This window comes from Hymenobacter coalescens, assembly GCF_054783195.1.
Genome location: NZ_BAAGRA010000004.1, coordinates 168851 through 224401, shown reverse-complemented (window position 1 = coordinate 224401; position 55551 = coordinate 168851). Strand labels below are relative to the sequence as shown.

The window sequence follows — 55551 nt, the reverse complement described above, 5'->3', positions numbered from 1 at the left end:
GGTACAACTTGAAGTCCTCCGTGTTGTTGAACTGCGTGGGGTTGACGAAGATGCTGACCACGACCACGTCGTTGTCGGCGGCGGCGGCGCGCACCAGGTGCAGGTGGCCCTCGTGGAGGGCCCCCATGGTGGGCACAAAGCCGATGCGGCGGCCTTCGCGGCGCCAGGTTTCGGTACGGGCTTGCAACGCCGCAGCGGTTTCAAGTATCTCCATGTCAGGCAGACGCCGCCGGAAGTTCCGGCGGTAGTATAATGGATTTATCGGGCAAAATTGTTTAATTTTGTGCAGCCAATGGTGTACCCCCTTTCTAACCTCTCGATTCCCCCCGTATGTCGAAGCTGAGAATCCTCTATGCTGCCACGGAAATCAATCCGTTTTTGCAAACGACCCGGGTAGCCGAGTTTCTGCGCCGCCTACCGCAGGGCATGCAGGAAATGGGAATGGAAATTCGCATTTTCGTGCCGCGCTTCGGCATCATCAACGAACGGAAAAACCGCCTGCACGAGGTGGTACGTCTGTCGGGCATCAACATCGCCGTGGGCGAAGACGAAAAGCCGCTGATCATCAAGGTGGCCTCCATTCCGAACGCCAAGCTGCAGGTGTACTTCATTGACAACGAAGACTACTTCCACCGCAAGTCGGTGCTGCGCGACAAGAACGACCAGTTTCACGCCGACAACGACGAGCGCGCTATCTTCTTCTGCAAGGGCGTGCTGGAGACGGTAAAGAAGCTCGGCTGGTCGCCGGACATCGTGCACTGCAACGACTGGATGACGGGCCTGATGCCCCTGTACCTGAAGACGACCTACAAGAAGGACCCGATTTTCAAGGACGCCAAGTCCATTTTCACGGTCTACAACAACGAGTTTGACCACAAATTCGAGGGCAACATCATCGAGAAGGCCAAGATGCTCGACATCGACGACTCGATGCTGGCGGCCCTGGGCTCGGCTGACTTTGCCGGCTTCGTGAAAATCGGGATGGAGTACGCCGACTCCGTGGTGCGTTCCGATGAAGACTTCAGCGACAACCTGAACGCTCTGTTTCAGGAGTACGCCCAACGCCACAGCCTCGGCCAAGTGGCTGACGATGAGAACCTGCTCAGCTCTTACTACGCGCTTTATAATGAACTGGCCAACTAGGCTGATTTCCTTCCGGACGTCTACGGCTGTGCTGTTGACGTCCGCTTTGTTTTCGCTCGGCTCGTGCGAGGACACCAACGACCTGGGCATTGACCTGCCCGGTACGGTCCCCATCGACACGAACTACGAGGACTTCTCGGTCGTGGCCCCCATTCAGGGTTTTACCGTCAAGCAAGACTCGCTGGCTACCACGCAAAAAAACCACTTCATCGTGGGCCGGTTGCAGGATAGCAACACGGGCGGCCTGATCGAAGCCAAGGCTTTCTTAGAGGTAGCGCCCAGCGCCGCGGCCAGCGACTCGCTGCCGTCGCAATACGCGACGCAGACGCTCGTGCTCGACTCGGTGGTGATGCTCGCAGCGTTTGACCGCGTGTACGGCCGCACCACCCAGCCCGTAAAGCTGAGCGTGTACGAGTTGCAGCAGCCGCTCGACGATTTTCAGCCATACAACTCGAAAAGTGAGCTACCGCTAGGCCCGGCCATCGTGACCGACCAGGTGGTGAACCTGAACCGCACAATTCGCACGAAGAACACGGGCCTCGATAGCATCCAGGGCCTACCCATCCGGCTTCCGCTGTACGATGTGGTGCGCAACCAAACGGCATTCGGCACCCGCCTCTTCAACAAGCTGAAGGGAACCTCGACGGTGTACCTGTCCGACCAGGATCTGCGCGACGTGTGGAAAGGCATGGCCCTGCTGCCCGCCTCCACGGGCACGGCCATTGCGTTTAACCGCTCGCCGCTGTCGCAGATTTACGTGTACTACCACTACATGGTGGGCACGGCCAAGAAGAACAAGGTGTTTCGCCTGCTCTACGGCGACCCGTTCTCGTCGACGGCCGCCCCGCGCTACTTCACCAACATCAACTACAACCTGAGCAGCGCCGGTTCGCCGTTTGGCTCCCTGCAGAGCGGTGGCCCGGCCCAAGTGGCCGCAGCCGCCTCGGCAGGCGTCGTGTACGCGCAAGATGGCACCGGCCTTGTAACCAAGCTGCTCATTCCGGGGTTGGACACGCTGCGCAACCGCCAGGCGAAGCGCAACCTGACCATCAACCGCGCCGAGCTGATCATCCCCGTCAAGCCCTACAGCACGCTGCAATTTGCGGCGCCTTCGCGGCTGTACCTCTTCGAGGCCAACAAGGACAACAACCGCCCGCTGATTTACCGCAACGGTCTGACCACCGCCGAACGGCTGGTGCAGCAGGATGGCTTCATCCTGCCGACGTCGGACAAGGCCCTGGCCTTTACCTTCGTCGACGCGGGGGCCAACACCAAATACTACACGGGCCTGATGACCACGTACGTGCAGGCATACGCCAAGAACCAGCTGAGCGGCCCGACCCCGACGGCCTTCCTGCTCTCCCCCACCGTACGGCGCACGGGCGGTGACCTGACGCTGGACCGGGCGGCCATCGATGCCCAGAATATTAAGCTGCGCGTATACTACTCCAACGCTACGGCGCGCTAAGCCTACCTTTGTGAACCCGGCACGGGCTTTGCCCCGGGCCGGGCTTTCTTTCCCCAGACTTCTTACTTCTCCCTGACCCCGTATGTGCGGAATTGTTGCTTACATCGGACACCGCGAAGCTTGTCCCATTATTCTGAAAGGCCTGCACCGCCTGGAGTACCGCGGGTACGACTCGGCGGGCATCGCGCTGCTCAACGGTGAGCTGAACGTATTCAAAAAGAAAGGCAAAGTGGCCGATCTGGAGGCGTTCCTGACCGACAAGAACGTGCATGCCCACGTGGGCATGGGCCACACCCGCTGGGCCACCCACGGCGAGCCGAACGACGTCAACGCGCACCCGCACTACTCCACGTCGGAGCGCATCGCCATCATCCACAACGGCATCATTGAGAACTACGCGGCCCTGAAGCAGCACCTGCAGCAGCAGGGACACGAGTTCCACTCCGATACGGATACCGAGGTATTTGTCAACCTGATTGAGGAGATTCAGAAGCAAAACCAATGCTCGCTGGAAGAGGCCGTGCGCCTCGCCCTGCACGAGGTGGTGGGCGCTTATGCCATCGTGGTACTCAGCAAGGACGACCCAAACCAGTTGATTGCGGCCCGTAAAGGCTCGCCGCTGGTTATCGGCGTGGGCAAGGACGAGTTCTTTCTCGCCTCGGACGCGACGCCCATCATCGAGTACACCAACGAGGTCGTGTACGTCAACGACTACGAAATTGCGGTCATCCGCAACGGCAAGCTCGACATCCGGACCAAGGAAGACGTGCAGCAGACGCCGTACATCCAGAAGCTGGAGATGGAACTCGACAGCATCGAGAAAGGCGGCTACGAGCACTTCATGCTGAAGGAAATCTTCGAGCAGCCCAAATCGATTCTTGATTCGATGCGCGGCCGCTTGGAGCTGGAAGCCGGTCACCTGAACATGGGTGGCGTGCGCGCGTTTGAGCAGAAATTCCTGAACGCGCAGCGTATCATCATCGTGGCCTGCGGCACTTCCTGGCACGCCGGCCTCGTGGCGGAGTACCTCATCGAGGATTTGGCCCGCATTCCCGTTGAAGTGGAGTACGCCTCGGAGTTCCGCTACCGCAACCCGGTGCTGTCGGAGCGCGACATCGTTATTGCCATTTCGCAATCGGGGGAAACGGCCGACACGCTGGCCGCCATTGAACTGGCCAAGAGCAAGGGTGCGACCATCTTCGGTATCTGCAACGTGGTGGGCTCGAGCATTGCCCGCGCCACCGACGCCGGTGCTTACACCCACGCCGGCCCGGAAATTGGGGTGGCCTCGACCAAAGCCTTCACGGCCCAGGTGACGGTGCTCACGCTGCTGGCCATGATTGTGGGCTCCCGCCGCGGCACGCTGTCGGACCAGCGCCTGCGCGAGCTGACGATGGAGCTGTACACCATTCCCCAAAAGGTAGAGAAAGCCCTGGAGCTGGACACGGAGATTCGCCAGATTTCGGAAATCTTCAAGGATGCCACCAACTTCCTGTACCTGGGCCGCGGTTACAACTTCCCCGTGGCGCTGGAAGGTGCTTTGAAGCTGAAGGAAATCAGCTACATCCACGCCGAGGGCTACCCGGCCGCCGAAATGAAGCACGGCCCCATCGCGCTGATCGACGAAAACATGCCGGTGGTGGTAATTGCCACGCGTGACAGCTCGTACGAGAAGATTGTGTCGAACATCCAGGAGGTGAAGGCCCGCAAAGGCCGCATCATCGCCGTGGTGAGCGAAGGCGACAAGGTGATTCCGCAGATGGCCGAGTTTGTGGTGGAAGTGCCCCACACCTCCGACGAGCTGATGCCCCTGGTGTCGGTGATTCCGCTGCAGCTGCTGTCCTACCACATTGCTGTGCTGCGCGGCTGCAACGTGGATCAGCCCCGCAACCTGGCCAAATCAGTAACCGTGGAATAAGCTCCGGGCTGCTGATCCGACTTTCGGACCATCGTTATTACAGGAACAGGGACGGAAAACCTCCGTCCCTGTTTATTTTTGCGCTTCTACCAAGCCCACCGTGTGCGTTTACGCTTGCGGCAGGCCTACTTACTCCAGCTAATGACGCTCTTTACACGGTTGACAGCTCATTGGCATCAGCTCTTCAGGGCGGACAACCAACTACGGGCAGCGGCAGCGCTGGTGCTGCTGGCGCTGCTCCCCTTCGTGGCCCTGAGCTTCTACAGCCACCCGGCCCTCGACGACTTCAGCGACGCGGTGCTACGCCAACGGCTGGGCTTCTGGGCAACGCAGAAACACCTGTACCTGACGTGGACCGGACGCTTCACTACCTCCGTATTGCTGACGGAATTCAGCCCCGTCTGCAACCGCCTTTTGGGCGTGTACTGGGCAGTGCCCATCGTAGCCTTGCTAGCCCTGTTTGGCGGCCTTTACGCCCTGCTGGCAACGGTCATCGGTCGATTCTGGACGCCGACCAAACGGGCCCTCGGTGCGGGCTGCCTGCTGACGCTGTGGCTGCACCAAGCCTCCAGCATTGCCGAAACGCTGTACTGGTACAACGGGGTGGCTGTGTACACTCTGCCTGCGGCCCTGCTCCTGCTGTGGCTGGCGACAGCCGTGTGCTACTGGCAAGCGGCGCCAGGACGAGGACCGGCTCACCGCTGGTTACTGCTCCTGGTAGCCCTAGGCATGTTGCTGGTGGGCACCAATGAGCTGATAGCGCTGCCCCTATGCTTGGGCACAGGTCTGCTGATGCTGCGGGAATACTACCGCGGCGGTAACCGTCGCGGGGAACTGCTTTTGCTGGTTATGGCCCTAGCCGCCGCGCTGGCGGTGTCGTTTCTGGCGCCCGGCAACATGGCCCGGGCCACCATGATCAATCGTTCGGTGCCTTTGCCGTGGGTGGTAGCGGGCAGCGTCAGTTCATCGGCGTACCTGTTGCTGAATTGGCTCAGCAGCGGGGTGCTGCAAACCACCACCCTGCTGGCACTACCGGCGCTGCTGCGGCTGACGGCCGCCCGTCCGGGCATCTTGAGCCGCCTGAGCACTTGGCATCCGTTGCTACTGGGTGCGGTGCTGCTGCTCATGCTGGTGCTGGCCGGCATGCCCAGCTACTGGGCCACCGGCGGGCTGATGCCCCCGCGCGGCCGCAGCATGCTGTACCTGTTCTTTATTCTGGCCTGGTTTGGCCTGATCCTGAATGCCCTGGCGCGCTGGCAGACGGCTGTAGTCCACTACCTGCAAGGTCCGCTGCTGAGCGGTTTGGGCTGGGCCCCACCGGCTGCCGCGGTTCTGTGGGCGGCGCTGCTTATCAGCTTGGCCGCCGACCACAACGTGCGCCAGCTGCGTCCGCAGATGGGGCAAGGCAGCAACAACATCGTGGTGGCCTACCGCGATTGGTTGAGCGGTGACGCCGGGGTGTACGACGCGCAGCTGCGCAGCCGGTATGTGCAGCTGCGCAGCTCCGATGCTTCGCGGGTAGAGCTACCGCCACTGCAGGCCAAGCCCGCAAGCCTGTTGTACTACGATATCAGCACCGACCCGGCGTACTGGGGCAACATGGCCTACGCTCATTACTTCGGCAAGCAAGCCGTGTGGATCGGGCCGGGCGGGCAGGCCCCGCCGCAGTAGCAAACACCTGACGACTGAACTACCCCTCCACGGGGAACTGGCCGGCGCGCGCAGCCGTGCGCTTGAGCAGCGGCGCGGCGCGGAACCGCTCGTCGTGGGTATCCTCCCAAAGCATGCTGAGCACCTCGTAGACGCGCTCGACGCCGATGGCATTGGCCCAGGAAAAGGGCCCACGCGCCGCATCCGGGCAGAGCGATAGGGCCTCGTCAACGGCGGCAACGCTGGTACTGCCCTCCGGCACGGCAAAGCACGCTTCGTTGATGCCCATGCACACCACCCGCGGGCTGACCATGCCCACCCGGTCCGCCACCACGTGGAAGTCGGTGCCCAGCCGGGCGCAGGTGTCGGCCAGCCGGTCGGCATCCGCCTCATCATACAGGCTGACTTCGAGCCGGGGGCGGTTCAGCAGCGTGGGCAGCCCGCAGAACCCGAACACCGGGTACACCGGCTTGTCCGCTCCGAAGCGGCCCGTCAGCGACTCGGTGGCGGCCTCCACAAAGGCGACCAAGCCTTCCTTCTCCTCGTAGAGCGGCCCGTAATTGCCGAAATCAAACACGACTTCGACGGAAGGCAGCGCCGCTTCCAGCAGCGGCAGGGCCTCGTCAATCTCATCGACTAAGCGCCCGGCAGCCGCGGGAACAAAGGTGTACTGGTGCTCCGGACCGAACTTTCGGCGGAATTCGGCTGCCAGGTGGTGGCCATCAAGAATGAGCAGGTGCATGGATTTGGCTAAGTTCAGGCCCCGAAATTAGGGCTTCGGCCCGCTCCTATTCCTTTCCCATGGCAAACACCATCATCAACTCCCCGCAGGCGCCCGCCCCCATCGGGCCTTACAGCCAGGCCGTGCAGGCCGGCAACACCATCTACGTATCGGGCCAGATTGCCCTGGATGCCTCCGGCGGACAACTCATCGGCGAGGGCGACGTGCAGCAGCAGACGCACCAGGTAATGCGCAACGTGCAGGCCGTGCTGGCGGCCGGCGGCTACTCGCTGCAGGACGTGGTGAAGTGCAGCATCTTCGTCAAGGACCTCGGCCACTTCGGCACCATCAACGAGATTTACGGCTCGTACTTTGGGGCCGGCCCCTACCCCGCCCGCGAAACCGTGGAAGTAGCCCGCCTGCCCAAGGATGTGCTGGTCGAGATTTCCTGCATCGCGGTGAAGTAGGCGAGGTGGTGAAATAGTGAACCGGTGAGTGACGTTTTGACTGCGCGCACATCAAAACTCACCATCTCATCATTTCACCTCATGAAAGAACTCGGACTCGGCTTGCTGCTGGTTGGGTTGGTATCCATGGTATTGCCGCTGCTGAACATGAATTTTATGTTCCTGGGCTGGATCAACAACTGGGGACCCACGACGGCCTGGCTGATTCGCGGCGGCATTGCCCTGCTCGGCCTGGTGCTCTGGCTCACGTTTCGTAACCGCGACTGAGCGGTGAAACGGTGAGGTGGCGAAATGGCGGGTTTTGATGCTCGAACATCACTCACTATTTCACCACCTCACCATTTCACCTTTCGTACCTTTGCGGCGCCTTTGCGCCCCGGCCAGTTAGCCGGGGCCCGACATTGTCGTTTCGTATGGAAAGAGAAGTTCGGGTGCGTTTTGCGCCCAGTCCGACCGGTCCGCTGCACATCGGCGGCGTGCGCACCGCGCTGTATAACTACCTGCTGGCCCGCAAGCTGGGCGGCAAGATGCTGCTGCGCATCGAGGATACCGACCAGAACCGCTTCGTGCCCGGCGCCGAGCAGTACATCATGGACTCGCTGCGCTGGTGCGGCATCGAGATTGACGAGGGTATCGAGCAGGGCGGCCCGCACGCGCCGTACCGCCAGAGCGAGCGGAAACCCATGTACCGCCAGTACGCCGACCAGCTCATCCAGGCCGGCCACGCCTATTACGCCTTCGATACGCCCGAGGACCTGGACGCCATGCGCGCCCGCCTGACGGCCGCCAAGGTGCCCAACCCGCAGTACAACAGCATCACGCGCACCCAGATGCGCAACTCGCTGACCCTGCCCGAGGAGGAGGTAACGCAGCTGCTGGAATCGGGGGCGCCCTACGTCATCCGCCTGAAAGTGCCCCGCAAGGAAGAAGTGCGCTTCAACGACCTAATCCGCGGCTGGGTGGTGGTGCACTCCTCCTCCATCGACGACAAGGTGCTGATGAAGTCGGACGGCATGCCGACCTACCACCTAGCTAACATCGTGGACGACCACTTGATGGAAATTACCCACGTGATTCGCGGCGAAGAGTGGCTGCCCTCGGCCCCGCTGCACGTGCTGCTGTACCGCTACCTGGGCTGGGAAAGCACCATGCCCCAGTTTGCCCACCTGCCCCTGCTCCTGAAGCCCGACGGCACCGGCAAGCTCTCGAAGCGCGACGGCGACAAGCTGGGCTTCCCGGTGTTTCCGCTGGAGTTTCACGGCAAAGACGCCGAAACCGGCGAGCCGACCGTGAGCAGCGGCTACCGCGAGTCGGGTTACCTGCCCGAGGCGTTCATCAACTTCCTCGCCTTTTTGGGCTGGAACCCCGGCACCACGCAGGAAATCTTCTCGATGCAGGAGCTGATCGAGGCTTTCTCGATTGAGCGCGTGAGCAAGTCGCCGGCCCGCTTCGACCAGAACAAGGTGCGCTGGTACAACGAGCAGTACCTGCGCGCCAAGCCCGACGGCGAGCTGGCCCAGTACCTCCTGGATGCTCTCCGGGCGCAGGGCATCAGCGCGGAGCTGCCCGCCGATAAGGCCGAACAGATTGCCGGGCTCGTAAAGGAGCGCGCTACCTTCCCGGCCGATCTGGCCCGCGAAGCCCGCCTGTTTTTCGAGCGGCCGACCGCGTACGACGAGCAAGTCATCAGCAAGAAGTGGAACGCCCAGGTGGCCGGCGCGCTGGCAGCCTTCGCCGACGCCCTGCCTGCTGCAGCCGACACCACGCCCGACAGCATCAAGACCCTGCTCACGCAGGTGGTGGAAGGCCAGGGCATGAAGCAGGGCCAGGTACTGCAGGCCCTGCGCGTGGCCGTAACCGGTGCCGCCGCCGGCCCCGACCTGATGGCCATCATGAGCATCCTCGGGACTCAGGAAACGGCCGGGCGCATTCGGGCCGCCGTGGCCGCGCTGACGCCCCAGGCCGGCTAACCACCTGCCCGCGCCGCCACGACCCAACGGCACGACCCTGCTACTCCCGTTACAACGCACACAAGTTGCCAACCGGCGGTTTGTGTGCGTTTCGTTTATGGCCACGGCAACTTCACGCATCCGTGGCCCGGCTGGTTGCGTAGTGGAAAAGCTACGCGGCGGCCTGCCTCCTTCATGTCGGGCCGCCAGCACAACCATCCTTTAGCCGCGACGCATCATGGCGAAGAAACCCGTCAAAAAGAAGCAGCAGGACCCCGAAAAAAAGCCCCGGGTCCACAAAGAGCTCGAAGGCTTTGAAATCAAGGTGAATCCGCTGGGCGAAATCACCTCTACGTATAGCATTGAGCAGATCAATGAATTCCTGAACCGCCACGTGCGCGACAAAAAGCTGGTAAACCGCGACGGGCAGTTCGGGGAAAAAACACCCGAGGAGGACGAGGAAGAGTTTGCCGCGGAGGACCACGTGGCGGAGGAGCCCGAGGAATCGGATGAAGACTTCATGCGGCGCAGCTCCCGCGAGGCCAAGCGCCCCAAAAAGGCCGACGACGAGCCCCTGCCCGCCGCCGACGCGGAGGAGTAAGCGGGTGCCAATATCACCTACGCCCGGCCGGCCCGGTTTTCCTGCGGGGAAGCCGGGCCGGCTGCGTTTTTACCAGCGGCTTCGCTATACTTGCCGGCGTCAACCACTCCCACTTCCTTCATGAATTCGCACGACGTCGATTACCGCATTTTAGGCCACGATATTCAGGTATTGGAGGTCGAGCTGGACCCCGGCGAAACCGTTATTGCCGAAGCCGGCACCATGGTGTACATGGACGAGCCCATTGCCTGGGATACCCGCATGGGCGACGGATCCGAGCCCGACCAGGGTTTTTTCGGCAAGCTGCTCTCGGCCGGTACTCGCCTGATTACCGGCGAGTCGCTGTTTATGACCCACTTCACCCACGCCGGCAGCTACGGCAAGGCCCGCGTGGGCTTCTCCGCGCCGTACCCTGGCACGATCATGCCCCTGGACCTGCGCACGCTGCCCCAGGGCCTGATCGTGCAGAAAGATGGTTTCCTGGCCGCCGCTCGGGGCACTAAAATTGGTATTCACTTCAACCAGAAGCTCGGTTCGGGCTTTTTCGGCGGCGAAGGATTTATTCTGCAGAAACTCACCGGCGACGGCAAAGCCTTCATCCATGCCGGCGGCACCGTCATTGAGCGGCAGCTGAACAACGAAGTGCTGCGCGTAGACACGGGCTGCGTGGTGGCCTTCGAGCCGGGGGTCGACTTCAGCATTACGCGCGCCGGCAACCTGAAATCCATGATTTTCGGTGGGGAAGGCCTGCTATTGGCCACGCTGCGCGGCACGGGCCGCGTGTGGCTGCAATCCATGCCCGTGAAAAAACTGATCCAGGCGCTGATGCCCAACGGCGGCAACGCCCAGAAAGAAAGCGGCAGCGTGCTGGGCGGCTTGGGCCGCATACTCGACCAGTAAACACTCCCAATGTGCTGTAAACAACGCCGGCGGCCCTCAGAAAGGGCCGCCGGTGCGTGGCGGTGGAGTAGGATTGGTTAGAGCGAAGCCGTTGGTGCGTGGTAATCCTCCGAGAAACTTGGGTTCATTTGCGTGGCAATGATGCCCAAGCTGATCAGTAGTGCCAACACCAGAAGCCCGAGCAGGCCGAGCATGGAACGAGTGCTAAAAAACTCTTTCAGCTTAATGACCTGACGACGACGATGCCGCTTCCGACGCGAAACGTACGGCTTGGCAGCGGTTTCAGAGACGGTAAATGTGGACAAGGTGTGGGAAGGGGTTGTATGAACGATACACTAATATATAATTTTTACCATGATTCGTACAATACTTTTTTACAATAATTTCGTTGAATTGATATTTTTTTCACTTGAAGGGTCGAATAATGCTGGACCAAAGAATGCAGTCCCGGCTTTTCCTGCGCGCACACGACCGCACCAACAAGGCGGATGCGCCATGCAACACCTAATACACCAACAAGTTACTTATCTGATTTGCTAATTCAGGAGCTCATCGAGCAGTTCGCGGGTGTTGCTTAGTCGCGGCACTTTGTGCTGCCCGCCCAGCTTGCCGCGTCGGGCCAGCCACCGCTCGAAGGTGTCGGGCGTGGCCACCGTCAGCACCGGTGGCTGCAGGGCCAGGTCGCGGTGGCGCTTGGCGTCATAGTCGGAGTTGAGCTGCCGCAGCGTCTCGTCGAGGACCTGGGCGAAGCGGGCTTCGTCGGCGGGAGGCTGGGCAAATTCCACCAGCCACTGGTGGCCACCGCGCGAATGGGTTCCGGCTTCGAAGTAAATGGGCGCAGCGGTGTAGTCGCGCACCAGAGCACCCGTGGCGGCGGCGGCGGCGGCAATGGCCGCGTCGGCGTTTTCGACCACCACCTCTTCCCCGAAAGCGTTGAGAAAGTGCTTGGTGCGGCCCGCAATGCGGATGCGGTAAGGCGCCAGCGAAGTAAAGCGCACCGTGTCGCCGATCTGGTAGCGCCACAGGCCGGCGTTGGTGCTGATGACCAGCGCGTAGGTCGGCCCCACTTCCACTTCTTCGAGGGTGAGCGTGCGCGGGTGCTCCCGCCCCACCTCATCCACGGGCATAAACTCGTAGTAGATGCCGTGGTCGAGCAGCAGCAGTAGGTCCTGCGAGTCGGGCTGGTCCTGAAAAGCCAGGTAGCCCTCCGAGGCGTTGTAGATTTCGAGGTAGCGCATGCGCTCGTCGGGAATCAGCTGCCGAAACAGCTCCCGGTACGGCCCGAAGGCCACTGCTCCGTGCATGAAGAGGCGCAGGTTGGGCCATACTTCGGTTATGGGCGCGCCCCCGGCCAGCTCCGACACCCGCCGCAGCAGCATAATCATCCAGGTGGGCACGCCGGCCAGGCAGGCCACGTTCTCGGTGAGTACGTGCCGGGCCATGCGCTCCAGCTTTTCCTCCCATTCGGCCAGCAGGGCCAGCTCCAGCGGGGGCGTGCGCCGCGACTCAGCCCAGGCCGGCAGGTTGTGCATGATGACGGCCGACACGTCGCCGATGTGCGAGGCCGGGTCGTCGGGGCGGAAGGTATTGGGCCCGAGCGAGCCGCCGAGGGCCAGCGTCTTGCCGCGTAGCACCCCGGCTTCGGGGTAGAGCGTCTGGGCCACGGCCACCATGTCGCGGCCCGCGCGGTAGTGGCAATCCTCCAGCGAAGCCGCCGTGACGGGAATGTACTTGCTGCGGGCATTGGTAGTGCCGCTGCTCTTGGCAAACCATTGCACGCGGCCGGGCCAGAGCACGTCGTCTTCGCCGCGCAGCACGCGCTCAATCCAGGGGTACAGCTGCTCGTAACTGCTCACGGGCACGCGCTGCGCCATCTCCCGCGCCGAAAGGCCGTCGGCGTAGCCGTGCTGGCGGCCCCAGTCGGTGTGGCGGGCGGTGCGCAGCAGTTCCTGCAGCAGTTCGGCCTGCACGGCGTGGGGCTCGGTGCGGAGGCGCTCCAGCCGGGCGAGCCGGGGCTTAACCATCCAGGTGAGCAGCGTGTCTAGCATTCAATTAGCAATGTGCGATGAGCAGTGAACAAGGCCGTGTACGCCTCCGGGCAGCGTAGGTAACACCAATTGATAACGGCTCATTGATAATTGCTCATTGTCTAAATCTTGCGCTTCAGCTCAAAGTGCTTGCCCAGGTACACGCGGCGCACCATTTCGTCGGCAGCCAGCTCCTCGGCGGTGCCAGCCTTGAGCAGCTTGCCCTCGAAGAGCAGGTAGGCGCGGTCGACGATGCTGAGCGTTTCGTTCACGTTGTGGTCGGTGATGAGGATGCCGATGTTCTTGTGCTTGAGCTTGGCCACGATGCCCTGAATTTCTTCCACGGCGATGGGGTCGACGCCGGCGAAGGGCTCGTCGAGCAGCACGAACTTGGGGTCGACGGCCAGGGCGCGGGCAATTTCGGTGCGGCGCCGCTCCCCGCCGCTCAGCACCCGGCCCAGGTTTTTGCGCACGTGGGTGAGGCTGAATTCGTTGAGCAGTTCCTCCACCTTGTCGCGCTGGGCCTGCTTGGGCAGCTTGGTCATCTCCAGCACCGAGAGGATGTTTTCCTCCACCGTCAGGTCGCGAAACACGGAGGCTTCCTGCGCCAGGTAGCCGATGCCGCGGCGGGCACGCTGGTAGATGGGCAAGGTGGTAATGTCCTCATCGTCCAGAAAGATGCGGCCTTCGTTGGGCTTCACCATGCCCACCGTCATGTAAAACGAGGTGGTTTTGCCCGCGCCGTTGGGCCCGAGCAGGCCCACGATTTCGCCCTGCGCCACGTGCAGGGACATGTCGTTGACGACGGTGCGTTGCTTGTATTTCTTGACGAGGTGTTCGGCGCGCAGAATCATGGTCGGGGCAAAGGTAATACTATCGGCCCGCGGCCCGGAAAAACGAGCCGGCGGCCGGGCCACTTGGCAAAATCCGCTAGCTTAACGCCATTCTTGCTTTGTACATGTCCGTTATGCTCATATCCCTGCTTCGTACGGCACGGCCGCTGGCCGCCGGCTTGGCGCTGCTGCTGGTACCGCTGGCCTCCCGCAGCCAGGTAGTCACCGACCCCGCGCGGGCGGTGGCGGCCCGCGACTCGGTGCTGCAATTCGCCGCGGCTACGCGCTCGAAAGCCAGACCCTGTTTTTCCGCACCCGCGCCTGGGGCGTGGGCAAGCGGCGCACCATCACGCGGGGCTACCGGCGCACCCAGGTGCACCCGGAGCGGCGCGTCTCGGCCACCGGCGAGGTGCACACGCCCCGGCGCGAGCGGTTGTGGCGGCAGGTGACGGTGCGGCGGCGCTCCGGCGTGGTGGTGGAGAAGTTTCGCGGCTACTACGCCGGCCGGCCCGTGCTGCGCGAGCAGCGCTTCAACGGCCGCCTGACCTACGTGCGCGTGCAGCAGCGCAACTCCTCTGTGCCGGCCGCGCCTGCCAAAAGCTGGCACAGCCTTACCGGTGAGGGCCAGGTGCAGTGGCAACAGGTGCAGTACTTGGTCACCACCCCCCTCCGGCTCTGAGCCGCCGCGCGGCGCTTACCGCTTCAGGTTCAGCAGCTGGCGGCGCCGCGCCAGCTGGGCTTCGGTAGCGGCGGGGTTTACCTCCAGCTGGTTGAGGATTTGCACGTCGTATTCGCGCGGGGCCGCCTGGGCCTCGGTGGTGGCCGAGCCGCGGCGCAGCGTCAGGCGCACGGGCGCGTCGGAGGTGGGCTCCACCAGGGGGCGCAGCAGCTGCTCGGCGGTTTGCATGCTCACGGGCTGCCCGTTTACCGCCACAATAACGTCGCCGTCCTGCAGGCCGAAGGCGTTGGTCTGGGCTTTTACGTCGCTGGCCTGGAATTCCTGCTTCTGTTCGTCGTAGCGAAAACCCAGCTGCCCAAAGGCTTTCACCTTGGCCGGGGCCTTGTCGGCGTAGCGCCAGCCGATCTTGTCCAGGTACTCCGTGAGCGGCAGCGCCTCGGTGCCCACCACGTAGCGGTCGAAGAACGGCTGCACCTCGGGGTGCGTGAGGGCCACCACCTCCGGAATGAGCTGCGCGTCCTCGAAGGAACGCGTGGGGCCGTACTTGTCGCGCAGGGTCAGCAGCACGTCGCGCAGGCTGGTCCGGCCCTGCGTCAGCTCCTGAATGCGGATGTCGAGCAGCAGGCCGATGAGGGCGCCCTTCTTGTACACGTTTTCGTACATGTCGTCGTAGGGCTTTTCGAGGATGCGCCGGCTCATCTCGGTAAACGAGACGCCCGCCGGGTACTTCTGCGCATCCTGAATCTTTTCGCGCATGGTCTGGCGGAACTGCTCCTCGGTGGTAAGGCCCGCGCGCACCTGCACCAGGTGGGCGAAGTACTCCGTCACGCCTTCGTACAGCCACAGGTGCTGCGACATTTTCGGGTCCCGGAAGTCAAACTCGCCGATTTCGCGCGAGTGAATGTTGAGCGGCGCCAGCATGTGCAGAAACTCGTGCGAGGCCACTTCGCGCACCATCTCGGTCAGCTCGGCGGTGGTGTTGCGCTCGGGCAGGAAGTACACCGAGGAGTACGCGTGCTCCATGGCCCCGAAGCCGCCGGTTTGCCGGTTGACCACCGGGGAGGTCTGGTAGTCCGGAAAGTACATCAGAAACTGGTAGCTGGGCACCGGCATCTTGCCGAAAAACTGCCCCAGCGCCTCGGCCATGGGCCGCATGGTTTCGGCCACCGGCCCGGCCTTCACCTTGCCCGTTTCCGACACCACCGACACGCCGATGCGCGCCCCACCGGCCACGAAGCTCACCGTGTCGGGTCGGCTGTACAGGATCGGGCCGTCGGCCAGGGACACGTAGCTGTCGGCCGTGAACGTGTCCTCGGTGGTGCCGCGGCGGGCGGGCAGGCTGGTAGCGGCGTAGAGGCCCGGCGTGTGCTGCACCTTCACCTCGTAGGGCAGCATCTTGTAGCCTTCGAGGTAGCCGTAGAGGCCGTAGTGGTTTAGCACGAAGTTGGGGTACTTCGAGTTGGCGTCGAAGTTGGTGCCGCCCGGCTGAAAGATGTAGCTGTCGTCCTGCTTCGCGTCCCAGGTGTCGTCGACCTGATATTCCAGCCGGGCCAGCTTGCGGGCCTTGTCGATGATGAACACGTTCTGGCCTTCGCGCTTCACCTTCAGCTTTTTGCCCTTGTCGTCGTAGGCAGTGAAGTTCTGCACGAACCGGCCGTAGTCCTTCTTGGAGTACGAGCCCGGCACCACGCTGGGCATCACGTAGCTGACTTTGTCTTCGCGCACCGGCGGCGTGTTCACCACGATGCGCAGCTGGTCGTTAGCCGCCGCGGGCTCGGTGCTCACGCGGATGCGGTAGGTGTCGGCCGGAGCCTGCGCCTGAGCGGCCAGGGCGAATAGCGCGCCGAAGCCGGCGCCGAATAGCTGATACTTCATGGAGAAAAGCGGTAAGAAACATCCGCCGCGCCGCGAAGGTAGCGGCACCGCGTCCGATAGATACAGAAATATTCCGGGGGCTGCCGGGCGGCTCCAGACGTTGTCCTGAGGCCTGGGCACGAGCCTTACGACCAACGCCTTCCCGACCAGGGCCACTGCCGATTCTGCTTTTGCTGCCTGGGCCCCGCGCCGGCACGCCGTGCTGCGCATCGTGGCGGGCTTCCTGTTCATGCTCCGCGGCACTCAGAAGCTGTTCGGATTTCCGGCCGGCGGACAGGCCCCCATGGAGCTGCTCTCGCTGATGGGCTTTGCCGGCATCCTGGAGTTTGCGGGCGGCCTGCTGATTCTGCTGGGCCTCGTCATGCGTCCCGTAGCTTTCCTGCTGGCCGGCGAAATGGCGGTGGCCTACTTTATGGCGCACTTTCCCAAGGCTTCGCTGCCCATTCAGAACGGCGGCGAGGGCGCGGTGCTCTTCTGCTTCGTCTTCCTGTACCTAGCCGGCCCCGGCCCCTGGAGCCTCGATGCCTGGCGCGGGCGGGCCGCCAGACGGTAGGATTTCCCCTACTGGTTATCTAGGTGCCTAGAGAGAAAAACCAGCAAATCAGTAACAGCAAGCCAGCTATTACGGCCAGAATAAGCGCGCATCCAGACTCTTCGGGTACAGCCTCCGTAGCGGACCGCCGCCGGCCAAACGCCACTTTCATCAGCAAAGCCAGGGCCGCTACGACCAGCGCCGCCTTGAAAAAGAAACTGGCAATACCACCGAACAGGTAGCCGCCGTCGAAAAGTAGCAAAGCTAGCACTGGGCGAGAATAAGGGTGGATAAGGCTTCCGGGGCTCTTCGCGGCGTGCTGCTCGCCCGATTACTCGCCCCAGCCAATATCCTTCAGGCGCAGCTGCAGCGACTTTTGCCCCCGCCACTCGTTCAGCTCCACGGTGTAGCACACGCTGAAGGGCTGCCCCTGGGCAATGCGCGCGAAGTGGTCGGCCAGCCCGAAGCCGATGGCCTCGAGGGGGCTGGAATCCTCCTGCATGAGCGTGAGCTTCAGGTGGGAGTTGCCTACTACCTTGGCCGAGCCGGGCACGGCGTACACCTGCTGCGACTCAAACACCGGGCTGCTGTTGCCGGGCCCAAAGGGCTCCATCTGCCGCAGCAGGTTGAAGAAGCTCCACGTCACGTCGCGCAGGCGCAGCGGCAGGTCGATGTCGACGGGTGGAATCATCTGCTCGTCGGTCAGGCGCGACGACACCACCGCCTCGAAGCGGCGGCGGAATTCCGGCACGTTTTCCAGCGGCAGCGTGAGGCCGGCCGCGTACATGTGCCCGCCGAACTGCTCCAGCAAATCGGAGCACTCCACGATGGCCTGGTGCACGTCGAAGCCCACCACGGAGCGGGCCGAGCCGGTGGCCTTGCCGTTGGATTCGGTCAGGATGACGGTGGGCCGGTAATACTTGTCGAGGCAGCGCGAGGCCACGATGCCGATGACGCCCTTGTGCCAGTCCTGCTTGAAGAGCACCGTGGAGCGCGAGTTGCGCAGCGCCTCGTCGGTTTCGATCATCTGCAGCGCTTCCTCCGTGATGCGCGTGTCGAAGCCGCGGCGCTCGGTGTTGGTCTGGTCCACCACCGAGGCGGTGGCCAGGGCCTGCTCGGCGGTTTCGCTCAGCAACATGGCCACCGAGCGTTTGGCGTCGCCGAGGCGGCCGGCGGCGTTGATGCGCGGGGCAAAGCCGAACACCAAGCTGCTTACCGTCAGCGGCCCCTCGCGCAGGCCGGCCAGCTGCCGCAGCGCGTACAGGCCCGGCCGCGTCTCGATGGCCGGGTCGTTCAGGCGCTTCAGGCCGTGGTACACCAGCACCCGGTTTTCGCCGGTGATGGGCACGATGTCGGCGGCGATGCTGACGGCCAGCAGGTCGGTCAGCTCCAGCAGCGGCGCCTCGTCGAAACCCTGGCTCTGGCACAGGGCCTGCATGAGCTTGAAGCCCACGCCGCAGCCCGACAGCTCCTTGTACGGGTACGGGCAGTCGGGGCGCTTGGGGTCGAGCACGGCCACGGCCGGCGGCAGCTCGTCGCCGGGCAAGTGGTGGTCGCAGACGATGAAGTCCACGCCTTTTTCCACGGCGTAGCTGATTTTGTCGACCGACTTCACCCCGCAGTCCAGGGCCACGATGAGCTTGAAGCCGTTCTTGGCCGCCCAGTCGATGCCGATGGTGGAGATGCCGTAGCCCTCCACGTAGCGGTCGGGAATGTAGTAGTCGATGCGCGCCGGCCCGAACAGGGTGCGCAGGTACGAGTACACCAGGGCCACGGAGGTGGTGCCGTCCACGTCGTAGTCGCCGTACACGAGCACTTTTTCCTCGCGGTAGAGCGCCTCGGTGAGGCGCTGCACGGCCCGGTCCATGTCGCGCATGAGCATGGGGTCGGGCAGCTCGCTGATGAGGGGCCGGAAGTACGATTTCGCCGCGTCGTAGGTGCAGATGCCCCGCTGACAGAGCAAGGCAATGATGGATTCGTTGACGCGCAGAGCTTCCGAAAGGTGCCGGACCTGTTCCGGGTCGGGAGCGGGTTTACGAATCCAACGTTTCAACATGGGTGGGGCGGGCGTTATCTTCAAAAGTAAGAAGAAAACGCCGGGATTCCGCCACCCGTCGCCCCCAGGGGCGGGGGCCTGCGTACCTTTGCGGGCTCACCGCTTCCCGCTTATCATGCAGCGCCTCCGCGACTTCTACCGCCGCTACCAGCAGTACATTCTCTCCGATGCGCTGATGTACCTGGTATTTATCCTGGTGCTGGCGCTGATGTTTCTGCTATTCGGGTAAGCCGCCCGGCGGCCGCGCCTACTGCGGCTCCGGCGCCTGCAGGAACTGTGGCGGCACGTGCTCGGTGAGCCACACGCCGTTGTCGGACTGGTAGAACAGGTACCCCTGCCGGCTCATCTCGCCGGCCTGCACCGTGAGGACCACCGGCGCGCCGTGGCGCTGGCCCACACGCCGGGCCGTATCGGCGTCGGGCGAGAGGTGCACGTGGTGCCGCTCGCCGCGCCGCAGCCCTTCGGCCCGGATGCCGGCCAGGTGGCGGGTGGCGGTGCCGTGGTAAAGCTGCGCGGGCGGCGTCTGGGGCGCGTATCCCAGCTCCACCGGCACCGAATGGCCCTGGTTGGCCCGGATGCGCCGGCCGTCGGGGCTGAAGGCGAAGCGCTGCTTGTCGCTTTCGGCCACCACGGCTTCCAGCAGCGGGCGGTCGGCGGCGTGGCCGTGCTGCGCGAGGCGCTGCAGCAGCTCGCCGACGTCGGCCCAGCCGGCCGCGTCCAGCGTCAGGCCGATGGCCTCGGGCTGGTGGCGCAGCACCAGGGAGAGAAACTTGCTGAGCCGGCGGTGGGGCTCGGGGGTGGCGGGGGTAGCCATGCGGGCGCCGATTACGTAGGGAAAGAGCCGTTAAGGTAACGGACCGGCGGCATCCGGCGGGCCGTTGCTACATTTGCCGCCCTTCTTCCAAACCAAGCCTATGCGCTGTTTTGCCGCTTTTGCCTTCGCTGCGTTGCTGCTCTCCGGCTCCTGCGCCCGCCGCGTCGACCTGACCACGCCCACCGACACCTCGGAACCGCGCGCCTCGGCCAACCCCTCCACGCCGGCCCCGACGACCACGCCCACCAACGTGCCGGTGCCCGAGCGCAGCGTGAAGGACATGGCCTTCGACCAGCGCAACCGGCCCAAGTGGCTGGACGACAAGATTCAGAAGCACCTGGCCGCCGAGCCGGAAAACCCGCGCATCCGCATCGTGAGCTTTCAGTACCGCGACCAGACGGTGTACTACGAGACCTCGCCCTGCTGCGACCAGTACACCACGCTCTACGACGCGAAAGGCAACGTGCTCTGTGCCCCCGACGGCGGCATCACCGGCCGCGGCGACGGCCGCTGCCCGGACTTCGAAAAAAACCGAACCAACGAACAGCTGGTTTGGCTAGACCCTAGGTAACGGCGAGTTGGTGAGGTGGCGGGTTGACGCTCAACCCGCTCGAACATCAATCTCGCCATTTCACTCTTTCACTTATGATCAACACCATCGAAAAGCTCGGTGCCTACAACGTGTGGGCCAACGCCAAGCTGCTAACTCACCTCGACGGTATCGTGGCTACCGGTGCCACGCTGCCGGAGCGCGGCCTGCGCCTTTTCAGCCACGTGCTCAACGCGCAGGCCATCTGGCTGGCCCGCCTCACCGGCACCCAAAGCCCGGTGAAAGTGTGGCAGGAGCACGACCTGGCCAGCCTGCACAAGCTGCATCAGCAGACCTCGCCCTCGCTGCACCAGTACATGCAGGATGCGGACGATGCGGAGATGACGCGCCTGATCAGCTATTCCAACTCGCAGGGCAACGCCTACGACAGCCAAGTGTCGGACATCCTGACCCACGTGTGCGTGCACGCCAACTACCACCGCGCCCAGGTGGCCACCACGCTGCGCGAAAACGGCCTGGAGCCCATCAACACCGACTTTATCACCTACTGCCGCGAGCTGGCCGGGCAGGCTTGAGCAGCACCCTTTGGGCGTGATTTTGCGTTTTGAAAACCCTTCCGGTCCCGGAAGGGTTTTTTGTTGACTTTCCCTGGTTTATCCAGCTCCCCCATGTCCGACACATCCACGGCCGCCCCCGTGCTGGCCCCCGAGCGACTCGACGCCGCTTACACCTACGCCGCCTACCGCCAGCTCATCGACGAGCTGCTGGCCCAAGGCCTGACCACCGGCACCAACCAGTCGGAAGCGCTGCTGCACTACGCCAAGCTCAACGAGCAGCGCATGTCGCGCCTCGACAAGACCACGCAGCTGCTGCCCGGGGTGGAGGCCGAGCTCGGGCGCCTGCAGGGCCGCTACGTGTGGCTGGTGCTGACCGAGGGCTGGTGCGGCGACGCGGCCCAGATCGTGCCGGTGCTGGAGGCCGTCACCCGGGCCAGCCAGGGCAAGCTCACCAGCCGCTATCTGCTGCGCGATGAAAACCTGGATCTGATGGACCGCTACCTGACCGGTGGCGGCCGCTCCATTCCCAAGCTCATCGTGCTGCGGGCCGATACGCTGACGGAAGTCACGACCTGGGGCCCGCGCCCGGCGCCCGCGCAGGAGCTGTTTCAGGCGCTGAAAGACCAGCAGGTGCCCTATCAGGATTTCGTGACGCAGCTGCACGGCTGGTACGCCAAAGACAAAACCCGCAGCACCCAGCAGGAGCTGCTGGACCTGTTGCGCCGGCTGGCTTAGCCGCGGCGCGTACTTTTCGCTTAATTCCGACGCCCCGGCCGGGGCGGTTACCTTTTTCGCATGTCCGCTCACAAGCTCGCCCAAACCCACTACCCCGTCGCCGACTTCATCAAGCACCGCTGGAGCCCCCGCGCCTTTACGCCGCAGCCCATCGAGGACGACGCGCTGCGCACCTTGTTCGAAGCCGCGGCCTGGGCCCCCAGCGCCCTCAACGAGCAGCCCTGGCAGTTTGTGTACGCTCACCGCGAGCAAACCGAGGCGTTCCACCACCTGTGGAACTGCCTGCTGCCCGGCAACCAGCCCTGGGCCAAGGACGCGGCCGTGCTGGTGGTGGTGCTGGCCCGCAAAACGTTCGGCCAGAACCACCAGCCCAACCGCCACTACCTGCACGACGTGGGCATGGCCACCGCCAACCTGCTGCTGCAGGCCGGCACCATGGGCATTCACGGCCACGTGATGGGCGGCTTCGACCTGGCCAAAACCCAGCAGGCCCTGCACCTGCCCGCCGACCTGGAGCCCGCCACCTTCCTGGCCCTGGGCTACGTAGGCACGCCCGAGCAGCTAGAGGAACCCTTCCGCAGCCGGGAGCTGACGCCCCGCTCCCGCAAGCCGCTGAATGAGTTTGTGTTCGAAAATCAGCTCCCTACTGAGTAAAGACGCCGGCGGCCTGTGCTACGCCGCTGGCGGCCGCCGCCAACCCGAATAACGATGCGCCGGCCCGGCGCCACACGCCCAACACCTTTCCCATGCGTACGCAACGCTTCCCCGCCGCCGAGCGCGGCCTGAAGGACATCGGTTGGCTGCAAAGCAACTTCACGTTCAGCTTCAGCTCCTACCCCAACCCCGTGCGCGCCGGTTTCGGGCTGTTGCGCGTGTTCAACGACGACTTCGTGCAGGCCGGCGGGGGCTTCGGCATTCACCCGCACCAGAACATGGAAATCATCTCGGTCATGCTGGCCGGCCAGATGAACCACATCGACTCGCTGGGCTACAAGGAAGTGGTGCGGCAGGACTGGGTGCAGATCATGAGTGCCGGCTCGGGTCTGCGCCACGAGGAGCACAACGTGGGCGACGACACGGTTAACTTCCTGCAGATCTGGATTGAGCCCAAGCTGCAGAACATCAACCCGCGCTACCAGCGGCGGCAGTTTCCGCGCGAGCAGCGGCGCAACCAGCTCACGACCATCGTGTCGAACGAAGAGGGACAGGCCCACTGCTGGATCAACCAAAATGCCCGACTCAGCCTGGGCTACTTCGAGGCCGGGCAGGTGGTGCCCTACCGCCTGAACCCGACCAACAAGTGCGTGTTCCTGTTCGTCATCGAGGGCGAGGTGCGCATCGGCGCCGAAACCGTGCCCGCGCGCGACGCCCTGGGCCTCTGGGACGCGGCGGAATTCAGCATCGAGTGCGCCACGGAAAGCCAGTTTCTGCTGATTGAGGTGCCGATCAACCACTAGCCCCCACCGCCGCGACGCCGGGTGGGGGGCTCCGCAAGCCGCTTCGGCCAAGCCGCCCCGGCGGGCTAAGGCTGGTAGCCCGGTAGCCCCGCCGGCAACTTTTCTCCCTACCTGTTAGTTTTGTGGGCGTTATGCTCGTTCAGCAACTCATCATCCTCGCGCTCTTCCTCGGAGCGGCTTTCTACATCGGCCGGCGCCTGTGGCAGAGCTTTTTTGCCAAGTCTGAGGGCGGCTGCCCCAAAGGCTGCGGCGGCGCCTGCAGCGCCATCGACGTGAATGCCCTGCAGCGCACCATCGAAAAAGCTCAGCGCCAAACCCATCAATCGGTCTAGCCGAGCATTTTGGTTCCGCCATATAACCCGCCCCGCCCATGGCTGCGTATAGCCCGGGCGGGGCGGCGCGTTTTCGGGCTACCCGGCTTTCCTTCTCTCAATCCAACTACTCCAAAGCACCCCTGCGTTATGCAAGACAAAGAAGAAGAACGCGCCCTCATCAACGTGGAGAAAAAGCTCAACGCGGATGGCTACACGGCTGATTTTAACGTGCAGAACGGCCGCCTCTGCGTAATGGGCTCGGAGTCGAAAAACACCTACGGACCCGAGGAAGTGACCATCGTGGATTTCTACCGCTTCGAAGGCGAATCGAACCCCGACGACATGTCCATCCTCTACGCCCTCGAAACCCACGACGGCGTCCGCGGCACCATTTCCAACGGCTACGGCACCTACGGCGACGCCGACACCGACGATTTTTTGCGCAAGGTGGAAGACTTGGGTAAAAACCTGGACAAGGCCCACAAATAGCCGGCCCCTCCGCCCGAGTACCCGCGCCGCCGCCGGATTCGGCCTCTCCCCGGAGGCAGTCACCGGCGGCGGCGCGTCTTCGTTTGCTTCTACCCCCTTATTGCTCCCGCGGCTATGACAGCGCAACTGCCCCATTATCCTTTGCATTCGGCGGCCGACCTCGACCCGCTGCTGGCCCAGATCGGCGACGCTCGCGTGGTGCTGCTGGGCGAGGCTTCCCACGGCACCCACGAGTATTACACTTGGCGCGCGGCCCTCACCAAGCGCCTCGTGGAGGAAAAGGGGTTTCACTTCGTGGCCGTGGAGGGCGACTGGCCGGACTGCTTTGAGGTGAACCTGGCCATCAAGCGGCCCCACGACGGCCAGCCGGCCGCGCAGCTGCTGCAGACTTTCAACCGCTGGCCGACCTGGATGTGGGGCAACTGGGAAATTGCGGCGCTGGTCGACTGGCTCCGCGAGCACAACGCGGCGTTGCCGACTGCCCGGAAAACCGGCTTTTACGGCCTCGACGTGTACTCGCTCTGGGAGTCATTGGAGCAGATCATGCAGTACGCCGGGCGCAAGGGCGAAGCCGCGGCCCAGGCCGCGCAACGGGCCTACAAGTGCTTCGAGCCCTACAGCGCCGATCCGCAGGAGTACGCCGAGGCCGTGGCCTTCGTAAGCGAAGACTGCGAAGACGAGGTGCTGAGTATGCTCCGCGCCCTGCAGCGCCGCACGCCCGACTCCGGCCCCGACGGCCTGGAAAAGGAAATCGAGTTTGCCACCGAACAGAACGCGCTGGTGGCCGTCAACGCCGAGCGCTACTACAAGGCCATGCTGCGCGGCGGCGGCTCGTCGTGGAACGTGCGCGACCACCACATGATGGAAACCCTCACCCGCCTGCTGGAGCTGCACGGGCCCGACAGCAAGGCCATCGTGTGGGAGCATAACACCCACGTGGGCGACGCGCGCTACACCGACATGGCCGCCGACGGGATGGTCAACGTGGGCCAGCTGGCCCGCCAGCAGCTGGGCCGCGACAACGTGTTCATCGTCGGCTTCGGCTCCTACCAAGGCTCCGTGGTGGCGGGCAAAAGCTGGGGCGCGCCGCTGGAAGTCATGCCGGTACCCGAGGCCCGCCCCAGTTCCTGGGAAGCCCTGCTGCACACCGACATCGGCCGCGACGCGCTACTGCTTTCCCCCGAGCTGCGCCCCCTGCCCGCCCTGCAGGAGCACCTGAACCACCGCGCCATCGGGGTGGTGTACCGGCCCGAGCGGGAAAAGTACGGCAACTACGTGCCCACCGTGGTGCCCGAGCGCTACGACGCCTTCCTGTACATGGACCGCACCCGGGCCCTGCACCCGCTACCTACGCCGGCCGACACGCACGTGCCGCCGGACCTCTACCCCTGGGGCGTATAGTGCTGCAAGCCCGGAGCTCTGCTCCGGGCTTTTGGCGGCTGGTATCGGCAACGGTTTCGGTACGTCCATCAGCAGCCTATTTATCCATTAACCCAACTCATTCTCTGGCAACACGTTAGTATTCTTCCACTTAGCCACAACCAGGTCAATGGAAAAGAAGAAAACCGCCGCCATCTATACCAAGCCCGAGCTGCGCGAGCAGCTCAAGCATGAAATCATGGCCGCCGACCGGGGGGGAGCCCCCGGCGAGTGGAGTGCCCGGAAGGCCCAGCTGCTGGCGCACGAATACCGGCAGGCAGGCGGCGGTTACACGTTTGCCAAACCCAGTCCTGAACAACAGCACCTGCGCGACTGGACCCGACAAGATTGGCAAACCCTCGACGGGCAGCCCGCTGAGCGGGCGGAGGGTACTGCCCGCTACCTGCCCAAACAAGCCTGGACGCAGCTCTCGCCGGCGCAGCGCCAAGCCACCAACGAGCGGAAACAGGCCGGTTCGCGCGCTGGCCAGCGACAGGTGCCCAACACTGAAGCTGCCCGCCAAGCTAGCCAAGACGACTCCCGCGAGGATTAGCCGCTACGGCTACCCTGCCAGAATGACCTCGGCCACTTCGCGCCCCGTGGCCATGGCCGCGTTCAGCGAGGGGTAGGACATCCAGTCGCCGCAGCGGTACTGGCCGGGCCCGAGCCGCAAGGGCAGCCGCACCGGCTGCCCGGCCTCGTACACCGGCAGCGCGTGCTCGATGTGGTAAGTACCCAATCGCCGCCACTCGTTAGCGGCCGCCCCAAACCAGCCGGCCAGCTCCTGGCGCAGCCGCTGGGCCAGCGCCTCGTCGCTGAGGCCGTGCGTGCCATGGGTACTCACCGACACCAGCGTCTGGCCCACGGGGGCGTATTCCGGTGCCACGTCGCTGGGAAAAGCCACGTTGTGCACCAGCGCGCCGGGCTGAGCGTTCAGGCGCAGCAGGCCGTCGCCGCGCCCGGGCGAGCGGCCGTTGGCGGCAAAGTACGTGCAAGTGGTCCGCCGGGCTTCGGTGGGTTCGGCGGCGGTCAGGGCCGGCAACAGCTGCCGCGCGGCGGGCCCGTCGGTAGCCAGCACCACGGCACTGCCGGGCAGCGTCTGGCCGTCGGCGAGGCGCACGGTGGTCCCGTCGATGGCGGCCACGCGGGCGTGCAGCGTCAGCGCACCCACCGGCAGGCGCGCGGCCAGCTGCTTGGGCAGTTCCTGCAGCCCGCGGGCCGGCAGGGCTGCGTCGCCCTCCACGAACTGCTTGAACACGAACTCGAAGAAATTGCTGGCCGTGGTCAACTCTCGGTCGAGGTAGATGCCGCCGAAGAAGGGACGGAAGAAGCTGTCGATGATTTGTTCGCTCCAGCCGTAGCGTCGCAGGAAAGTGAGCGTGTCGGTTGCCTCACGGGCCAGCAGCTCCTCGTTGCTGCGCTGCCGCACGTGCTGGGCCAAGCTCAGCAGCCGCAGCTTATCGGCCCAGCTGCCAATGGGCGCCACGGCCGACTTCAGCCCGAGCAGGGGCTGCCGCAAAGGGTTGCGCAGGGCGGTTTGCTGGCCGCCGGGCAGCCGAATAACGGCTCCAGAGGTAAAGTTCTGCAGCTGCAGGGCGCCATAGTCGGCGAGCCGCTGCACCTCGGGGTAGCGGGTGAGCAGCACCTGAAAGCCCCGGTCGAGGCGGAAGCCGTCGGGCGTGACGTCGGTACGCACGCGGCCGCCCACCGCATCGGAGGCTTCGAGCACGTGCACCGCGCGGCCGGCCCGGTGCAGGTAGCAGGCGCAGGTGAGGCCGGCCATGCCGGCGCCGATGATGAGGACGGGAGCGGAGGAGGAAGCGTCGGCGTTCATACCCTGCCCAAACTGCAAAACCGGCCGGAAGGTTGGCGTGGTTTGCGCCCTTGGCTGTCAGCCGGTGGTTATAGTCCCGCCGGTTTTTGATTATCTGCCAGGTAAGGCGTCACGCCTACCCAAGCGGTGTTGTTTTGAGCTTCAATTTTGATTTTGAGGCTACTGGCAATGCTTTTGCCATCGTAGCTGGCCGGCTCCCAGGCGGGCATCTGGTGCAAAATCGTCGTCAGCGCGTTCAGCAACCCCGGTTGCGTGCAAGTGAAGTCACGCAACAAACCGTTTTCGGATATCACACACTGCACCTCGATGTCGCCGCTCATGTACGGGCCCAAATTACGCATCAGCTTCTTGAGCAGCTCCTGCTGGTAATTGGCCAGGCCGCCGTTGGCAAAGCTGGCTGGCCGGAAGCTGCGCCGTTTGGCCGAAGCGGCCAAGGAGGCGCAGTTGGCCCCCAGTTGAAACCTTTCCGCACTCAGGTATTCCTCCAGGCCCACGGGCATCAGGCGGGAGCCGTCGCGGTAGTCCGACGAGGCCCCGACCACCTTCACTTCCATATGCCCAGCTTTGAAGCGGCCTTTCTCAAACGTTTCGGAGCAGACCAGTGCCTTGGGGGTGGAGTTGTCGCTCAACGCCCAGCGGTTCCACTTGCCCGCTGGTTTGCCGGCAGCCACCGCGCCGCCCTGGCGGAAGCCTCCGTAGGTGCCAAACCATTCGCCCTGGCCTTCCTGCAGGCGAGCGTTGCCTTTTTCGTCCCAGTACGCGAGGAAGCTTACCTCCTCGGGCGCTGGGCCAAAGCGTAGCGTCTGCCGCGGGCGGCCGTCGGCGTACCAATAGCGCCATTCGCCCGCCTGCTGTCCGTTCTGGTATTCGCCCTGGGCGGCGCGCTGCCCGTTGGCGTGAAACGTTTCTACTAGTCCCTGGCATTTGCCAGCGCGGTAGCTTCCTGAGGCCACGAGCTGGCCGGTGGTCATAGAAAAGTCCCGGAACGGGCCGCGAAAATTGCCTTCCCCATCGATGCGGGCCAAGCGTTTCACCTCGGCGCAGGAAACCGGAGTCAGCACGTAAGCAGCCGAATAATAAAGCTCAACACTATCACCTGCTATAACCCGCACGCATTCGTTGAGGGAGGCTGCGGAGGGAGCTTGGGCCCGAGCGGCAACGCCCGGCAATAGTAACAACAGAGGTAAAAAACGACGCATCGAATACAGTAGGAAGGCCTTGAGGCAAGAGAAATTCCTCAAATAAAATAGCTCAGTCGTATATGCCGCAACCTGCGCGCTGCCCGACCACAGGTACTTCTTGCATTACTCCATTGCACTGCCCGGTCAGCGCGCAGGATTGGCTGGAGTGTGGCCCCCGCCCGCCGCCTACCACAGCCGGCGGCGCTTCGGAATTTTGCGCGTCTTCTGGGTGTAGAACTCGGCCACGCCCTTGCGGCTCATCGAAATGCTCCAGCGGCCGATGAGCTGCCCGGGCTGGTAGCCGGTGAGGGCCTTGCCGGGGTAGCTGGCAGCCAGCAGCTGGGCGTCGGCGGGCTGCACGTCGGTGCCCACCTGGCCGTGGCAGCGCATGCATACGTCGTTGGGCAGCAGCACCAGCGGCCGCTGCACCAGAAACTCGTTCTGCTTGGGCCGCGTGGCCCGGGCCGAGTCGTCTTCGGAAATGAAGCGCGGCGGCGTCACCAGCTCCCGGCTCGGCTGGGCTTCCAGCTCGCGGGCCAGCTTCACCACGGCGGGCAGCTTTTCGGGACGGCAGTACGGGTGGGCGGCGGCCACGCCGCCGGCGTTCAGGCGTTCGGTGAGCTGGGCGCGCCAACCGCGGTCGGCGGTGCGGGCAAGCGAGTCGCCGGCCCAGCGGGCGGCCTGCAGCAGCTGCACGGGCTTGATGAGCTTGGGCTGGAAGTTTTCGGCTTCGCGGGCTAGCTCCTTGGTGTTTTCGAGGTGGTCGACGTCCTCGGGGCGGCAGGCCAGCAGCAGCAGCGGCAGGGCCAGCAAGGATAGGCTTCGGCGCATATAGCAAACGGACAACGCACGCGGAACCACCCATGGCCCCGGCGGGTTTTGTACCTTTGCAAAAGTACCGCCCAATTCCGGACCCCAACGACCGATGCTTGACAAATTAGAGGCTATCAGCCAGCGCTTCAATGATGTGAGCCAGCAACTGCTGGATCCGGAAATCATGAGCGACATGAAGCGCTACAAGACCCTGAACAAGGAGTACAAGGACCTCAACAAAATTGTGACCGAGTACAAGGCCTACCAGAACGTGCTTTCCAACATCGAGGGCGCCCGGGCGGTCATTGCCACGGAAAAAGACGAGGACTTCCGCCAAATGGCCAAGGACGAGCTGGAAACGCTGCTGCCCGAGCAGGAGCGCCTCGAAGCCGTCATCAAAGACCTGCTGATTCCCAAGGACCCGAACGATTCAAAGGACATCATCCTCGAAATCCGGGCCGGCGCGGGCGGCGACGAAGCCGCGCTGTTTGCCGGCGACCTGCAGCGCATGTACATGCGCTTTGCCGAGCGCATGGGCTGGAAGATGGAACTGGTGGACGCCATGGAAGGCACCGCCGGCGGCTACAAGGAAATCATCTTGGCCGTGAAGGGCGAAGACGTGTACGGCAAGATGAAGTTCGAATCGGGCGTGCACCGCGTGCAGCGCGTGCCGGCTACCGAAACGCAGGGACGCATTCACACCTCCGTGGCGTCGGTGGTGGTGATGCCCGAGGCCGAAGAATTCGACATCGAGCTGGACATGAACGACATCCGCAAGGACCTGTTCATGTCGTCGGGTCCCGGCGGGCAGTCGGTAAACACGACCTACTCGGCCGTGCGCCTGACGCACATTCCCACGGGCATCGTGGCGCAGTGCCAGGACCAGAAGTCGCAGCTGAAGAACTTCGACAAGGCCCTGCAGGTGCTTCGTTCGCGCATTTTTGAAATCGAGCTGGCCAAGAAAAACGAAGCCGAAGGCGCCGCCCGCAAGAGCATGATCGGCGGCGGCGACCGGTCGGACAAGATTCGCACCTACAACTACCCGCAAGGCCGCGTGACCGACCACCGCATCGGCTACACGGTATACAACCTGAGCGCGGTGATGGACGGCGGCATCGAGGATTTCGTGGAGCAGCTGCGCATCGCAGAAAGCGCCGAGCGCCTGAAAGAAGGCACCACGGCGTAAGGATAGTCAGTTGTCAGTTTGAAAACGGACCTTGCTGCGGCGGGGTCCGTTTTTTCTTGTAGAAGCTTAGTTTCTTTGCAGTTCCACCCGTCCGCGTCGTCAGTCCGACAACTGACCACTCCTCACCTGACAACCGCCCCATGGACTGCACCCGCCCGATTACGCTCGAAAACCGCCGCGTCCGGCTGCGCCCACTCGACGCTTCGGACTTCGAGGCCCTGAAGCAGATTGCTTTCGACGCCGACCTCTGGCGCTACACGCTCACGCCGGCTCCGCAGGACAACGTAGGGCTGGCCGCCTACCTGAGCCAGGCCCTGCAGGAGCGCGAAGCCGGCCAGCGCTACCCCTTCGCTATCATCGACCTGGAAACCGGCCGGCTGGCGGGCTGCACCAGCTACGGCTCCTTCGCCATGGCCGACCGCCGGCTGGAAATCGGCTGGACCTGGCTGGGCCGCGAGTTTCAGCGCACGGGCCTGAACCGAGCCGCTAAGCACCTGCTGCTCAAGTACGCCTTCGGGGAGCTGAACTGCGAGCGGGTGGAGCTCAAAACCGACGCCCGCAACCACCAGTCGCAGGAGGCCATGCGGCGCATGGGCGCGGTGCAGGAAGGCACGCTGCGCAGCCACTGCTACACCCAGGGCGGCCTGCGCCGCGACACGGTGTACTTCAGCATCCTGCGGCCCGAGTGGGACCGGCTGCGCCAATCCGTTTTCCGCGAGTTCGACAGCCGTGGGTAAGCCTCCCTCCCGCCACCGTACGCGCTGGCGCCACGAAGTCGCCTCCTTCGGCTACGCCCTGCAGGGCATTCGGGAAGCGCTGCAATCGGAGCCCCATCTGCGCTTCCACGCGCTGGCAGCGGCGGCCGTGGTGGCCCTCGGCGCCTGGCTGCGCCTGCCCCGCCACGACTGGGCCCTGCTGGCCCTGGCCATCGGCGCGGTGTGGGCGGCCGAGCTGATGAACACCGCCGTGGAAACGCTGGTGGACCTGGTGTCGCCCGATTTTCACCCGCTGGCCGGCCGCGCCAAGGACGTGGCCGCCGGGGCCGTGCTGCTGACGGCGTTGGCCGCTGTCGTGGTCGGCTTGCTGGTTTTAGGTCCGCCGCTGTGGGCGTGGCTGCTCACACTGAGCCGTGCGTAGCGCCAAAGCTGCGCCGGCCCAATAAACTCTCTCTACCAAGCAAAAAGCCGGGCCCCAAGGTCCGGCTTTTGGTGTTGAATGCGTGGCGTAGCTGTCTGCTGCGCTCCGTTTGCTACATCGCGTCGCCGCGGAGCTTGCGGACGCGCTTGCGGGCTTCGGCGGCGTAGATGCTGCCGGAGTATTTCGTCAGCAGCTGCGTGTACAGCTCCTGGGCCTTCACCTTGTCCTTGCGGTTTTGCTCCTCGATTTCGGCCGTCAGAAACAGCGCGTCATCGGAGAGAATGTCGTACTTGGGGTTTTCGGTGATGCGGGCCAGCGTCTGCACGGCGGCATCGTAGCTGCCCATGCGCCGCTGCAGCTGGCCCTTCAGAAACCACGTTTCGTCGGTCAGCGCGTGGCCGGGGTACTTGGTCAGGAGTTGATCCAACGCCTGCACGGCCTGCGGCAGCTTGTTCTGGAACACGAGTAGCTCCGCGGCGGCGTAGTCTTTCAGCGCTACGCCGGCCGTATCCATGGCCGTGTTGTCGCCGATGAGCAGGGAAAGCTGCATGGCATCGTTGGCAATTTCGCGGCTGGTGGCCAACTTGAGAATGTCGAGGTGCGACTGGGCGAGCTTGAAGTCACCGGCGAAATAGCTCAAGCGAGCGTTGCGCAGCTTGGCCTCGTAGCCCAGCGGCGAGTCCTTGCGCGACTTCTCCACCTGCGAGTACAGCAAGGTGGCTTCCCAGGGCTCGGAGCGCAGCAGGTAAATGTCGCCCAGCGCGATTTTGGCCTCGTCCACCAGCTGCGCATCGGCCCGCGGCAGCTCGATAACTTCCTGCAACAGCTTCATGCCCTTGTCCTTCTCGTCGAGCTGGAAGGCGTAGAGCAGCGCCATGTTGCGCAGCACGTCGGCCGTCTGCGCCGTACGGCCTAGCTCCGCGAGTAGCTGCTGGTAGTCGCCGAGCAGGGCGCGCAGCTTGGCCTGATCCACCGGGAAGGTGTTGCGCACCTGTTCTTCGCGGGCCGCAATGAGCCGCTGCCGGGCCAGCTGGTAAAACTGCCCGCTCGCGTACTGCTTGGCCACGTAGTCGTAGCCTTCGATGGCCGTTTCGTAGTCCTTGTTGCGTTGCGCAATGGCGGCCAGGTCCATCACCCGGCTGCCTTCGCTGCGCTGGCGCCGGTCAAGGGCGCGGGCCTGCACCAAGGCGCCAGTGAAGTCGCGGCGCTGCAGGTACAGCCAGAGCAGCAGCTCGCCCCAGGCCGCCTGCTCGGGCTGCTGCTGGGTGCGGGTGAGCAGCAATTTCTCCAGGGTGTCGAAGTCGGCATCGGTTTGCAGGGCGTTCTGCAGCATGTTGCGCACGAAGGGCAGCTGCTGCGGGTCCTGCTCGGCCATGCGCAGCGTTTCGCTGAGCAGGCCGGCTTTTTGCCCGGTCTGGGTGTACAGTGTCACCAGCTGCGGGCCGTACTCGCCCTGGTTCTTGGCCAGCGCCCGGCCCCGCAGGTAGGTACGCTCGGCCCAGCGCGTCAGCTCCCGCTGCTGAAACTCTGTGGCCACGGGCTGCACCTGCTCGGGCGTGAGCGAGGCCACCACGCGCTCGTATTGCTTGCGGGCCGCGGCCGTGTCGCCGGTGGCGTTGTACACGCTGCCCAGGGCCACGCCCAGGGTAGGCTCGGCGGGGTTGCGCTTCACGGCTTTGCGCCCCAGCTTTTCGGCGTCCTTGTACTTCTTCAGTTCCAGCAGCGTGCGCAAGTAGTCAGGCAGCACGTTGGGGGCCAGCTGCACGTCGGCCGGCAGGTCCTCGTACAGCGCTTCGGCTTTCAACCACTCGCCCTTGCGGGCGTATTCGCGCGCTATGCTCACCGGGCCTCCCTCCTGCCCCAGCACCGGCCCGGCCGCCAGCAGCAGGCCCAGCAGGCTGATTCGGCTCTTATTCCACAATGCAGACCATGAACTCATGATGATATCAACGAAGGAAGGCGTCGGGGCGGACGCCCGGTGGAGCAAATTCAGGGGCAGAACAACGAGCCCCGGGGTTTCATTCACCCGCAGGCACATCCGCAGCCAAGGACTGCTTTAGGCCGCGGGCGTTGCGTGCAACGCAAAGGGCCGTACCTGGTGAAGATACGGCCCTTTGGCAAGTTACTCGTGTCGATTCGCGGCGGACGGCCCACTGACCGTTCCCGTAAATCAGCCCAGCGGCTTAGAAGAAGCGCACGCGCTCATCCTTCACGTCGGCCTGCTTGCGCACGGCTTCGTAGATGGCTCCCGTCGAGCGGGCTCCGCGCTGCGACTGCAACTGGTTGCGCACGGTTTTCAGGTCCTGACCCGGTGCGGTCGGCTCGGTCTTGTTGACTAGCTCCATCACCAGCACACCCTGCTCGCCCTGAATCGGGGCCGAACGCTGGCCAGGCTTCAGGCCGAACGCGGTGCCAACGGCCACCGGCTCGTTGCCCACACCCGGAATAACGCCCTGGCCAAGCAACACGTCGTTGGCGGTTTTTACCTGAGCGTTGGCGCCGTACGCGGCCGCCATTTGCTCCAGCGTGCTGCCCTTCAGCTTGGCCATGATCTGCTTGGCCTTTTCCTCGTTGCGCACGAAGGACGAAACCTCGGGTTTCACGGCAGCCACGTCGGCGGTGCCTTCCTTGCGCACGCCGGTCATCACGGCCACCAGGTACTGGTCGTTCACCGTGAATACTTCGGATACGTCGCCGACTTCGGTGTCCTTGTTGAAGGCCCAGCGCACCACTTCGCGGGCGTTGGGCAGGCTGCCGAGGTTGGCATCGGCCTTGGTTACGCCTTTGGCTTCCTGCTTCTGCAGGGTTTTGTCAGCGGCTACGGCCTTGCGGAACGCCTCTAGGTTGGAGGCCTTGGACTTCAGGTCCTGGGCGCGTTGGTAAGCCGTTTCATTGGTCGCGTCGGAAGGCGTGATGCCTTTGGTAACGGCCGCCACGCGGTAGGTCTGGCTGGTCTTCGGAGCCGTCACCTTGATGATGTGGTAGCCGAACGACGTCTTGGTCAGCGTGGGCAGCAGGCCGGCCGAAGAAGCACCGAACACGGCCTTCTCGAACTCAGGCACCATACGGCCGGAGCTGAACCAGCCCAGGTCGCCGCCCTGCGGGGCGGTGCCATCGGTGCCGAACTGCCGGGCCATGGCCGCGAAGTCAGCCCCGCCCTTGATTTTGTTCAGCAGGTCCTGTGCCTTGGCTTTGGCAGCGGCATCGGCCTCGGGCGTGGTGCCCTCCGGTTTGATGAGAATGTGGCTGGCGCGGGCCGCCTGCGCGGTACCGGCTTTGGTGCCCGTCACCTTGTAGAGCGAGAACGTGCCGTTGTCGGCGAAGGGGCCGTACACCTGCCCGGCCTGCAGCGGCAGCTGCTGGCGCAGCTTCTCGGGCATGTCGGCCGGCGAGATGAACTGGCCGTTGTAGGGCTGGTCAGAGTTCAGGCGCACGAACAGCGAGTCGTTCGGCGCGGTGCGGAACTGCTGGGCCAACTGCTCCACGTTCTGGCGCACGGCCAGCGAGTCCTCTTTGGAGGGCGTCACGTTCACGACCACGTACTCCAGGTCGCGGCCGTCCTGCACCTTGTAGCGGGCCTGGTTACGGCTGATGTAGTCCTGCAGCTGCGCGTCGGTCACTTTCACGGCCGAATCGGAGATGCTGAAGTAGGGCACGAACAGGTAGCGCACGTTGGCCTTAGTCTGCTGGGCCGCGTCGAAGCGCTGGGCCTCGGCCGTGGTCACGTACTCCGAGTTCTTCAGCAGGGCGTAGAACTTGTTGCCGAGGCGTTCCTGCGGCAGGTTCTGCTCGAAGGTGTACCAAGCGGCCTGCTGCTGCGGGGGCATCTTGTCGAGGTTGCGCAGGTACTCAATCACCTTGGCGCGGTCGAACTGCCCGGTCTGGGGGTCGGTAAAGGCCTGCTTGATGGTGGGGTGAATGTTTTTGCCCTGCACCATGTCGGTCAGTTCCTCGTCGGTCACCTTCAGGCCCAGCTTGTCGAACTGCGGCTGAAAAGCCCGCCTGAACACAATCTGGTTCCAGGCCTGGTCGCGGATGCCCTGCAGTTCCTGCTCGGTGGGTTGACGGCCGTTCTGCGCGGCAAACCCTTCTTTGGCTTGCTCCACCGCGGCGTTGAATTCCTCGACGCTGATGTCGTCGCCGTTTACTTCGCCCACGGTGGTGTCCTGGCGGTTGAACAAGCGGTTATTTCCGCCGATCAAGTCGCCGCCCACGATGAAAAGCAACATCCCGACGGCCACCGTGCCAACGGCCCAGCCTGATTTTTCGCGGATGGTGTTGATTAAAGCCATTTAGTTGAAAGTAAGCAGCAAAGAAAACGCAGTAAGACGCGCAAAATAACCCATTTTGGCCCAACTGACAAAAGTAAGTGGGCTAGCGGCGCTTCTTGGGCTTGGCCTGCGGCTTGCGCCCGGGTCCAGGTTTGGCCGGTGCGGCCGGGGCAGCGTCGTCGCCGGGCAGCTTCAGGCGGCGGTACAGCAGCAGGCAGGCAATGGCGACCATGAACAGCCAGTAGTTGCGGATCAGGTCGTTTTGCAGGATGGTCTGGTAGATGCCAATCACCACCAGCACCACCGCCAGGGAAAACAGCACCGTGCGGGCCAGGTCGCGGTCGAAAGCCGGAAGCTTCATTGAAAAAGTTAGTTGGCGGAGCCGGCGGGCGGGGCCTCGTCCAGGGTGAACACGCCCTGCGGCTTCAGGATCTTGTAGCGCGAAAAGTCTTCGTTGGCCTGCAGGCCCTCGCCCGTCAGCACCTCGGTAGGCGTTTCCACGCGCACAAACTTTTCGGTGTAGATGCGGGCCTGGGGCCGGTCGTAGTACAGCTCCTCGGTGCGCATGCCCTGCTGCTTCTGCTCGTTGCGCACGCGCACGTCGCCGCGCACCACGTAGCGGTTATCGGCCCGCACAAACTTGCCGTAGTTGCCGCGCAGGGTGTTCACGACACTCCCGTCCTTGGCGTAGAAAGTCATGTCCACACCCTTCGGGTACACCAGGTCGCCGTTTTCGAAAGTCTGCTCCAGCACGGCCTTCAACCGCACCTGCAGGCGGGCCGAGTCGCTGAAAAGCGTGGTGACGTTGGTGGTTTCCAGCGTTGGGCCCGTGTACACGATCTTCTTCTGGGGTGTTGCCGCTTTGTCCTGGCAACTGCCCAGCAGCCCGGCCCCCAGCAGCAGCGTCGCGCCAATGGTTTTTCTTCGCATACCGGTTGGGGCGGTCAGGGGTGGGCTTACTCGATGCGGCGCTTGAGGAACCAACGGTTGTTCAGCGAAACGCCGACCTGCACTTTCAAGTAATTTTCCTGAATGTTGGCCTGCCGGCGGTTACCTTCCAGGGTTACCACATCGTTGTTACCGCGCTGTCCGTAGCTGAAAGCCAGGTTCAGCGTAGTGGCATCCAGCGACGACGAGGTCGGGAACGGCAGGCTGAAGCCCCAGCTCACGGCCCGGTCGTACAACGCTTGCCCGCCGGGGCGGTACGGCAGCTGCGCCATGCTCAGGCCCACGCGGTACGTGACGCGCTTAAAGTAGCTACTCACCGAACCCGGATCGGGGGCCAATTCCCCTCCGAGCCCCACGCGCCAAGTATCCGCCAACGGGGTCACGGAAGTCAGACCGAAGTCCCGGTACTTCGACCATTGCTGGCGGGCGACGTCCGCGCTCAGGCTCCAGTTCTTGTTGTTATCGAGGCTGACCCCGGCCTGCCACGCAGCCGGCAGCACCGTGTAGCCCGATACGCTGCTCACTTCCACCGGGGCCGCAAGCAACGAACTGCCGTTGATGTTCTGCTCGTCTTCCTGCTGGGTGCGCGTACCGCTCAGCTTGGTTTGGAAGCCATACACCCCGGCCACGTTCAGCACCAGCTTCTTGCTCAGGTCGTAACGGTAGTGCAAACCGGCGCGAAAAGCGAAGTCATTGTACTGCACGTGGTCGGTGCGCACCACTTGCCGGAGCACCTCCGTGTCCAGCAACGAATCCGGATACGGGTTCACCAGCGCCGACGTCGAGCGGTCAATGGATCCGAATACGTACGCCGAGGTCAGGCCCACGGTCAGGCCCTTGGCCACGCGCACGCCCTGCGACAAGGCTACCTCCGAGAGGCCACCCGAGCCCGTAAACTCGTTGCGCACCAAAGCCGATTGACCAGCTCCTGGTACAGGGGACACTTGCTGAGACTTGTAATCCACCGAGGAAAGCGGGCGCAAGGCCACAGACACAGCCCAGCGGCGCGAAATGGGAACCCCAAACGCGAGGTAGCCCAAGGTCCCCCCACCTGTGCGTTGGGAAGCCGAGCTGCTGCGCAGGTCCTTCAGTTGCCCGGTGAAGGCTACCTCGTAAGTTGTCCGGTTGGTGTAGTACACCAGCGCCGGATTCAGGTCATTGATCTGCACCGCGTTCGGCGCGGCCAAGCCGACGCCGCCCATGCCCTGCTGGCGGATACCACCCGTGTTCGGGGTAAAATCGCCCAGGCCCAGGCGGGAATAGGGCGAATTTCCCAATCCTTGCCCGGAAGCAGCGGAAGAGGCTCCCAGCAGGCTCAGCAGAGCCAGGACGGTCAGTTTGTTAGCCGACATTAAGCACCAATATTCGGTGAAGCCCGAGCAAAACCAGCTCGGGAATTACAAAGATGCGGCCTTTGAGCCGCGATTCAAAAAACGCCACGTCGCCGCCCGTCAGCGCCACGACCAGATCGGGGTACTGCGCACGGTAGCTGGCAATCATTCCATTGACTTCGGCCAAAGCCCCGTTGAGGGCTCCGCTGAGCATGGCGGTACGGGTATCAGTGCCGCACAAGGCCAGTTGGGTGGCCTCGGCAGGCGTGGGTAGCGGCAGCTCCGGCAGCCGCCCCGTAAAGGCGTGCATGGCCCGCAGCCGCATCCGCAGCCCCGGTGCGATGCTGCCCCCCTGGTACGTGGCATCGGCCGTCACTAGGTCGCACTTAATGCAGGTGCCGGCATCTACCACCAGCAGCGCACGGCCCGGCAGCAGGTACGCCGCCCCTACGGCAGCGGCCAGCCTGTCGGCCCCCAGCGTGTGCGGGGTAGCGTAGGCATTAGTCAGCGGTACGGGCGTGTGGCCTGGCCGGAACACCATGGCCGGCAGTGAGGCCGGCAGAGCGGCGGCCCACTGTTCGGCTGGAGCCGCTACCGAGGCCAGCAGCACTTGCTGGGCCCTTACCCGCGCCACCACCTGCCCTAGTTCCTCGGGCGCAGCCAGGCTCCCGGTTTCGGCCAACGCCGAACCGTGAAAGCAGCCGTACTTGGCGGCCGTGTTGCCAATGTCGAGGACCAGGGAAGTCATGGGCGAAAAAGAACGGCAGCCCGGCCCGTTTGAGAAGCCGGGCCGCCGTCGGTATAGAGCCCGGGCCAAGCCGCGGGGGTTGCGTGCCTACATGAAATATTTCAGGCGGATGACCTCTTTTTCGGTCAGGTAACGCCAGTTGCCGCGGGGCAGGTCTTTCTTGGTCAGCCCGGCGTACTGCACGCGGTCCAGGGTCTTCACCTCGTAGCCCAGGTGCTCGAAGATGCGGCGCACAATGCGGTTGCGACCAATGTGGATTTCCACGCCCACGAACTTGGGGTTGCCGGCCACCACGGCCACGTCGTCCACCTCGGCTTTACCGTCTTCTAGCTCCAGCCCGGCCGCAATCTGCGCCAGGTGCTCCTCGGTCAGGTCTTTATCCAGCTCTACCTGGTACACCTTCTTGTTGCGGTGCGAGGGGTGGCTGAGCTTCTGCGCCACTTCCCCGTCGTTGGTGAACAGCAGCAGACCGGTCGTGTTACGATCGAGGCGGCCCACCGGGAAGATGCGCTCCTTCGATGCGTTAGCCACCAGATCCATCACCGTCTTGCGGCCTTCCGGGTCTTCGGTGGTAGTCAAAAAATCCTTGGGCTTGTTCAGCAGCACGTACACCTGCTTCTCGCGCTTCAGGTTGGTCTTGCCGTAGTGCACCGTGTCGGAGGGCTGCACTTTGTAGCCCAGCTCCGTCACCACCTCGCCGTTCACCCGGATTTCCCCGGACTCGATCAGCACGTCGGCCTCCCGGCGCGAGCAAATGCCCGCGTTGGCGATGTAGCGGTTCAGGCGCACCGAGCCGTCGGTTTCCGGCTCCTCACGGCGGCGCTTGTTGCCGCGGGTTTTATCTTCCTCGTAATACTGCAGGTTCTTGTACGACGGGGCTTCGCTCTGCTCCTGGTTTTGGCCGAAGCGGGTATCGCGCGAGCCTTTCTTCAGGCCCGGCTTGCTGGCGAAGGTGTCGCGGTAAGGCTTGCGGCCGAACGACGGCCGCTCCTCACGCCCGAAGCGCTCCGGCTGACGGCCCCGGTCGTCGCGGGCCGGGCGGCTGTCCCGGTCACCGCGCTCAAAACGCTTGTCGGCCCCGAAAGCCGGGCGCGGCGGGCGCTCGTCGCCGAAGCTGCGGCGCGGGCGCTCCTCGCTGCCGCCTTCGAAGCGGCGCGCGGGCCGCTCGCCGCGGTCCTGGTTGTACGGACGGTCGTTGCCGAACGGCCGGGCCTGCCCACCCTCAGGACGCTGCTCACCGCCCTCAAAGCGGCGGCCAAACGGCTTGTTGCCAAACTCACGGCCCTCGCCGTTGCTCGGCCCCCGGGAGCCGCGCGGCGCGCGGTTGTCCTCGCCGCCTTCAAAACGACGGGCAGGCCGCTCGCCGCGGTCCTGGTTGTACGGGCGGCTTTCGCCGCCAAACTTACCGGCGCCGGGACGGCTGCCGAAGCTCGAACGGTTGCCGAAGCTACCGAACCGCTCGCCCCGCTCGTCGCCGAAGCTGCGGCGCGGGCGCTCTTCGCTGCCGCCTTCGAAGCGGCGCGCGGGCCGCTCGCCGCGGTCCTGGTTGTACGGACGGTCGTTGCCGAACGGCCGGCGCGGGGCCCCTTCGCTGCGCTCGGGGCGGTCTTCCTTCTTGAAATCCGGCTTGTTCAAACGGCCGCGCATGAAGTCGGCGGCGTCATCTTTTTCTTCAGGCTTGTCGAACGAGCGACGCGGGCGGTCATAGCTCCCCTCGTTGCCGCCGGGACGCCCGCCAAAGCGACGGTCATCGTTGCCGCCGGGGCGGCTTCCGCCGTAACCCGGGCGGCTGTTGCCACCAAAGCTGGGCTTGCTGCCGCCGGCCGGCCGGCCAAACGGCGGCCGCGACGGAAACTCGCTACCGCCTTCGCGGCGGCCTCCCGCCGGGCGACGGTCATCGCCGCCACGCGGGGTAAAAGAATTGCCACCGCGTTGGGGGGCGGAATCGGGTCGGCCGGGGCGGCGGCTACCGGGGCCGGAAGAATGCTGCTTACTCATGGGAGTGTTCAGGCGCACGGCATCTCTGCCGGGCAATGGATGTTCGTGTTGATGCAAACGGACAACGCCGTCGGGGTCGTATTGGTGCAAGCCGACCCTACTAAAAACAGCACCCGGATCTGCCGAGCGGCCTCGCTCCCGCGGGAGTGAGCACCGACCGCGCAGATCCGGGCGGTTGGCAAGTAGAAGTTGCTGTTAGTCGCGGCGGGCCATCTTGGCCTCGATGGAGTGCTGGGTGTGCGGGACAGCGCGCAGGCGCTCCTTCGGAATCAGTTTGCCCGTGCCGATGCACACCCCGTAGGTTCCGTTTTTGATGCGGATCAGGGCGTTTTCGAGCTGCTGAATAAACTTCATCTGGCGCGAGGCCAACTGGTTCAGGCTTTCTTTCTCAGCCGTGTCAGCACCGTCTTCCAGCACCTTCGAGGGCGAAGCCGTCGTGTCGGTACCCGAGTCGTTGCGGCGGCTCAGCGTTTCCTTGATAAAGGCTACTTCTTTCCGGGCGGCAGCCAGCTTTTCCTGAATGATGGCTTCAAATTCAGCCAGCTCTTCCCGGGAGTAGCGTAGGTTTTCTTCACTCATGGTGGGGCAGGAAAATGATGTAATCAGTTGAAGATAAGTGGCTTACCAAGTACACTTTTGTACTAAAGCACCGTTCAGCTCGTTTTGCGGCAACAGCGGCTGGCTTGGTTTAGTGCCGTAACCCGCAGTGCTTCAAAGCCCTTACGATACCTCAGCTCGCTATGCAGCCCGGTTTTCCGGCCGCAAAGCTACGCTTTTGATGGCATTCTAACCACGTGGTGTTGTCTAAGGTTCAGAATCCCAGCATGTGGATGGCCGTCACGGCGGCTTCCACGCCTTTGTTGCCGTGCTGGCCGCCGGCACGGTCCCAGGCTTGGGCTTCGTTCTCTGTGGTCAGCACTCCGAAGATAACAGGCTTATTGAACTTTAGCCCGACGTTCATCAGGCCCTGAGCCACGGCGTGACTGATAAACTCGTCGTGGCGGGTTTCTCCCTTTATAACGACCCCTAGGCAGATGACTGCGTCAATCTCCTCGTGCTGGGCCAGCAGCTGCGCCCCCAAACCCAGCTCGAAGCTGCCGGGTACGGTGTTGCGGTAGATGTTTTCCTCTTTGGCTCCGTGCTTGAGCAGCGTTTCGTAGGCGCCTTGGCAGAGCGTGTCGGTGATGGCGCGGTTCCACTCGGCTACCACGAGCCCAAAACGCTTATCGCTGATGTCAGGAAACTGATCGGAAGTATACGTGCTGAGGTTCTTCAGGGAGGTAGCCATGAATGAGAGGACGAGGTGAGTTCAGGCTGCAAATATCCGCTTCCGCCCGCAGATATAGGGCGGAGGGTAAAACAGTCGCGCCGCCCCCGGGGTCGGAAGCGGCGCGATGCTGGAGTTGAGTTCGGCGGAATTACTTAGCGCCGGTCATGGCTTTGGCGCGGGCCTGGTAGATCTTGGCTTCGTTGGCCTCGGCTGCGTTTGGGTAGTCGCCGATGATTTTGCTGTAAGCCTGCTCAGCAGCAGCAAAGTCTTTCTGCATTTCCTGGGCTACGGCGAGCTTCATCAGGTAAGCGGGCGTGAAGTACTCGTTGGCTTTATAGTCGGCGGCCTTCTGGTAGTAGTTGGCCGCTTCCTTGTACTTCTTCAGTTCCATGTTGGCATCGCCGATGAGGGCGTTGGCGCGGGCTTGCAGCAGCAGATCGTCGGAGCTGAAGTCTTCGAGGTAATCGATGGCTTGCTCAAACTTGCCTTCTTTCAGCGAAGCTGCCCCGGCGTAGAAGTTGGCCAGGTTACCGGCCTTGGTACCGCTGTATTCCGTGGCAATAGCTTCGAGGCCGCCAGCTTGCCCATCACCTTTCAGCGCTTTCTTCAGCGAGTCGGCTTCCCAGTAATTCACCGCCTGAATCATGGCGGCCTGGGCCTTATCGTCCTGCGACTGGCGCCACGTGTAGTAGCCAAAGCCACCCACCACTGCCAGTACCAGCGCAGCCAGCAATCCGAACACGATGTTCTTATTGCGGCGTACGAACAGTTCCGAATCCTCTAGCCGATTGGCCAGAGCATTGGGGTCTTCCAGCATCGGGTGTTGGTAGGGCGCATTGGGGTCCGGCTGACCTTCGACAGGCTGCTGGGGCGTCTGGTTCTGGCGCGCCTGCGGCGAGTTGCGCGTAAAGGGAATCTTCGACATGACAGAAGAAAAGAGGTGACCGGTATTGAGGCCGGTCACCCGGCTTTGGCTTTAGCGTTGGTTACTCGCGGATGTAGGGATAATCTGCCTGCACGTACACATCGCGGAACAACTCCTCGGCGGGCGGGTACGGCGAATTCTCGGCAAACTCCACCGATTCGGCTACGACGGCTTTGATGCGGTCGTCAATGGCTTGCAGTTCTTCCTCGGTAGCGTACTGACGCTCCAGGATTACGGCCCGCACGTTCTCAATGGAGTCGCGTTGGCGGTAGCCTTCCACTTCCTCCTTGGTCCGGTACTTAGCCGGGTCCGACATGGAATGGCCTTTGTAACGGTAAGTCTTGAACTCGAGGAACGTTGGGCCTTCACCGGCGCGGGCGCGCTCGGCAGCGCGGGCTACCGCGTTGTGCACCTCTTCTACCTGCATGGCGTCCACCGGCTCCGAAGGCATGTCGTAGGCTTCCCCCAGCGTGTAGAGTTCCGTCACGTTCGACGTACGCTGCACCGAAGTACCCATGGCGTAGCCGTTGTTCTCCACGACGAAGATTACCGGCAGTTTCCACAGCATGGCCATGTTAAAGGCCTCGTGCAAGGCGCCCTGGCGCACAGCACCGTCGCCCATGTAGCAGATGCAGAGGTTTCCGGTCTTGTTGTACTTCTCGGCGAAGGCAATGCCGGCACCCAGCGGAACCTGCGCGCCCACGATGCCGTGGCCGCCCATGAAGTTCACCTCCTTGTCGAAGATGTGCATCGAGCCGCCTTTGCCTTTTGAGCAGCCGGTTTGCTTGGCGAACAGCTCCGCCATTACGGCGTTGGCCGACGTGCCCAGGCCCAGCGGGTGGGCGTGGTCACGGTAAGCGGTAATCCATTTATCACCTACACGTAGGGCCGAGATGGCACCCGCGGCGCAGGCTTCCTGCCCGATGTAGAGGTGGCAGAAACCCTTAATCTTCTGTTGACCGTACAGCTGACCGGCCTTCTCTTCGAAGCGGCGCATGAGCATCATGCTCTCGAACCACTTCATGTAAGTGTCCTTATCGAAGGCCGGGTTGGCATTCGCTTGCGCGGCCTTGCCGTTGGTCGGCACTTTCCCTTTGGGGGTAGGCTGCCGTACGGAGTCGGGCTGTGGCGGAGTCTCTACCTGCGGCTCCTGGGCCTTCTGCGCCTTGCTGGTCGAATTGGATGCCTTCGAGGCAGCCTTTACCTTCGTATCCGCCATTAGTTGCTCTTCTAGTTCGGGTTTTGGAATGCGAAAGTACGTAAAAGCATTGCAACTCCGAAACCTACGCTTTCATGACGCTGGACTCGCTGCACCTGCTTTTTTTCAAGAATTACGACGAGGCCAGCCTGGCTCTATCGCCCCACATCAATTGCTTCATTGGTGAGAACGGCAGCGGCAAAACCAACCTGCTGGATGCTATTCATTACCTATCGATGACCAAGAGCGCCTTCGCTGCTTCCGATGCCCAGTGCATGAAGCAGGGGGCCGACTTCTTCCTGGTGAAGGGGCAGTTTGCCCTTCCCACATCTACCTCACCCGATACCATTCAGTGCAGCCTGCGGGCCGGCCAGAAAAAACTGGTCACCCACAACAAGCAGCCCTACGACCGTATCTCCGATCACATCGGGCGCTTCCCGGTGGTGCTCATCTCCCCCTACGACACGGACCTTATACGGCAGGGCAGCGAAGAGCGCCGCAAGTATTTCGACAGCCTCATCTCCCAGCTCGACCATGGTTACCTGGAGTTGCTGATCCAATACAGTTTTGCGCTAAAGCAACGCAACGCATTGCTCAAACAGTTTGCCGAGCGGCACGTCTTCGACCGTGACTACCTGCAGGTGCTCGACGAACAATTGGTGGCCGCTGGTTCCACACTTGTCGTGTTGCGGCAGAGGTTTCTGGAAGAGTTCATCCCCATCTTCCAGCGTCACTACCTGGAGCTGGCGGAAGGTCGGGAATCCGTTACCCTGGAGTACAAGAGCCAGCTTCCAGATCAGGATTTTGCCCAACTGCTCCGACAGCATGAACGCAAGGATATAGCCTTGCAGCGTACCTCCGTGGGCCCACATAAAGACGACTATACCTTCCTCATGGATGGCATGGCCGTAAAGAGCTTTGGCTCGCAGGGCCAGCAAAAATCGTACGCCATTGCGCTTAAACTGGCCCAGTTTGAAATCATGGCCAGCAACAAGCAGCACAAGCCTCTGCTGCTGCTTGATGACATTTTTGACCGGCTTGACGAGCGACGCATAAAACGGCTACTTCAGCTGGTGGCCAACCACACTTTTGGCCAGGTGTTCCTCACCGATACTCATCTCGACCGCACCGATCAGGCCTTAGCCGGGCTTTCAGAACAGGTTGCTCGTTTTCGGGTGGAAAGCGGTACCGTGTACCCGCTATAGCCGCACACCAATGTACCTTTGCACTCCGGTTTCGGTAGTCGATCAGGCCATCGGTCCGCGCATTATTGTAATCAATCTGCCTTGAAGCCGCGCAACAAATCCGAGTTTTCCCGCCAAGCCGATATCGTTCCGCTGAAGGATGGTATTCAGGCTTTGCTGAAGGCTTACCGCTTACAAGGCAAGATGAATGAGGTCTATGTCGTTTCTTCCTGGGAACGAATTATGGGCCGGGCCGTGGCGCTCAAAACGCAGGAGGTATACTTCCGCAACGGCAAGCTTTTCGTACGGCTCAGCTCGGCGCCGCTCAAGCACGAGCTCTTTATGGCGAAGACCCGCGTTGCAGAAATCATCAACGCGGAAGTTGGCGAGACCCTGATCCAGGAAATAGTCTTCCTGTAGCGCCCCTCCCCTACCGACTACTTAGTACTTGCTACCGCCGCTTCCTGTTTGTGAAGCTGGCTCATTCGGTGTGTTTACTGCTCACTGAGAGTAGGCACACCTTCCGTTCCTGTATTCATTAGGCTGACCGGTTAGAAGTTTTGAGGAGTAACAGGATCCGCCCATTGTGTCATCAGCTTAGCAACTCGAGGTTTCATGTGGCTCGCTCGAGGGCAAGTTCCTGTAAAGGATGAATGCTTCTTAGCATCCACAGCCTGCAACAGAATGTTCCACGTGAAACATAGGTTGTTCACTTAGGGCCATACACTTTTAACAGGAGCTCATTATAGGCTTCCAACAAGGCAATGTATTTGGCTTGGAGGGCCAGCAAGGCCCTTGTAGGGTCTTGATCCACAGCTTGTAACGCATTATTACGAACAGGTGCGGACTGTGTTACAACAGGAACTGTAAAGGGCAGCTGAGACTGTACAGGTGTATCAAAATCATTTGTAAAATCATGCTGTATCACCTCGCCGACACGCTTAACAAAGTTGTAATCAAGTGTTGTCTCTTTGAATTTACGGTAAATAGTAGGCCGTGTAATACCAAGTTCCTGCACGAGTCGACTGATCGAAATACCACTGTTTTTAATGGCTTCCTGCAGGATTTCGCCTTGGTGAGTCATGAAATGGGCTGTGTAAAGGACTAGGGTGTAAAGATGACGAAAATGTAGCATGTATCAAAACAACAACCGAACAATACACCACTTGCAATTACACTCAATTGTAACAATTGACATAATGTAATATTGTTACAAACATAATATTACACGGACATTGGTACACAATACACTATACAGTGCTGTAACAACGCCCTTAATACATTCCATGTGGAGCTGCAGAAATGAATTTTTCTGCCTAAACCGCTTCCTTACCTGGACCAGATGTAAAAAAGCACCCGCTATAAGGCGGATGCTGGCACTAAATCCATGCTTAATACGGATGAGCTGTCAACACCGGAATACCTCAGCTGCTCGATTGGGGTAATCGGTGGTGATACCGTGTACGCCCCACCCTGCTACAGCGCGCAGGGCATCAACCTCGTTGACGGTCCAGGTTATGATGGGCAGCTGCGCCGCGGCACAAAACCTCAGCAGTTCTTCCGTTAGAAGCACGTAGTCCGGACCCAATGCGTCAGGTACAAAACCGAGCCGCTGGAGGTGGCCGGTCAACGAAATATGGTCTTCGATTAATAAGCAAACATGGTAGCTGGTCAGCTGCCGGGCGCACCGAACTACACGATGATCGAAGGACATCAACAGAATAGTGGGCCTTGCTGACGCGTCGGCAGCAAGCCAGAATGCCTCTATAACCTGCTGCACCCGCGTCACGAATTCTGCGGGTGCAGGCTGCGTTATATGATCCTCGTCAGGCGTGCTCTTAAGCTCAATGGAGAAGGCAGGCAACGCCCGTCCTGATACAGAGCACGCGTGGGCCACTGCGGCAAATACCTCTGTGAGCAGAGGCTTATAGGCGGGCTCAGGGCGCTGCTCTGGGAATAGTGGATGGCCGCGCTGGCCGCAGTCATAGCGCAGAATAGCGGCGTAGGGCTGCTCATAAAAGTTGAAGGCACGGCCTTCCTCAACCGATAAACCCGCGCCATCGGGGGCGGTGCAGATGGCAGAGTTAAGCCAGGGCTCGTGCGAAACCACTACCTGCCCATCAGCCGAGACAACCACATCTAGCTCCAGGCCATCGACGCCCCATTCCAGGGCGTGCAGAAAGGCGGGAATAGTGTTTTCGGGGCGCAGGCCCCGGCAACCGCGGTGCCCATAGACCAGGGGGCGTGCCGGAAGTAAAGTGGATGCAGACATGCTGTGTGCATACGCATCAAGCCATCGGAAGGGAAAGCCCTAGATTCCGGGCTGGGCAAGCGTAGGATGAATTAGACCGTCATCATCCCCCCAGCCGAGGCCAGAAAAACCTTATCACAGCTAGCGAAGTAGCGCAAACCGGTATTTTTGACGACTCATCTGAACATACATTTCATCATACACCATGAAACGCGTACTACTCCTGCTGGCGTTGGCCATTCTCGTTATTGGCGGTTACCTATATTATCGAAGCGTGAGCACCGGTCCTAAGTTTGCGCTGGGCCAGGCCGTGAAGGCGGTGCACGACCACGACGTAAGCAGCTTCGAGAAATACGTGGACGTGGAAAGCGTCACGGGCAGCCTGGTGGATCAGGTGGCGGATCAGGGCAAGGCGTTGGGCCTGATGCTGCCGGGCGGCGGCTTGGTAGCCAAGGGCGTGCTGGGGTTGGCCAAGCCGCAGCTGGCCAAAGCAGCCCGCAAGGAGGTGCAGCATTTCGTGGAAACCGGCTCCCTGGAAGCAGCCGCAGAGAGCCAGCCGCAGCGGCTGGTGAAGGTGTCGATGGCCGGGCTGGCCAGTCGGGTCATCAGCCCGGAAAGCTCCTTCAAGGGGGTGAAGTACGTGAACGAGCAGGGCGAGCAGGCGCTGGTCGGGCTGGAGTTTACGCAGCCGAAATACGACACGACGATGGTACTAGAAGTGAAGATGCGCGACCGGGGCGACTACTGGCAGGTGACGGAAGTTACCAACCTGGGCCAGACGCTGGGCCACGTGGCACGCCTGGAGAAGCAGCGGTTGCTGCGCGGCGGCAAGAAAGATCAATAGACCCCTCCGCTTTCGCAGCGGCAAGAGGAGGCATACAAAAAGGCCCGGTGCAGTTTTGCACCGGGCCTTTTTGTGGGTGAGCGGGAAGCTATGCCTTGCCGCGGCCGGAAATGAAGTAGTACAGGATCAGGCCGAGCAGGGGCAGGAAATAGATGATGGCAATCCAGAGAATCTTCTTGCCCAACGACCACGGTTGACGCAGCGCATCAATCATAGCCACCACGTCGAGGATTAGGATAAGCGCGCCCCACATGGTGTAGGAGCCAGCATCGGTGCGGCGGCTGCAGCTGCTCAGCGTGAAGGACGAGAGGAAAGCCATCAGCAGCGCCAAGGGCTTGAAAGAAGAACGGAGGGCGAGTACGCGGTCCATGAGGTGCTTGGTTTGGAGTAAGGAGAAGGAGTTTTGGGCTTCTATTACGCAAGCATGCCATAATGGATATCCAGTCAGTCGAGTATCCTAAATAAACAATTGATTTACAGATATTTATTGCTTATTTGCTGCCAGAATTCAATCACGGCGGTCGGTTGAATGAGGGCCGTGAGCACGACGCCAAAAAGGGCGCCGTAAAAGTGGGCGTCGTGGTTGATGTTGTCGCCGGCGCGGCGGCCCTGGTAGTACGAATAAGCCAGGTACAGGAAGCCGAAGACGAAAGGCTGAATGCGGAACGGGATGGGGAAAATCAGGATGCCGCCACCTTCGGGCGCCACAGGGAAAAAGAGCACCGAGGCGAATACAACTGCCGCTACGCCGCCGGATGCACCCAGGCTGCCGTAGCGCGAATCGCGGCGGTGCTGCAGGTAGGTGGGAATGTCGGCTACTATGATGCCGCCCAGGTACAGCAGCAGGAACAGCAGCAGCCCGTTGAGGGAGTCAGTTTCCATCATCAGCCGGCCCAGTACCACCTGCCCGAAGGAGTAGAAGGCAAACATGTTAAAGATAAGGTGCATCCAGTCGGCGTGCAGAAAGCCCGAGGTCAGGAAGCGGTGCCACTCGCCGTGCTTGTGCACGCGGAAGGGGCTGAAGATCCACCGATCCATCAGGCCCGGGTTCGACCAGGCGTAGATGGAGATGCCGCAGGTCAGGATGATGAGCAGCAGAACGGGATTGAGAAGGTCAAGCATCGGCAGAAACAGGAGGGAAAAAGGGAGGAGCTTAGCTTTCGCGCTCCATCAGCTGCAGGGCCAGGCCGCGCAGCAATTGCTTGCGGTCGGCAGGGGCCTGCACGGCGTCCAGGTGCGCGAGGGCGTCCTGGAAGTAGTCGTTGATGAGGGCCTCGGTGCTGCTGCGGATGCCCAGAGCGTCGTAAACGGCCGTAACGGCCCGCACCTTGGCTTCGGCGGTTTCGGGCGACGTCTGACCCAGCCACTGGCGCAGCGTGGCTTCCTGGGCCGCGTTGGCGCGCTCCAGCGCGGTCAGCAGCAGGTAAGTCTTCTTGTCGGACACGATGTCGCCGCCGACGCGCTTACCGAAGGTGGCCGCGTCGCCGTACACGTCGAGTAAATCGTCGCGCAGCTGGAAAGCTAGGCCCACGTCGACGCCGAAGCGGCGCAGGTGGTCGGCATCGGCCGCGGAAGCCCCGCCGAGGCGGGCACCCAGCTCCAGGGCGAAACCCAGGAGCACGGCCGTCTTGAGGCGGATCATGTCGAGGTACTGGGCGATGCTAACCTGGTCGTGGGTTTCGAAGTTCATGTCGAACTGCTGGCCTTCGCAGACCTCGGCGGCCGTTTGGCTGAAGCGTTGCAGCACCTCGCGCAGCAGGACGGGCTCTACGTCGAAGAGCAGCTCGTAGGCGCGCACCAGCATCACGTCGCCGGAGAGGATGGCCACGTTCTGGTTCCACTTGGCATGCACCGTGGGCTGGCCACGGCGCAACGGGGCCTGGTCCATGATGTCGTCGTGGAGCAGGGTGAAGTTGTGGAAGACCTCCACGGCCAGGGCCGGCCGCAGGGCTAGGCGCTGCCAGTCGTCGGTGAAGAGCTGGGCGCCGAGCAGGGTGAGCAAAGGGCGAATGCGCTTGCCACCGAGCTGCATGATGTAGCGGATGGGTTCGTAGAGTTCGATGGGCTGCTGGCCGTATTCGAGGCGGGCCAGGGCATCGGTGATGAGGCTGGAAAAACGGGAAAGGTCCACGGAGTTGGGGCGGCGTATGATGGCTTGCAAGGTACGGAGGGACGGCGGCACGGATGGGCTGCGGATGGGTGCTGCACCGGCGGGCCGAGAACCGAGGCTGGGCTGGCGACGACCGGGGCTGACATGCAGACGACCGTGACTAGCGTGCAGGTAACCGAAACCGGCGTGCGGGCGACTGCGTCCGGCGTGCGGATGATTGGAGGGCGGCCACGTAGTACCTTCGGCGGGTTCGGCTACACGCAAACGGCCCCGCCGGTGCTGTACCAGCGGAGCCGTTTGGGGTGCCGTTCAACGATAGTGGTAGTACGACTCCAAGTCGTACTACCACTTCGGTCATTTAGCCGTGGAAGCGGCTGCGGCCTTTCTTACCGCCGCCGGATTTGCGCGGGCGGCTGCCACCGCTGCCGCCCGACTTGCCGCCGCTGCGGCCGTCGGCGCGGCCACCACCGCCCGAGCCGGAACGGCTCCGGCCGCCCCCGCCACCGCGCTCGTCGCGGGCAGCGTAGCCGTCGGACTTGCCGCGACCGGCGCGGCGCTGGTTGGTGCCGAGCGAGTCGGTGACTAGCTCCAGGTCGATGGTGCGGTCGAGCAGGTTGGCGGCTTTCACGAACACTTCCACCTTGTCGCCGAACTTGATGATGCGGCCGGTGCGCTGCCCGATGACGCGCATGTTCTCCTTGTCAAACTCGAAGTAGTCCTCCGGAATGTCGGCCAGGCGGGCCATGCCTTCGCTCTTGGTTTCGCCCATCTCCACGTACATGCCCCACTCGGTGAGGCCCGATACGACACCCGTGAACTTCTCGCCCACGTGCTGGGCCATGTACTCCACCTGCTTGTACTTGATGCTGGCGCGCTCGGCTTGGGCGGCCCGCTTCTCGCGCTCCGAGGAGTGCTTGCAGTCGGCTTCCAGCTCCACCGCGTCGGCGCTCTTGGCCCCGTGCAGGTAGTCTTCGAGCAGGCGGTGGGCCATCATGTCGGGGTAGCGACGGATGGGTGAGGTGAAGTGCGAGTAGTGGTCGAAGGCCAGGCCGAAGTGGCCCAGCGGCTCGGTGGTGTAGATGGCCTTGGACATGGCGCGCACGGCCAGGGCCTGAATCACCGACTGCTCGGGCTTGCCCTCCACCTCAGCCGTGAGCTTGTTGAGCTCCTTGCTGACGTTGGTGTTTTCGCCGAAGTTGAGCGAGTGGCCAAACTGCCGGGCAAACTGCGCGAAGTTCTCCAGGCGGTCGGGGTCGGGCGCGTCGTGGGTGCGGTACACCATGGTGAGGCGCGGCTTGCGCGGCTTGAGGCGGAACACGAAGTCGGCCACCTTGCGGTTGGCCAGCAGCATGAACTCCTCGATGAGCTTGTGCGCGTCCTTACGCTCCTTCACGAACACGCCGAGCGGCTTGCCGTTTTCGTCGAGCTTGAACTTCACCTCCGGCGCCTCAAAGCTGATGGCACCCTTGCGGAAGCGCTCGGCCTGCAGCTGCTTGGCAATGCGGTTGAGCAGGTTCACTTCGTCGGCGTAGTCGCCCTCGCCCGATTCGATGCGTTCCTGAGCCTCTTCGTAGGTGAAGCGGCGGTCGGAGTGGATGACGGTGCGGCCAAACCAGGAGTCGTAGAGCTTGCCCTTCTCGTCGAGCTCAAACACGGCCGAGAAGGTGAGCTTGTCCTCGTTGGGGCGCAGCGAGCAGAGCCCGTTCGAGAGGCGTTCGGGCAGCATCGGGATGGTACGGTCCACCAGGTACACCGAAGTGGCGCGGTGCTTGGCTTCCTTTTCCAGCCGCGTGCCGGGGCGCACGTAGTGGGTCACGTCGGCGATGTGCACGCCGATTTCGTAGTGGCCGTTGTCGAGCTGGCGCAGCGACAGGGCATCGTCGAAGTCCTTCGCGTCCACCGGGTCGATGGTGAAGGTGGTGATGCTACGGAAGTCGCGGCGCTTGCCAATTTCCTCCTGCGTGATGGCCGCCGGAATGGCGTTGGCTTCGGCTTCCACCTCCTCCGGGAATTCGAAGGGCAGGCCGTACTCGGCCATGATGGCGTTGATTTCCGCCTCGTGCCCACCGGCCGGACCGAAGGTGCGGACCACCTCGCCCACGGGCTGGCGGCCGGCCTCCGAGGGCCACTCGGTCACCTTCACGAGTACCTTGTCGCCGTCCTGGGCACCGCCCAGCGCGTGGCCCGGCACGAACACGTCGAAGTAGAGCTTCTTGTAGTCGGGGGCCACGAAGCCAAAGCCACCCTGGATCTGCAGGCGGCCGACGACCTCCTGCTTCACACGCTCGAGCACTTCCACCACGTCGCCGGTGGGCTTCCCGTCGCGGTTCTGGCCGAGGCGCACGCGCACCGTGTCGCCGTCCATGGCAAAGGCCAGGCGGTCGGTGTAGATGCGCAGATCCTCGGGCAGCTCCTCGCTCACGATGAAGGCGAACTTGGCGTTGGCCAGGTCCACGGTACCGGTGATGGTAGGGCCGGGCTGGTAGCCGCCTTCGCGCCGCTCGCGGTACGAGCCGGGGCGGTGGCTGCGGTCGGAGGTGCCGGGCATGTCGAAGCCGGCCGAGCGGCGGCGGTGCACGATGGGGCCGCTGGACTCCAGCTCCTCGGCGGGGTTGTCGAGGGGGCGGCGGCTGCGGGGCTGGTAGCCCCCGGCGGCATCGGCCGGAGCGCTGCTCACGGCCGGCTTGTCGCGGCGCGGGCCGCGGTCTTTGGCGGGCACGTCCTGGTCGGGCCGCTCCTGCTGGGCGCGGCCGGGAATTTCCACCAGGCGGTAGTCGTCGTTCTGAAGCAGGGCGATGTGCCCGCTTTTCTTGAGGGCCTTCAGCACATCGAACAGGTCGTCGCGCTGCTCTTTGTCCACCACACCAAGGCGGCGGGCGAGCTGGCGGTAGTTGAAGACCTTGCCGGGATTCTCGGCGAAGATGCGGAAGACCTGGGTCTTGTTGATGGTGGCCGGAGCGGCTTGGTCACGGCGGCGGGCCGGGTCGCGCTTAGGGCGCGGGGCGTCCGAGTCGTTGTTTCTTCTCATGGTGAAAAGGGTCGCCGCCGGGCTGCTTTGGGTATCTCTGACGGGCGGCGAGTTGGCTGGAAAAAGGCAGGCGGAGTTACGCACCAGAATGGGCGGGCCTGTCGGGATGAATATGCGTGCCGGGCTGATTTTGTTGCGTCCGGCGGGAAAGATTTGGTCTAGTGTTCGAAACCAGACCGGGTTAAGTTCTGCCAAAGAACAGAACTTCTGAATATATCCGCGGTAAGCGGGGTGCTGCCGGGACGATACGCGGGGGGCAGCGAAGCAAATAGAGGCGCGTTTGAGGCGCTATACGCGACGCCTGGGGTAGTGGGCGTGTGCGGAATGGAGTAAAATAACTAAGTGGCTTAAGCGGGCTGTAAGGCGGTAGAAACGCAAGCTTACGTTTCTACCTGGTGCGCCGGGCCACGGCAGCACGGATATCCTCGGGCGTGTCTTTGGGAATGGCCGACAGCAGCCGCTGGGTGTACTCGTGCTGCGGGTTGGCGTAGATGTCGGCCGCGTTGCCCTGCTCCACGATCTGTCCGGCGTTCATCACCAGCAGGCGGTCCGACATGAAGCGGGCCACTGACAGGTCGTGGGTAATGAAGAGGTAGGTGATGCCAAAGTCGCGCTTCAGGTCGTTGAGCAAGTTGAGCACCTGCGCCTGCACCGATACATCCAGCGCCGAGACGGATTCGTCGCAGATGATGCACTTAGGTTGCAGGGCCAGCGCCCGGGCAATGCAGATGCGTTGCCGCTGCCCGCCGCTGAACTCGTGCGGGTAGCGCAGGTAGTGCTCCTCCTTCAGCCCCACGGTGCGCAGCAGCTCCAGCACCCGCGCCTTCTGCTGCTGGCGCGTGCCGCCGACGTTGTGCACCCGCATGGGCTCCAGAATGGCTTCGCCCACGGTGAGCATGGGATTCAGCGCCGCGTAGGGGTCCTGGAACACCATCTGAAAGTCGCGACGACGACGGCGCAGCTCCCCGGTTGAGAGCCTGGCCCAGTCATCCCCTTCGAACAGAATCTTGCCCGCCGTTGGTTCCACCAGGCGCAGCAGCGTCCGGCCCAGGGTGGTCTTGCCGCAGCCCGACTCCCCCACCAGCCCGACGGTTTCGCCGCGGCGGATGTCGAAGCTCACGCCATCCACCGCCCGTACGACTTCGGTGGCCCGGCCGAAGAAGCCTTTGCGCACCGGGTAATGCACGTGCAGATCCTGCACGCGCAGCAGCACTTCGCCGCTAGTCGGGGCATCTGGGGCAGCAGGCGCGGCCGAAGCGGCAGCACGACTTTGAGTTGTACTACCACTATCGTTGAACGACGGGGCAGAAGTATCAGCCGGAACCGCGTTTAGCACCGGCTCCCCCGCCGCGGGCGTTACCTGACCCGTTTCCAGTAACGGCGCCGTCTGGAAGCCTTGCAGCGTATTGTCGAGCCGTGGAACAGCGGAATGTTCCACGGGGAACATGTTGGCAATGTCAGTCTCGTTCTGAGGAACCTCGGCCGTAGAGCCAGCCACTTCGTTTGCAGGACTTTGCAGGGCGGCAGCTTCAGTGGTAAAGAAGGCGCCCGAGGCATCTTCCCGCATGAAGTCGGCTACCGTCGGAAGTTTTTTTCGCCCCAGGGAGAGTTTCGGGCGGCAGGCCAGCAGGCCTTTGGTGTAGGGGTGCTGCGGATTGGTGAAGATGTCGAGCACCCGGCCCTGCTCCACCACCTTGCCGCGGTACATCACCAGGATGCGGTCGGCAATTTCGGCCACCACGCCCAGGTCGTGGGTAATGAAGAGCACGGCAGTGTTGCGCAGCCGGCGCAGGTCGTCGATGAGGCGCAGGATGCGGGCCTGCACCGTCACGTCGAGGGCGGTGGTGGGCTCGTCGGCAATGAGGATGGCGGGCTGGCAGGCCATGGCCATGGCAATCATCACGCGCTGCTTCTGCCCGCCGCTGATTTCGTGGGGGTAGCTCTTGAATATTTTCTCCGGCCGCGGCAGCTGCGCTTCGGTAAACAGCTCGATGGTGCGGGCCTCGGCTTCCTGCTTGCTTAAGGTGGTATGCAACCGCAGCGCTTCCACCACTTGCGCCCCGCAGGTGTGCACGGGGTTCAGGGAAGTCATGGGCTCCTGAAAGATGAACGATATTTCGTTGCCGCGCACCTGTTGCAG

The 55551-nt window shown here is 63.0% G+C and carries 56 protein-coding genes (2 of these 56 only partly in view); 26 read left to right on the top strand and 30 right to left on the bottom strand.

What is annotated here, in order from left to right; genetic code table 11:
• Positions 1-214, bottom strand: partial view of a 4-phosphopantoate--beta-alanine ligase gene (gene panC / locus ACYVKQ_RS04145; protein ID WP_460575916.1) — the 5' end (the start) only. 653 nt of this gene lie to the left of the window's left edge; 214 of the gene's 867 nt are visible here — the first part of the coding sequence; its start codon is at positions 212-214; its stop codon lies off the left edge, out of view.
• A 116-nt stretch (positions 215-330) separates the two neighbouring features.
• On the opposite strand from panC, the gene ACYVKQ_RS04140 reads away from it, so the two are divergent.
• The 4 genes from ACYVKQ_RS04140 (at position 331) to ACYVKQ_RS04125 (ending at position 6200) form a co-directional block, all read left to right on the top strand.
• Positions 331-1143: a glycogen/starch synthase gene (locus ACYVKQ_RS04140; RefSeq protein ID WP_460575912.1), complete on the top strand. Its 813-nt coding sequence runs from the start codon at positions 331-333 to the stop codon at positions 1141-1143.
• Between the two features lie 28 nt (positions 1144-1171).
• On the top strand, positions 1172-2611 hold the full coding sequence (locus ACYVKQ_RS04135; protein WP_460575909.1) for a DUF4270 family protein: 1440 nt from the start codon (positions 1172-1174) through the stop codon (positions 2609-2611).
• A gap of 82 nt (positions 2612-2693) precedes the next feature.
• Complete coding sequence (glmS, locus tag ACYVKQ_RS04130; protein WP_460575904.1) at positions 2694-4529, top strand: glutamine--fructose-6-phosphate aminotransferase; 1836 nt, start codon at positions 2694-2696, stop codon at positions 4527-4529.
• 141 nt (positions 4530-4670) lie between these two features.
• The gene (locus ACYVKQ_RS04125) at positions 4671-6200 is read left to right on the top strand and encodes a hypothetical protein (protein ID WP_460575900.1); all 1530 of its coding nucleotides are present in this window, start codon (positions 4671-4673) and stop codon (positions 6198-6200) included.
• Between the two features lie 19 nt (positions 6201-6219).
• Here ACYVKQ_RS04125 and ACYVKQ_RS04120 read toward each other — a convergent pair whose 3' ends face one another.
• The gene (locus ACYVKQ_RS04120) at positions 6220-6921 is read right to left on the bottom strand and encodes a 3-hydroxyacyl-CoA dehydrogenase family protein (protein WP_460575897.1); all 702 of its coding nucleotides are present in this window, start codon (positions 6919-6921) and stop codon (positions 6220-6222) included.
• A gap of 59 nt (positions 6922-6980) precedes the next feature.
• Here ACYVKQ_RS04120 and ACYVKQ_RS04115 point away from each other — a divergent pair, with 59 nt between their 5' ends.
• The 5 genes from ACYVKQ_RS04115 (at position 6981) to ACYVKQ_RS04095 (ending at position 10817) form a co-directional block, all read left to right on the top strand.
• Positions 6981-7367 (top strand): RidA family protein, encoded by a 387-nt coding sequence (locus ACYVKQ_RS04115; protein ID WP_460575895.1) that lies wholly within the window; start codon positions 6981-6983, stop codon positions 7365-7367.
• Positions 7368-7448: 81 nt separating this feature from the next.
• Positions 7449-7634, top strand: a complete 186-nt coding sequence (locus ACYVKQ_RS04110) for a hypothetical protein (RefSeq protein ID WP_460575893.1) — start codon at positions 7449-7451, stop codon at positions 7632-7634.
• Positions 7635-7780: 146 nt separating this feature from the next.
• Complete coding sequence (gltX, locus tag ACYVKQ_RS04105; protein ID WP_460575891.1) at positions 7781-9337, top strand: glutamate--tRNA ligase; 1557 nt, start codon at positions 7781-7783, stop codon at positions 9335-9337.
• Between the two features lie 217 nt (positions 9338-9554).
• Positions 9555-9917, top strand: coding sequence for a hypothetical protein (locus tag ACYVKQ_RS04100; protein WP_460575889.1), 363 nt, complete (start codon positions 9555-9557; stop codon positions 9915-9917).
• 120 nt (positions 9918-10037) lie between these two features.
• Positions 10038-10817 carry an AIM24 family protein gene (locus ACYVKQ_RS04095; RefSeq protein ID WP_460575887.1) on the top strand — a complete coding sequence of 260 codons (780 nt, stop codon included), beginning with the start codon at positions 10038-10040 and terminating at the stop codon, positions 10815-10817.
• A gap of 77 nt (positions 10818-10894) precedes the next feature.
• Here the strand turns inward: ACYVKQ_RS04095 and ACYVKQ_RS04090 are convergent, their stop codons facing one another.
• The 3 genes from ACYVKQ_RS04090 to lptB form a co-directional block, all read right to left on the bottom strand.
• Positions 10895-11122 carry a hypothetical protein gene (locus ACYVKQ_RS04090; RefSeq protein ID WP_460575885.1) on the bottom strand — a complete coding sequence of 76 codons (228 nt, stop codon included), beginning with the start codon at positions 11120-11122 and terminating at the stop codon, positions 10895-10897.
• 231 nt (positions 11123-11353) lie between these two features.
• A complete protein-coding gene (locus tag ACYVKQ_RS04085; protein WP_460575883.1) occupies positions 11354-12865 on the bottom strand; it encodes a GH3 auxin-responsive promoter family protein in 1512 nt (503 codons plus the stop codon).
• Positions 12866-12966: 101 nt separating this feature from the next.
• On the bottom strand, positions 12967-13698 hold the full coding sequence (gene lptB / locus ACYVKQ_RS04080; RefSeq protein ID WP_460575881.1) for an LPS export ABC transporter ATP-binding protein: 732 nt from the start codon (positions 13696-13698) through the stop codon (positions 12967-12969).
• Positions 13699-14005: 307 nt separating this feature from the next.
• Here lptB and ACYVKQ_RS04075 point away from each other — a divergent pair, with 307 nt between their 5' ends.
• The gene (locus ACYVKQ_RS04075; RefSeq protein ID WP_460575879.1) at positions 14006-14356 is read left to right on the top strand and encodes a hypothetical protein; all 351 of its coding nucleotides are present in this window, start codon (positions 14006-14008) and stop codon (positions 14354-14356) included.
• A 15-nt stretch (positions 14357-14371) separates the two neighbouring features.
• Here the strand turns inward: ACYVKQ_RS04075 and ACYVKQ_RS04070 are convergent, their stop codons facing one another.
• Positions 14372-16231, bottom strand: coding sequence for a M61 metallopeptidase family protein (locus ACYVKQ_RS04070; protein WP_460575877.1), 1860 nt, complete (start codon positions 16229-16231; stop codon positions 14372-14374).
• A gap of 199 nt (positions 16232-16430) precedes the next feature.
• Between ACYVKQ_RS04070 and ACYVKQ_RS04065 the strand changes: the two genes are divergently transcribed.
• Complete coding sequence (locus ACYVKQ_RS04065; RefSeq protein ID WP_460575875.1) at positions 16431-16784, top strand: DoxX family protein; 354 nt, start codon at positions 16431-16433, stop codon at positions 16782-16784.
• Between the two features lie 19 nt (positions 16785-16803).
• On the opposite strand, the gene ACYVKQ_RS04060 is transcribed toward ACYVKQ_RS04065, so the two are convergent.
• The 3 genes from ACYVKQ_RS04060 to ACYVKQ_RS04050 form a co-directional block, all read right to left on the bottom strand.
• Entirely contained in the window at positions 16804-17034 is a 231-nt protein-coding gene (locus ACYVKQ_RS04060; RefSeq protein WP_460575873.1) for a hypothetical protein, read from the bottom strand.
• A gap of 60 nt (positions 17035-17094) precedes the next feature.
• The gene (recJ, locus tag ACYVKQ_RS04055; RefSeq protein WP_460575871.1) at positions 17095-18819 is read right to left on the bottom strand and encodes a single-stranded-DNA-specific exonuclease RecJ; all 1725 of its coding nucleotides are present in this window, start codon (positions 18817-18819) and stop codon (positions 17095-17097) included.
• Positions 18820-19066: 247 nt separating this feature from the next.
• The gene (locus tag ACYVKQ_RS04050; RefSeq protein WP_460575869.1) at positions 19067-19633 is read right to left on the bottom strand and encodes an RNA 2'-phosphotransferase; all 567 of its coding nucleotides are present in this window, start codon (positions 19631-19633) and stop codon (positions 19067-19069) included.
• 100 nt (positions 19634-19733) lie between these two features.
• On the opposite strand from ACYVKQ_RS04050, the gene ACYVKQ_RS04045 reads away from it, so the two are divergent.
• The 9 genes from ACYVKQ_RS04045 to ACYVKQ_RS04005 all read left to right on the top strand — a co-directional run bounded on the left by ACYVKQ_RS04045 (position 19734) and on the right by ACYVKQ_RS04005 (position 25707).
• The gene (locus tag ACYVKQ_RS04045) at positions 19734-20204 is read left to right on the top strand and encodes a DUF6970 domain-containing protein (protein WP_460575867.1); all 471 of its coding nucleotides are present in this window, start codon (positions 19734-19736) and stop codon (positions 20202-20204) included.
• Between the two features lie 74 nt (positions 20205-20278).
• The gene (locus ACYVKQ_RS04040) at positions 20279-20758 is read left to right on the top strand and encodes a DinB family protein (RefSeq protein ID WP_460575866.1); all 480 of its coding nucleotides are present in this window, start codon (positions 20279-20281) and stop codon (positions 20756-20758) included.
• Positions 20759-20851: 93 nt separating this feature from the next.
• Complete coding sequence (locus ACYVKQ_RS04035) at positions 20852-21475, top strand: thioredoxin family protein (protein WP_460575864.1); 624 nt, start codon at positions 20852-20854, stop codon at positions 21473-21475.
• Between the two features lie 60 nt (positions 21476-21535).
• Positions 21536-22129: a nitroreductase family protein gene (locus ACYVKQ_RS04030; RefSeq protein ID WP_460575862.1), complete on the top strand. Its 594-nt coding sequence runs from the start codon at positions 21536-21538 to the stop codon at positions 22127-22129.
• A 92-nt stretch (positions 22130-22221) separates the two neighbouring features.
• Complete coding sequence (locus ACYVKQ_RS04025; protein ID WP_460575860.1) at positions 22222-22932, top strand: pirin family protein; 711 nt, start codon at positions 22222-22224, stop codon at positions 22930-22932.
• Between the two features lie 131 nt (positions 22933-23063).
• Complete coding sequence (locus ACYVKQ_RS04020) at positions 23064-23264, top strand: FeoB-associated Cys-rich membrane protein (protein ID WP_460575858.1); 201 nt, start codon at positions 23064-23066, stop codon at positions 23262-23264.
• Positions 23265-23393: 129 nt separating this feature from the next.
• Positions 23394-23735: a hypothetical protein gene (locus ACYVKQ_RS04015; protein WP_460575855.1), complete on the top strand. Its 342-nt coding sequence runs from the start codon at positions 23394-23396 to the stop codon at positions 23733-23735.
• Between the two features lie 114 nt (positions 23736-23849).
• Positions 23850-25136, top strand: coding sequence for an erythromycin esterase family protein (locus tag ACYVKQ_RS04010; protein ID WP_460575853.1), 1287 nt, complete (start codon positions 23850-23852; stop codon positions 25134-25136).
• A gap of 148 nt (positions 25137-25284) precedes the next feature.
• Positions 25285-25707 carry a hypothetical protein gene (locus ACYVKQ_RS04005; RefSeq protein ID WP_460575850.1) on the top strand — a complete coding sequence of 141 codons (423 nt, stop codon included), beginning with the start codon at positions 25285-25287 and terminating at the stop codon, positions 25705-25707.
• 9 nt (positions 25708-25716) lie between these two features.
• Here the strand turns inward: ACYVKQ_RS04005 and ACYVKQ_RS04000 are convergent, their stop codons facing one another.
• The 3 genes from ACYVKQ_RS04000 to ACYVKQ_RS03990 form a co-directional block, all read right to left on the bottom strand.
• Positions 25717-26988: a protoporphyrinogen/coproporphyrinogen oxidase gene (locus tag ACYVKQ_RS04000; RefSeq protein WP_460575848.1), complete on the bottom strand. Its 1272-nt coding sequence runs from the start codon at positions 26986-26988 to the stop codon at positions 25717-25719.
• A 68-nt stretch (positions 26989-27056) separates the two neighbouring features.
• Positions 27057-28049 (bottom strand): toxin-antitoxin system YwqK family antitoxin, encoded by a 993-nt coding sequence (locus ACYVKQ_RS03995; RefSeq protein WP_460575846.1) that lies wholly within the window; start codon positions 28047-28049, stop codon positions 27057-27059.
• A gap of 306 nt (positions 28050-28355) precedes the next feature.
• On the bottom strand, positions 28356-29000 hold the full coding sequence (locus ACYVKQ_RS03990; RefSeq protein ID WP_460575844.1) for a c-type heme family protein: 645 nt from the start codon (positions 28998-29000) through the stop codon (positions 28356-28358).
• A 94-nt stretch (positions 29001-29094) separates the two neighbouring features.
• Here ACYVKQ_RS03990 and prfA point away from each other — a divergent pair, with 94 nt between their 5' ends.
• From prfA to ACYVKQ_RS03975, 3 genes are all read left to right on the top strand, one after another.
• A complete protein-coding gene (gene prfA, locus ACYVKQ_RS03985) occupies positions 29095-30168 on the top strand; it encodes a peptide chain release factor 1 (RefSeq protein ID WP_460575842.1) in 1074 nt (357 codons plus the stop codon).
• A gap of 140 nt (positions 30169-30308) precedes the next feature.
• Positions 30309-30905: a GNAT family N-acetyltransferase gene (locus ACYVKQ_RS03980; protein ID WP_460575840.1), complete on the top strand. Its 597-nt coding sequence runs from the start codon at positions 30309-30311 to the stop codon at positions 30903-30905.
• The gene (locus ACYVKQ_RS03975) at positions 30898-31305 is read left to right on the top strand and encodes a diacylglycerol kinase family protein (RefSeq protein WP_460575838.1); all 408 of its coding nucleotides are present in this window, start codon (positions 30898-30900) and stop codon (positions 31303-31305) included. Before ACYVKQ_RS03980 ends, ACYVKQ_RS03975 begins: the two co-directional genes overlap by 8 nt.
• 112 nt (positions 31306-31417) lie before the next feature.
• On the opposite strand, the gene ACYVKQ_RS03970 is transcribed toward ACYVKQ_RS03975, so the two are convergent.
• From ACYVKQ_RS03970 to pdhA, 11 genes are all read right to left on the bottom strand, one after another.
• A complete protein-coding gene (locus ACYVKQ_RS03970) occupies positions 31418-33244 on the bottom strand; it encodes a tetratricopeptide repeat protein (RefSeq protein ID WP_460575836.1) in 1827 nt (608 codons plus the stop codon).
• 244 nt (positions 33245-33488) lie between these two features.
• Entirely contained in the window at positions 33489-35597 is a 2109-nt protein-coding gene (locus tag ACYVKQ_RS03965) for a peptidylprolyl isomerase (protein ID WP_460575834.1), read from the bottom strand.
• Between the two features lie 82 nt (positions 35598-35679).
• Positions 35680-35937 (bottom strand): hypothetical protein, encoded by a 258-nt coding sequence (locus ACYVKQ_RS03960; protein WP_460575832.1) that lies wholly within the window; start codon positions 35935-35937, stop codon positions 35680-35682.
• Between the two features lie 8 nt (positions 35938-35945).
• Positions 35946-36506 carry an LPS export ABC transporter periplasmic protein LptC gene (gene lptC, locus ACYVKQ_RS03955; protein WP_460575830.1) on the bottom strand — a complete coding sequence of 187 codons (561 nt, stop codon included), beginning with the start codon at positions 36504-36506 and terminating at the stop codon, positions 35946-35948.
• Between the two features lie 26 nt (positions 36507-36532).
• A complete protein-coding gene (locus ACYVKQ_RS03950) occupies positions 36533-37876 on the bottom strand; it encodes a hypothetical protein (RefSeq protein WP_460575828.1) in 1344 nt (447 codons plus the stop codon).
• Positions 37866-38603, bottom strand: a complete 738-nt coding sequence (locus ACYVKQ_RS03945; RefSeq protein WP_460575826.1) for a type III pantothenate kinase — start codon at positions 38601-38603, stop codon at positions 37866-37868. Before ACYVKQ_RS03945 ends, ACYVKQ_RS03950 begins: the two co-directional genes overlap by 11 nt.
• Positions 38604-38690: 87 nt before the next feature.
• A complete protein-coding gene (locus ACYVKQ_RS03940; RefSeq protein WP_460575824.1) occupies positions 38691-40250 on the bottom strand; it encodes a pseudouridine synthase in 1560 nt (519 codons plus the stop codon).
• Positions 40251-40796: 546 nt separating this feature from the next.
• Complete coding sequence (locus ACYVKQ_RS03935; RefSeq protein ID WP_078010663.1) at positions 40797-41180, bottom strand: TraR/DksA family transcriptional regulator; 384 nt, start codon at positions 41178-41180, stop codon at positions 40797-40799.
• A gap of 232 nt (positions 41181-41412) precedes the next feature.
• The gene (gene ribH, locus ACYVKQ_RS03930) at positions 41413-41889 is read right to left on the bottom strand and encodes a 6,7-dimethyl-8-ribityllumazine synthase (protein ID WP_460575822.1); all 477 of its coding nucleotides are present in this window, start codon (positions 41887-41889) and stop codon (positions 41413-41415) included.
• A 130-nt stretch (positions 41890-42019) separates the two neighbouring features.
• Positions 42020-42796, bottom strand: coding sequence for a tetratricopeptide repeat protein (locus ACYVKQ_RS03925; RefSeq protein WP_460575820.1), 777 nt, complete (start codon positions 42794-42796; stop codon positions 42020-42022).
• Between the two features lie 61 nt (positions 42797-42857).
• The gene (gene pdhA, locus ACYVKQ_RS03920) at positions 42858-44015 is read right to left on the bottom strand and encodes a pyruvate dehydrogenase (acetyl-transferring) E1 component subunit alpha (RefSeq protein WP_460575818.1); all 1158 of its coding nucleotides are present in this window, start codon (positions 44013-44015) and stop codon (positions 42858-42860) included.
• 74 nt (positions 44016-44089) lie between these two features.
• Here pdhA and recF point away from each other — a divergent pair, with 74 nt between their 5' ends.
• Both recF and ACYVKQ_RS03910 read left to right on the top strand, forming a co-directional pair.
• Complete coding sequence (gene recF, locus ACYVKQ_RS03915; RefSeq protein WP_460575816.1) at positions 44090-45199, top strand: DNA replication/repair protein RecF; 1110 nt, start codon at positions 44090-44092, stop codon at positions 45197-45199.
• Between the two features lie 81 nt (positions 45200-45280).
• Positions 45281-45598, top strand: a complete 318-nt coding sequence (locus ACYVKQ_RS03910; RefSeq protein WP_460575814.1) for a DciA family protein — start codon at positions 45281-45283, stop codon at positions 45596-45598.
• Positions 45599-45887: 289 nt separating this feature from the next.
• Here the strand turns inward: ACYVKQ_RS03910 and ACYVKQ_RS03905 are convergent, their stop codons facing one another.
• Positions 45888-46262 carry a hypothetical protein gene (locus tag ACYVKQ_RS03905; RefSeq protein WP_460575812.1) on the bottom strand — a complete coding sequence of 125 codons (375 nt, stop codon included), beginning with the start codon at positions 46260-46262 and terminating at the stop codon, positions 45888-45890.
• A 324-nt stretch (positions 46263-46586) separates the two neighbouring features.
• The gene (locus tag ACYVKQ_RS03900) at positions 46587-47450 is read right to left on the bottom strand and encodes a PI-PLC domain-containing protein (protein ID WP_460575810.1); all 864 of its coding nucleotides are present in this window, start codon (positions 47448-47450) and stop codon (positions 46587-46589) included.
• Between the two features lie 184 nt (positions 47451-47634).
• Here ACYVKQ_RS03900 and ACYVKQ_RS03895 point away from each other — a divergent pair, with 184 nt between their 5' ends.
• Positions 47635-48273 (top strand): hypothetical protein, encoded by a 639-nt coding sequence (locus ACYVKQ_RS03895; protein WP_460575808.1) that lies wholly within the window; start codon positions 47635-47637, stop codon positions 48271-48273.
• 88 nt (positions 48274-48361) lie between these two features.
• Here ACYVKQ_RS03895 and ACYVKQ_RS03890 read toward each other — a convergent pair whose 3' ends face one another.
• From ACYVKQ_RS03890 to ACYVKQ_RS03870, 5 genes are all read right to left on the bottom strand, one after another.
• Positions 48362-48643 carry a PLD nuclease N-terminal domain-containing protein gene (locus ACYVKQ_RS03890; RefSeq protein ID WP_460575806.1) on the bottom strand — a complete coding sequence of 94 codons (282 nt, stop codon included), beginning with the start codon at positions 48641-48643 and terminating at the stop codon, positions 48362-48364.
• Positions 48644-48747: 104 nt separating this feature from the next.
• The gene (locus ACYVKQ_RS03885) at positions 48748-49395 is read right to left on the bottom strand and encodes a rhomboid family intramembrane serine protease (protein WP_460575804.1); all 648 of its coding nucleotides are present in this window, start codon (positions 49393-49395) and stop codon (positions 48748-48750) included.
• A 31-nt stretch (positions 49396-49426) separates the two neighbouring features.
• Positions 49427-50404 (bottom strand): polyprenyl synthetase family protein, encoded by a 978-nt coding sequence (locus tag ACYVKQ_RS03880; protein ID WP_460576067.1) that lies wholly within the window; start codon positions 50402-50404, stop codon positions 49427-49429.
• Positions 50405-50741: 337 nt separating this feature from the next.
• Complete coding sequence (rnr, locus tag ACYVKQ_RS03875) at positions 50742-53411, bottom strand: ribonuclease R family protein (protein ID WP_460575802.1); 2670 nt, start codon at positions 53409-53411, stop codon at positions 50742-50744.
• 388 nt (positions 53412-53799) lie between these two features.
• Positions 53800-55551 carry the 3' portion of an ABC transporter ATP-binding protein gene (locus ACYVKQ_RS03870; protein ID WP_460575800.1) on the bottom strand. The gene runs 264 nt beyond the window's last position, so only the last 1752 of its 2016 coding nucleotides appear in the window; its start codon lies beyond the right edge, outside the window; the stop codon is at positions 53800-53802.

Bases quoted from the DNA above. Each gene is read 5' to 3' on its own strand.
- ACYVKQ_RS04140 (WP_460575912.1), top strand. From the start codon at position 331: ATGTCGAAGCTGAGAATCCTCTATGCTGCCACGGAAATCAATCCGTTT.
- glmS (WP_460575904.1), top strand. From the start codon at position 2,694: ATGTGCGGAATTGTTGCTTACATCGGACACCGCGAAGCTTGTCCCATT.
- ACYVKQ_RS04125 (WP_460575900.1), top strand. From the start codon at position 4,671: ATGACGCTCTTTACACGGTTGACAGCTCATTGGCATCAGCTCTTCAGG.
- ACYVKQ_RS04120 (WP_460575897.1), bottom strand. From the start codon at position 6,921: ATGCACCTGCTCATTCTTGATGGCCACCACCTGGCAGCCGAATTCCGC.
- ACYVKQ_RS04115 (WP_460575895.1), top strand. From the start codon at position 6,981: ATGGCAAACACCATCATCAACTCCCCGCAGGCGCCCGCCCCCATCGGG.
- ACYVKQ_RS04110 (WP_460575893.1), top strand. From the start codon at position 7,449: ATGAAAGAACTCGGACTCGGCTTGCTGCTGGTTGGGTTGGTATCCATG.
- gltX (WP_460575891.1), top strand. From the start codon at position 7,781: ATGGAAAGAGAAGTTCGGGTGCGTTTTGCGCCCAGTCCGACCGGTCCG.
- ACYVKQ_RS04100 (WP_460575889.1), top strand. From the start codon at position 9,555: ATGGCGAAGAAACCCGTCAAAAAGAAGCAGCAGGACCCCGAAAAAAAG.
- ACYVKQ_RS04095 (WP_460575887.1), top strand. From the start codon at position 10,038: ATGAATTCGCACGACGTCGATTACCGCATTTTAGGCCACGATATTCAG.
- ACYVKQ_RS04085 (WP_460575883.1), bottom strand. From the start codon at position 12,865: ATGCTAGACACGCTGCTCACCTGGATGGTTAAGCCCCGGCTCGCCCGG.
- lptB (WP_460575881.1), bottom strand. From the start codon at position 13,698: ATGATTCTGCGCGCCGAACACCTCGTCAAGAAATACAAGCAACGCACC.
- ACYVKQ_RS04070 (WP_460575877.1), bottom strand. From the start codon at position 16,231: ATGAAGTATCAGCTATTCGGCGCCGGCTTCGGCGCGCTATTCGCCCTG.
- recJ (WP_460575871.1), bottom strand. From the start codon at position 18,819: ATGTTGAAACGTTGGATTCGTAAACCCGCTCCCGACCCGGAACAGGTC.
- ACYVKQ_RS04050 (WP_460575869.1), bottom strand. From the start codon at position 19,633: ATGGCTACCCCCGCCACCCCCGAGCCCCACCGCCGGCTCAGCAAGTTT.
- ACYVKQ_RS04045 (WP_460575867.1), top strand. From the start codon at position 19,734: ATGCGCTGTTTTGCCGCTTTTGCCTTCGCTGCGTTGCTGCTCTCCGGC.
- ACYVKQ_RS04040 (WP_460575866.1), top strand. From the start codon at position 20,279: ATGATCAACACCATCGAAAAGCTCGGTGCCTACAACGTGTGGGCCAAC.
- ACYVKQ_RS04035 (WP_460575864.1), top strand. From the start codon at position 20,852: ATGTCCGACACATCCACGGCCGCCCCCGTGCTGGCCCCCGAGCGACTC.
- ACYVKQ_RS04030 (WP_460575862.1), top strand. From the start codon at position 21,536: ATGTCCGCTCACAAGCTCGCCCAAACCCACTACCCCGTCGCCGACTTC.
- ACYVKQ_RS04025 (WP_460575860.1), top strand. From the start codon at position 22,222: ATGCGTACGCAACGCTTCCCCGCCGCCGAGCGCGGCCTGAAGGACATC.
- ACYVKQ_RS04020 (WP_460575858.1), top strand. From the start codon at position 23,064: ATGCTCGTTCAGCAACTCATCATCCTCGCGCTCTTCCTCGGAGCGGCT.
- ACYVKQ_RS04015 (WP_460575855.1), top strand. From the start codon at position 23,394: ATGCAAGACAAAGAAGAAGAACGCGCCCTCATCAACGTGGAGAAAAAG.
- ACYVKQ_RS04010 (WP_460575853.1), top strand. From the start codon at position 23,850: ATGACAGCGCAACTGCCCCATTATCCTTTGCATTCGGCGGCCGACCTC.
- ACYVKQ_RS04005 (WP_460575850.1), top strand. From the start codon at position 25,285: ATGGAAAAGAAGAAAACCGCCGCCATCTATACCAAGCCCGAGCTGCGC.
- ACYVKQ_RS04000 (WP_460575848.1), bottom strand. From the start codon at position 26,988: ATGAACGCCGACGCTTCCTCCTCCGCTCCCGTCCTCATCATCGGCGCC.
- ACYVKQ_RS03990 (WP_460575844.1), bottom strand. From the start codon at position 29,000: ATGCGCCGAAGCCTATCCTTGCTGGCCCTGCCGCTGCTGCTGCTGGCC.
- prfA (WP_460575842.1), top strand. From the start codon at position 29,095: ATGCTTGACAAATTAGAGGCTATCAGCCAGCGCTTCAATGATGTGAGC.
- ACYVKQ_RS03980 (WP_460575840.1), top strand. From the start codon at position 30,309: ATGGACTGCACCCGCCCGATTACGCTCGAAAACCGCCGCGTCCGGCTG.
- ACYVKQ_RS03970 (WP_460575836.1), bottom strand. From the start codon at position 33,244: ATGAGTTCATGGTCTGCATTGTGGAATAAGAGCCGAATCAGCCTGCTG.
- ACYVKQ_RS03965 (WP_460575834.1), bottom strand. From the start codon at position 35,597: ATGGCTTTAATCAACACCATCCGCGAAAAATCAGGCTGGGCCGTTGGC.
- ACYVKQ_RS03960 (WP_460575832.1), bottom strand. From the start codon at position 35,937: ATGAAGCTTCCGGCTTTCGACCGCGACCTGGCCCGCACGGTGCTGTTT.
- lptC (WP_460575830.1), bottom strand. From the start codon at position 36,506: ATGCGAAGAAAAACCATTGGCGCGACGCTGCTGCTGGGGGCCGGGCTG.
- ACYVKQ_RS03950 (WP_460575828.1), bottom strand. From the start codon at position 37,876: ATGTCGGCTAACAAACTGACCGTCCTGGCTCTGCTGAGCCTGCTGGGA.
- ACYVKQ_RS03945 (WP_460575826.1), bottom strand. From the start codon at position 38,603: ATGACTTCCCTGGTCCTCGACATTGGCAACACGGCCGCCAAGTACGGC.
- ACYVKQ_RS03940 (WP_460575824.1), bottom strand. From the start codon at position 40,250: ATGCGCGGCCGTTTGAACAAGCCGGATTTCAAGAAGGAAGACCGCCCC.
- ACYVKQ_RS03935 (WP_078010663.1), bottom strand. From the start codon at position 41,180: ATGAGTGAAGAAAACCTACGCTACTCCCGGGAAGAGCTGGCTGAATTT.
- ribH (WP_460575822.1), bottom strand. From the start codon at position 41,889: ATGGCTACCTCCCTGAAGAACCTCAGCACGTATACTTCCGATCAGTTT.
- ACYVKQ_RS03925 (WP_460575820.1), bottom strand. From the start codon at position 42,796: ATGTCGAAGATTCCCTTTACGCGCAACTCGCCGCAGGCGCGCCAGAAC.
- pdhA (WP_460575818.1), bottom strand. From the start codon at position 44,015: ATGGCGGATACGAAGGTAAAGGCTGCCTCGAAGGCATCCAATTCGACC.
- recF (WP_460575816.1), top strand. From the start codon at position 44,090: ATGACGCTGGACTCGCTGCACCTGCTTTTTTTCAAGAATTACGACGAG.
- ACYVKQ_RS03905 (WP_460575812.1), bottom strand. From the start codon at position 46,262: ATGACTCACCAAGGCGAAATCCTGCAGGAAGCCATTAAAAACAGTGGT.
- ACYVKQ_RS03900 (WP_460575810.1), bottom strand. From the start codon at position 47,450: ATGTCTGCATCCACTTTACTTCCGGCACGCCCCCTGGTCTATGGGCAC.
- ACYVKQ_RS03895 (WP_460575808.1), top strand. From the start codon at position 47,635: ATGAAACGCGTACTACTCCTGCTGGCGTTGGCCATTCTCGTTATTGGC.
- ACYVKQ_RS03890 (WP_460575806.1), bottom strand. From the start codon at position 48,643: ATGGACCGCGTACTCGCCCTCCGTTCTTCTTTCAAGCCCTTGGCGCTG.
- ACYVKQ_RS03885 (WP_460575804.1), bottom strand. From the start codon at position 49,395: ATGCTTGACCTTCTCAATCCCGTTCTGCTGCTCATCATCCTGACCTGC.
- rnr (WP_460575802.1), bottom strand. From the start codon at position 53,411: ATGAGAAGAAACAACGACTCGGACGCCCCGCGCCCTAAGCGCGACCCG.